Consider the following 56,807-nt stretch of genomic DNA (forward strand, 5'->3'; position numbering starts at 1 on the left):
TTGCGACATCGATGGCGTGAGCCACCACGAAAGCGCAAATTTCAGTCCATGCCAAAACTATCTTAGCGCATATGCCCACTTGGGGGGGAGATCGGCAGCTTCACGGACAGCGTCCTTTTTTGCCAGGTTGGTGTTGGCGAAATCAGTGATGAAGGCCGATCTCCCCCCTCGTGGGGGAGATGTCCGGCAGGACAGAGGGGGGCGCGAAGGATCGCTACGGAGCGCGTTTATTCTGAGCCGTTGCATTCTTCGGCGGATGTCACGGAATGATCCCAGGGTCTGCGCCGCGTCGCTAGGATGACGAAGGCGCGGCGGCTTTCGGCCAATCGCAGACGTTGGAGAATTGGCGGCTGCAGGCCGGTCAGCAGCGACGGGCCATCCACTGATTCAAACTTGATCAAAATCATCCCGGAACCATTTCGGAGCGGCTGAGTTTCGGGCTAAAGCTACTGGAACCCCTGACATGGCAGAGTTTGACGCAGGACAAGGGAAGTCTGTTGCCAACGCGGTACGGCGATTGCTGCGTTCCGAAGACTTATCGCCGGCACTTGCACGGCGTGCTGAATCTTGCCGTCGACCCACGACTGCCCAGCACCTTTGTCCCATTGTTTGAGGCGCTTGATCAGGCCGGGCGGGAACCGTTTAGGCATTCCCGGAGCTCAAACGAGCGATAACCGAGTAAACGCGCTGATTTCTCCTGTACCCGCTATTTTCTCCACCCCATGACTCAACGCTATGACATTGAGAAGACACCTGAAGGCACATGGGACATCATCGATGTGTTCACGGGACTGCCGGTTGTCGAGGTCGGCGTCCCGTTGATCGACATGCCGATCGAAGAGGCCGACGATCTGGTCGAGCTTCTCAACTGCCGCGACAGGGAACAACGGGGCGATACTTGAGCGCCCGATTTCCTGATCGAAACTCCCGAACAACCTGATTTGCCGCAAACGGACCCGCCTTCCGGTTGAGGCATTTTGTCGTGGACGGCGCCTCGCAGCGCCGCCGACGGCGCCTCCGGCAACGACAGGTGAAGACCGCGTAGCCGCACACGACCCACAAGTTCCCCGCTGGTCAAAATCCGCGCGGCTTGGCACAGTCGGAAAAACAGGAGTCTCCTCATGGCGAAGACCGCGCGTGCGACGAAACCAAAACCCTGGGCCGAGGCGGCGACGCATCTGGTCGACGTCGCCATGGGCAGGAGGCCCGCCGATCTCGTCATCCGCAACGGGCGCTGGGTCAACGTTCATTCCGGCGAGATCATCGCCGGCACCGACATTGCCATTGCCGGCGGCCGTTTCGCCTATTGCGGGCCGAATGCCGGCCATGCCATCGGCCAGGGCACCAAGGTGGTCGACGCCGGCGGGCGCTATCTGGTGCCGGGCCTTTGCGACGCTCACATGCATGTCGAGAGTGGCATGGTGACGGTGACGGAGTTTTGCCGCGCGGTCATCCCGCATGGCACCACCTCGATGTTCATCGACCCGCACGAGATCGCCAATGTGCTCGGCCTGCCGGGTGTGCGGCTGATGCATGACGAGGCCGTCGTCATGCCGATCAACGTGCTTGTGCAGATGCCGTCCTGCGTGCCTTCGGCACCTGGGCTGGAGCATGCCGGCGCCGAGCTGACGGTTGCCGATGTGACCGAGGCGATGGGCTGGGAAAACATCGTCGGACTTGGCGAGGTGATGAACTTTCCCGGTGTCGCTGCCAACGATCCGGTGATGGCCGGCGAGATCGCCGCGACGGTGAGGGCGGGCAAGACCGTCGGCGGCCATTATGCCTCGCGCGATCTCGGCCTGCCGTTCCACGGCTACGTCGCCGGCGGCCCCGAGGACGACCACGAAGGCACGCGCGCCGAGGACGCCATCGCCCGCGTCCGCCAGGGCATGAAGGCAATGCTGAGGCTGGGCTCGGCATGGTACGACGTTGCCTCGCAGATCAAGGCGGTGACGGAGAGCGGGCTCGATCCGCGCAACTTCATCCTGTGCACCGACGACAGCCATTCCGGGACGCTCGTCCATGAAGGCCATATGGACCGGGTGGTCCGCCACGCCATCAGCCAAGGGGTGAAGCCGGTGACCGCGATCCAGATGGCGACGCTCAACACCGCCCAGCATTTCAGGCTGGAGCGCGAGCTGGGTTCGATCGCGCCGGGGCGGCTCGCCGATCTGCTGATCGTCGCCGATCTGGCCGCAATGACCATCGACGAAGTCTATGGCCGCGGCGTCAGGCTGGCCAAGGGCGGCAAGCTCGACATCGACATTCCGGCATATGACTATCCGAAGACGGCAAAGAACACCGTCAAGCTCGGCAAGAAGCTCAAACCGGGGGATTTCGACATCGTGGCGCCTGTCGGCGCCAACGAAATTCGGGTGCGGGTCATCGGCGTGATCGAGAACCAGGCGCCGACGCGGGCGCTCGAGGCCGATCTTCCGGTGGAGGACGGGCTGGTCGCCATGGACCGTCGCAACGACGTCTGCCAGATCGCGCTGGTCGAGCGCCACCGCGGCACGGGAGGCGTCACCAACGCCTTCGTCTCCGGCTTCGGCTATATGAGCGACTGCGCCATGGCCTCCAGCGTGGCGCATGATGCGCACCACATCATCGTCGTCGGCACCAGCAAGCAGGACATGGCATTGGCGGTCAACCGGCTGGGCGAGGTCGGCGGTGGCGTCGTGCTGTTCTCCAGGGGCAAGGAACTGGCGCTGGTCGAAATGCCGATCGCCGGCCTGATGTCGGACGAGCGCGCCGAAATCGTCGCCGCCAAGGCCGACAAGCTGACCGAGGCAATGCGCCAGATGGGCTGTTCGCTGAACAACGCCTACATGCAGCACTCGCTGCTGGCGCTGGTCGTCATCCCGGAACTGAGGATTTCCGATGTCGGCCTGATCGACGTGACGACGTTCCAGAAAGTCGAACTGTTCGTCTGACAACGACCAAGGGCGTGCCCGCTCCTCATCCGCCGGTGGCGATGGTCAGCACCTTGAACGGCGTGGTGATGACGATCTCGGCGACGGAGCCGACGGCCTTGCCGATGCCCTGGCCGAGATTGTTGATCGGCTGCGCCGGATCGACCTCGTCCGATGCCAGGCCGGCCGGCGCGCGCAGCCGGTCGCCGAGTAGCTGCACCAGGAATGGGTTGTCGGCGAATTTGGCGTGGTTCAGGCGGTCGCCGCCTTTGGTCTTGCTCAAGTCGACCACCGACACGCCATAGCTGGCGAGGTCGGCCGCGTCGCCATAGTCGCCGACGCGCGGCTTGTCGCCGGAGATCAGGGAGGACAGCCTCAGGGCGCGATCGTCGCCCGAAAGCAGGATGGCGAAAGGCTTGTCGGGCTTGCCGTAACGGATCATCTGCTTCGTCGCGCGCCGCGTTGGCGCTTTCCTTGTCGTAGATATAGCCCGTGGTCTTGCCGCTCGACGCCCATGAGAACAGCACCGGCGTGCCGGAGTATTTGGTGTCGTGCGCGATCTGCGTCAGCCGGTAGATGCCGTCGTCGAAACCGTTGTTGAAGCCATGCACGAAAACCAGGGCGCGGTCGCCGCGCATGGCGATGTCGGCGCCGACCGCCTTGGCGAATTGCGGGGCGCCTTCGTAGAATTCGACCTCGGTTGCCGTGAAGTCCTTCGCCGGGTTGCTGTTGGCGGAGCCCCTGACCCGCTCGACGGCGCCGACCTGATGGGTTTTCGGGACGGTGACTTCGACACTGGCAAAACTGGTGGTCGGTGAACGGTCACCGTCGAACACCTGCCGCGGGTCCTTCGTCGCCTTTTTTCGGGTGGTGGCGACGAAGATCTCATGCGTGGCGGCGATGTCGGAGGCAGGCACCGTCACGGTCGTCGTGTTGAGAAGGTCGTGGGTCTTGCGGCCGGCGCAGCCGGTTACCGCGAGCGCCAACGCTACGACGAGACAAGTCTTCGAACGCACCTCACTGCCCGAGCAGACTGATGCGGTCGGTCACCTCGCGGTCGCTGGCAAATCCGTCATCCTCGCGCAGCCGCTGGCCGATCATCTTCACCAGCTCGGGGTTGTCGGCAAATTTGGTGTGGTTGAAGCGATCCGATCCCTTGACGCTGGAGAGATCGACGACGCTCACGCCATAGTCGGCGAGGTCGGCCGCGTCCTTGTAATCGCCGACGCGCGGCCGCGAGCCGGCGATCAGGCCGGAGAGCCGCAGCGCACGGTCGTCGTCGGACAGTAGAAGGATGAATGGCTTGTTCGGCTTCCCGTAGCGGCGCATCTGGCTCTTGAACACGTCGACATCGATGTCGGGCGAGGCCAGCACGACGTCGCCGAGCTTGCCGCTGAGATCGCGGTCGCCATTGATGGCGAGCTGGCGCAGCGCTTCCATAGTAACCCAGGTCCCCAGCGAATGGGCGACGATGTCGATGCGCCGCGCGCCGGTCTGCGAGAGCATTCTCAGCGTGACTTCCAACTGGTCGCGGGCAGCACTGGCGCTTTCCCTGTCATAGACATAGTCCCGGGTCTTGGCGCCCGATGCCCAGGAAAACAGCACCGGCGTGCCCGGGTAGCCGGAATCATGGGCGATCTGGGTGACGCGGTAGACGGCGGCGTCGAAGCCGGTGTTGTAGCCATGGACGAAAAGCATGACGCGGCCGCCGCGCGCGGCGATGTCGGCACTGAGCGCGTTGGAGAATTTCGGTGCGGTGTCGTAGCCGACGACGTCGGAGGCCATGAAATATTTGGCAGGGTCGTTCGACTTGCCGCGTGAGCGCCGCTCGATCTGACCGGCTTCGTGGGTCCCCGGCACGGTGACGTTGACGCGGGCATAGTTCAGCGTGGCCGAGCGCTCGCGGTCGAAAACCTTGCTGGGATCGTCGGAGCGCTTGCGCGTCGTGGCGATGAAGATGCTGTGGTTGCCGGCGATATCGGTCACCGGCGCCGACACCATGGCGCTGCCGAGCAGTTCCTCGGTCTGCCGGCCGCCACAGCCGGCAACGAGCAAGGCAAGGACAAGGATACAAATCTTCTTCAACTCTAGAATTCCACTCCGGCCGAAAGGCTTGATCCAACCTCCGCGACCCCTCCCGGACAGCCGAAGTGCGGCAGAAGTAAGTCGTTTCCTGCCGAAATGCGCTCAGCGGCTTGCGACAGTCATCGCACTGTTGCGCGAAAGCCAAAACGATTGCCCTGATCAAACACGTACGGCGTGTGCTAGCTTCGCGGACACCACAGACGATCCGGGGTAAATTTTTCGATGACCAGTTTCTCTTCCCGCGTCGCGGTCGCCGCTGCCGCGATCCGCCAGATCTTCCCGGAAACACCGCTGCAGGAAAACGACTATCTGTCGAAGAAGACCGGCGCGCGCGTGCTGCTGAAGCGCGAGGACCTGTCGCCGGTGCGCTCCTACAAGATCAGGGGCGCCTTCAATTTCTTCCGCAAGGCGCTCGACGCCGGCAACGATGCCGAGCTGTTCGTCTGCGCTTCCGCCGGCAACCATGCCCAGGGCTTTGCGTTCGTCTGCCGTCATTTCGGCAAGCGAGGCGTGGTGTTCATGCCGGTGACGACACCGCAGCAGAAGATCGACAAGACGCGGCTGTTCGGCGGCGAATTCGTCGAGATCAGGCTGGTCGGCGACTTTTTCGACGACTGCTACCGCGCCGCCTCCGAATTCACGGAAAGCGCCGGCGCGCACATGGTGCCGCCGTTCGACCACAAGGACATCATCGAGGGGCAGGCGACGGTCGCCTACGAGATATCAGGCCAGATGCCGGGCGCGCGCATGCCCGACATCATCATGCTGCCGGTCGGCGGCGGCGGTCTGGCAGCGGGTGTGACGCATTATTTCGCCGACCAGCGCCGCGACACGCGCTTCGTCTTCTGCGAGCCGGCCGGGGCGCCAAGCCTGAGCGAGAGCCTCGCCACCGGCAAGCGCATCAAGCTTGCCAGGGTCGACAATTTCGTCGATGGCGCCGCGGTGGCCGAGATCGGCCGCGAGCCGTTGCGGCATCTCAGGGCGTTTGCCACCGAAGCGGTGCGGCTGATCCCAGAAAACCGGCTCTGCGCGACGATGATCGAGATGCTGAACGTCGAAGGCGTGGTGCTGGAGCCGGCCGGCGCACTGGCGATCGACGCGCTGAAGGATTTTTCGAAGAAGGAAATCAGGGGCAAGACCATCGTCGCGGTGGTTTCGGGCGGCAATTTCGATTTTGAGCGGCTGCCGGACGTGAAGGAAAGGGCGCTGCGCTTCGAGGGGCTGAAGAAGTACTTCATCATCCGCTTTCCGCAGCGGCCGGGCGCGCTGCGCGACTTCCTCGAATTGCTCGGTCCCGACGACGACATTGCCCGCTTCGAATATCTGAAGAAATCGGCGCGCAATTTCGGCTCGGTGCTGATCGGCATCGAAACCAAGGACCGCCGCAATTTCGAGCTGCTCAACGCCAATTTCGAGGCCGAGGGCGTCCAGTATCAGGACATCACCGACAACGAGACGCTGGCCGGGTTCATCATATGAGCGCCCGAATATGAGTGCCCGGGCGAAGATTTTCGTTGCGTTGTTTTCCGGCATCAATGTCGGCGGCAACCGCATCGTCAAGATGGCGGAGTTGCGGTCGTTCTTCGAGGAGCTCGGCTTTGGCGACGTCGCCAGCTATGTGCAGAGCGGCAATGTCGTGTTCCGTTCGGCAAAGGGCGACGCGGCCACGCTGGCCAAACAGATGGAAACGGCCTTCGAGAAGAAATGGGGATTTCACTCGCGCATCATGGTGCGCGATCTCGGCTGGTTCGAGCGGCTGGTGGCAGAAAATCCCTATCCGGAAATTGCCGGCGAGCCGACGAAGCTTCACGCCTATGTGCTGGAGCGCCCGCCGACCGCCGACGAGGTCGCGCGGCTGGCCGAAAAATGCACCGGTCCCGAACGGTTCGAGGTCAGGGGCGACGTGCTTTACCTGCTCGCACCAGAAGGCCTCGGCAAATCGGTATTTGCCAACCTCATCCCGCGCACGCTGAAAGTGCCCGCCACCGCGCGCAACTGGCGCACGGTGCTGATGCTGCTAGAGATGGCCGGCCGGAATGGCGGAGCGTAGTCGCCTACGCTGCCGAAGCCTTTTTCCAATCGAAGGTCAGCTGTTCGCGGAAAGCGAAGCGTTTGATGTGGTCGGCGACGACCGTCTCCAGCCGCTCCAGCGAGCCGGCTTCGTCAGCGGTTACCGCGATATGCAGCGCTGCCGGGTCGGCATCGAGAACCGTGCGGCCCAGTGAGAGATCGATGGTGCCGTGGTTCGGATCGAACGCGACGGGAAACTTGTGCGCCCAGTGTTTGCAGAGCTGCTGCAGATAGCGGCTCGCATGTTCAGTGACGACATCGGCATGGCTGGTCGGCATGAATGAATTCTTCCCCAATGCGGCCCGTTACCAGCTTCCGGTATTGGGCATCGACGCCCAGGGCTCGGCCTTGGCCTTGGCCGGGCCTTTCTGCAAAAGCTCGATCGAGATGCCGTCCGGCGATTTGACGAAAGCCATGTTGCCGTCGCGCGGCGGCCGGTTGATGGTGACGCCCTTGTCCATCAGCTGCTGGCAGGTGGCGTAGATGTCGTCGACCTCGTAGGCGAGGTGGCCGAAATTGCGGCCGCCCTTGTAGTCTTCCGGATCCCAATTGTAGGTGAGCTCGATCAGCGGCGCCTTGTCGGTGATGCCGCTTTGCTCGTCTTCGTCAGCTGCGAGGAAGATCAGCGTGTAGCGCCCCTGTTCGTTTTCGTGGCGGCGCACTTCCTTGAGGCCAAGCTTGTTGCAGTAGAAATCGAGCGAGGCATCGACGTCGGCGACACGGACCATGGTGTGGAGGTAGCGCATGTGATTTTCCTCGAAATGTTGCTTTGCGGCGGAACATAGGGGCCACCCGGCCAAAGGGCAATTCCCGATAGCTGCTCCTGCCGGCAAACAACAAATCCGGTATTCCCGCAATGAACCGTGAAAAAACGCAGCTCAGGTCTTGCACACACCGGAAACGGAAGTGTTAATCTAACGTCAAGAATCAGTTGCGGTATTCTTGGAAAAAGGGGGGCGTTGTTATGGGGGAAAAAGCCTCTTTCATGGGGCGGGACGGAACCGGTCACGACGCCTTGCAAAGAGACGAGAGCGGCGACACGGCCGGTCTTGTCGAGATTGCGGGCGCTATCAAATGGTTCGACGTGGCCAAGGGTTACGGTTTCATTCTTCCCGATGACGGCTCTTCCGGCGATATTCTCCTCCATGTGACATGTCTTCGAAAAGACGGTTTCCAGACCGCCTTGGAAGGTGCGCGCGTCGTCTGCCTGGTCAAGCAAGGTGAGCGCGGATTGCAGGCATTCCGCGTGCTCTCCATGGATCTCACCACGGCGACCCATCCGGCGGAGATGCAGGAGCAGCGCACCCACGTCTCGGTGACGCCGGAAAGCGGCCTCGAACGGGCGCTGGTGAAATGGTTCAACCGCACCAAGGGGTTTGGTTTCCTGACCCGGGGCGAGGGCACCGAGGACATTTTCGTCCACATGGAGACGCTGCGCCGTTACGGTATTACCGAACTCAGGCCGGGGCAGGTCGTGCTGGTCCGCTTCGGGCGCGGCGACAAAGGCCTTATGGCTGCCGAAATTCACCCGGATATGGGGACCTTGCCCGTCTCGCATTAGGTGCGTTGATATTCAGGCCTTACTCAGATCTTTTCGAACGTTTGCGCTGCCCCTCACCTGCCTGCCGGCATCCTCTCCCCGTATAGTGACGGGGAGAGGGGCGCTGTCATCAATGATTTCGCCAATTTCCGGCCGTTGTAGAAATGTATGCCATCGTTGCGGCCAGCCCCTTCTCCCCGTCACTATACGGGGAGATGTGCCCGGCAGGGCGATGAGGGGCAGCGCTGAGATCAACAATTGGTGGGTCGCAAGCGCAGGGAACTATATACAGGCTGGAACCACTTGAATATCAACATACCTAGGACGATGGCCGAGGAGTCTGAATGACTTACAGGAACTGGCTGACAACGGGCATAGTCTGCGCCGCGATCGCCTTTGTCATCGCCACAGGCGCTTTCTTCCATTCGCAGCGACCGGCTTCGGCAGACAGCCGGGCGATGATCCTTGCCGTCGACCCGCAGCCGCTGGTCGCGGTGACGAAAGGCGGCGAACGCTCTTTCTCCGTCGAAATCGCCGACACCTCGGCCGAGCGCGAGGCTGGCCTGATGTTTCGCGAGGAGATGGCCGACGATCATGGCATGCTGTTCGTGTTCGAGGAGGCTCGGGATGTCAGCTTCTGGATGAAGAACACGCCGATGCCGCTCGACCTGATCTTTGTCGGTCAGGACGGCAGAATCCGGGCGATCAAGCAAGGCGAGCCGCAATCCGAGGCGATGATCTCGCCCGGCGAGCCGGTTCGCTTCGTGCTCGAGCTCAAGGCGGGCACGGCCGCCAGGAGCAGCATCGAGGACGGCGACCTGTTGCGTCACCCGGCAATCGGCACTGCGCACAACTGAACGCGCAGGATCCATCGCAGATGCAGTTTTTCGCCCATGACGGTTTTGACCTTGCCTTCCTCGACCGCCAGCCGGCATCGGGGCAGGGCGATCCGGTGCTCATGATCCATGGCTTTGCCTCGACCCATTACGTCAACTGGGTGTCGCCCGGCTGGTTCAAGGCGCTGAACGATGCCGGCTACCGCGCCATCGCCTCCGACAATCGCGGCCACGGCGCCTCGTCGAAGAGCTATCAGGACGCCGATTATACGCCGGCAAGGATGGCGTCCGACGGGGCAGCGTTGCTGAACCATCTCGGCATCGAACGCGCCCATGTCATGGGCTATTCGATGGGCGCGCGGATTTCCGCGTTCCTGGCGCTTTCCGACCCGGATAAGGTGGCGACGCTGGTCTTCGGCGGTCTCGGCGTCGGCATGGTCGACGGCGTCGGCGACTGGGATCCGATCGCCGCCGCCCTTCTGGCCGACGATCCAGATAGCACCAGCCATCCACGCGGCCGCTCGTTTCGCGCCTTCGCCGACCAGACCCGCAGCGACCGCCGGGCGCTGGCCGCCTGCATTGCCACCTCGCGGGAATTGCTGGCCGAGGCCGACATTGCGCGCATTGCCCAGCCGACGTTGATTGCCGTCGGCACCAAGGACGATATCGGCGGTTCGCCCGACGAACTGGCCGCCTTGATGCCGAACGCCAGGGCTTTCCATATCGAGGGCCGCGACCACATGCTGGCCGTCGGCGACAAGTCCTTCAAGCAGCGGGTGCTGGAGTTTTATGCCGATAATCCGCTGTGAGTACATCGGTGGTTGAGTTGGGGTGACCCAAGGCCTGAAGGATGCAGCGGCTCAGGATAAAGCCGATCCGTAGCGATCCTTCGCGCCGGCATCAAAGGTGCAGCAGCAGCGCTCACGCCCCGAGCGCTTCGAGCGAACGCGCCATGTTTTGCCGAGCCTGAGCCTCGAACCGCTGCCTGAACTCCTCGGTGTGGAAGATGTGCGGGCGGGCGAGGAAGCCCTTCAGGACAGCACTGCGGCCGGCACGCCACATCGGCTCTTCCACCCAGCCATATTCGCGGCGAACCGCCTGTTCATAGGCGTCGAACGCATCAGGCGGCGCCCCCAGGATCGCCAGGTCCATGTCGAGGAACAGCGCTGCGTCGCGGGCGGCATTTTCGTCGTCAAACTGCGGTAACTCATGAGTGGCGGTGGCTGATATCATCGTCGTGATGCGGCCAAGGCGCTGCGCATCGGTGCGGCCGGCGAGCTTTTTCTCGGCAAGGACGGCACTCCTCGCCTCGTTGTCCTTGCCCCGGCTGTTATAGATGGCGTCGTGGAACCAGATCGCCGCTTCGACCGCCTTGGGATCGTGCAACGATGCCCGATAGTGGCCGGCCAGCGCCAGCATCGCCTCGATATGGCCGAGGTTGTGATAGTGACGACCCTCCGCCTCATAGAGCGCGGAAAGCTCGCGCTTCAGCGGCTCGTCGATCAAGGCTTGGTCTTCCATCGCCGCTTGAATTTCCGTGAACCAAATCCATTTGACAAAGCACTAAGGAAAATTGAGTTCAACCGTGCTATGATCTGGCTTATAGAGCATGTCGCGCAAAAGTGCGCAGCGGTTTTGGTGCCAAGCCGGAGACATTAGGCCGGAGACCATTGATGAACAGCGTTACGATTGCCCGCCCGACCATGGTGAAGCCGATCGACCCGATCTGGCGCTCGATCCGCGACGAAGCGATGGAGGCGGTCAACCGCGATCCGCTGCTGGCGGCGTTCCTCTATTCGACCATCCTCAACCAGGAAAGCCTGGAGGAAGCGGTCATCCATCGGCTGGCCGAGCGGCTCGCCCATCAGGATATCGGTTCCGATCTCATCCGCCAGACATTCAAGGCGATGGCAGCCGACGACAAGGATTGGGCGTCGACGGTGCGTGTCGACATTCAGGCCTACTACGACCGCGATCCGGCCTGCGACCGCTTCATCATGCCGGTGCTCTATTTCAAGGGTTTTCATGCCATCCAGACGCACCGGCTGGCGCATTGGCTGTGGAACCAGGGCCGCCAGGATTTCGCGCTCTACCTGCAGAGCCGGTCGTCCTCGGTGTTCCAGACTGACATCAACCCGGCCGCCCGCATCGGCAAGGGCATCTTCCTCGACCACGCCACCGGCCTCGTCGTCGGCCAGACGGCGGTGATCGAGGACGACGTGTCGATCCTGCACGGCGTGACGCTGGGCGGCACCGGCAAAGCCGGCGGCGACCGCCATCCAAAAATCCGCTACGGCGTGCTGATCGGCGCCGGCGCCAAGATCCTCGGCAACATCGAAGTCGGCCATTGCTCCAAGATCGCGGCAGGCTCGGTGGTGCTGTCGCCGGTGCCGCATAACAAGACGGTTGCCGGCGTGCCGGCCCGCGTCGTCGGCGAGACGGGCTGCGACCGGCCCTCGCGGCAGATGGACCAGCTTTTGCCGTCGCAGTCGATGGACCACGTCGTCAGCTTCGATATTTGAGCGCTCGGGCAGGGGCCCTTTGCAAAGGCGTCTTTCTCCCGTCACTATACGGGGAGAAATGCCCGGCAGGGCAATGAGGGGCAGCGCAAACCTCAAGCGATTGCCCTGTCTCTCTCGCCGGCTTGCCTTTACATCGCCATTGTCGACGTGCCAGAAGCGCGCTCAAACGAGCAAGACCGACGATCGGAGAAGACTTTTGAAGCCGGACGAAATCAGAAAGCTGGACGCCTATTTCAAGCGCGTCTTCCAGAACCCCAAGCTTGAAGTGAAGGCGCGGCCGCGCAAGGATGATTCGGCCGAGGTCTATGTCGGCGACGAATTCCTCGGCATCGTCTTCAAGGACGAGGACGACGGCGACTATAATTTCTCGATGGCGATCCTCGACATCGACCTCGCCTGAGCCGGGAGGCGATCGGTGCCGGCCGACCTTGAGCCAGCTTGCTCGCCGCACCCTCTTCTTCAACGTTGGCGATTGGCGAAAGAAGAACGAATAGCCAATCTCCCCCTTGAGGGGGAGATGCCCGGTAGGGCAGAGGGGGGTGCTGGGGGTGCTGTCCCGCCGACGTCGCGCAAATTTCTGCGCTGCTGCGCGATCAAAAGTCACTGAGCAGATTCTCGCACGGTTCGCTTCATCATCATCCTAATGCCCGGCCTTCAGCATACGCGCAGCCTTGGCGGCGATGGCTGCGTCGAGCGCCTGCCAGTCGCCCAGAAATTCCATGGGAAAGCGGTAGGTGAGGCTGAGATTGTCGCCGACCAGAATGTCGCGTTCGCAGGGCGCCAGCGATTGCGCAGCACTTGGGCCGCTCAGGCAGCGGGCCACGAACGGGTCCTTGCCCCGGCGATTGCCGACCACCAGCACCTCGTTGAAATAGCCCGATTTTTCATTGAAGCCGTAAAGCGTCGTGCCGCCCGGACCGGGCGTGCCGGGTTCGACAATCAGGGCGCTGTAGATCGGCGCGAAGCGGCCGCTCATGTCACGCGACATGACCTGTCGTTCGAACGACAGAAAGATGATGCTCTTGGCTGATCCAGTGTGGTTGAAATCGTCGCGGGCCGCCTCGCTGTAGCCGTCCATTTCGGGATAACGCAGATAGAGGTCGAGGCGCGAGGCGATGCCGTCGCGCCGCGCCTGGTCGAAGCGGATGACATTGGCCGGCACGGCGATGACGTTGTTGCCGATCACCACCTCGTGGACTGTCGTGTCGTCGGTATATCCGGCCATGGCGATCGAGCGGCCCAACCATTTGCCGCCAAGGCTGATCGTCATCGAAAGCACTGCCAGCGCAGCGAACACGTAGAACACCCGCTTCATCAGCTTGGAATCAACGACGGTGAGTTGCGGACCGTTGGCGGTGGCTGCCTGCTTCATCGCGATCCCCGATTATCGCGTGGCACGGCTCTTGCGGCACGCCTGTCGAAACACGACTGTGCGGTTTCATGGTAAATGGAAGGTGAAGATGGGTCCGGTTGGACACACACTCGTTGCTTTTAGTGTTGCCTGACGGCGCTGATCTCTTGCGGTTGTACGGCGAGGATCTTTGGCGTTGGGCGTCGTGCTGATCGACATTGCATCCCAGGCAGGCACTCACCTAGGGTCGACCGATCTTTCAGCCTGAGACGATTCGGAGGAGAAAATGCCGCTCTATGCGATCGACGGAAAAGCCCCCGGTTTCGAGGACGCCGACAGCAACTGGATCGCGCCCGACGCTACCCTGATCGGCGACATACAGATCGGCCGCAACGCGGGCTTTTGGTTCGGCGTCGTCATCCGCGGCGACGACGAGCCGATCATCATCGGCGCCGATACCAATGTGCAGGAACACACGGTCATGCATACCGATGTCGGTTTTCCCCTGACCATCGGGCAAGGCTGCACGATTGGCCATCGCGCCTTGCTGCATGGCTGCACGATCGGCGACAACAGCCTGATCGGCATGGGCGCCATCGTGCTGAACGGCGCGAAGATCGGCAGGAACTCGCTGGTCGGCGCCGGCGCCCTGGTCACCGAAGGCAAGGGATTTCCCGACAATTCGCTGATCATCGGCTCGCCCGCCCGTTTGGTGCGAACACTGGACGATGCCGCGGTGGCAAGCCTGCGCGCTTCGGCCGCGCACTACGTCGCCAACGGCAAGCGCTTCAAGGCGGGGCTGACGAAGACCTGAGGCCAGCCTTGGTCAAATCTTCGGCTATGGTTTCACCGGCATTGTCCCCCAACTCACCCTCCATTGGAGCCGCGCCTGGTCATTGCATCGCGCAGCAACGAAGCGTCAGCTTCAAAGCCGGCATTGTCGGCGTCCTCGAGGGCCGTCGTATAGTCGTCGATGCGGGTTTCGATGGATGGGTCGGCGCCCGCCGCCAACAGTAGGCGGATGGCATCGACGCTACGAATGGCGACCGCATAGTGAAGCGGCGTCCAGTCGTTTACGCCCCGCATGTTCAGGTCTGCGCCCCCACCGTCGGGTTCGGACTATTTCCAGTCTGTCAGCCCGGTCGGCGGAGAGTGCCGCAATGATTGCCGGAAAACCGCCGTGGTGGTGATAGTTCGGGTCCGAGTCCGCATCCAGTAAGATCGAGATGAAAGCGGCGGGGCTCCAATAGATCGCATACTCCAGTGGATGCCCAAGGCCGAGTTCAAAGGGCATCTGCTCGTCGAACCAGCCGGGTGAGCCGCCGAGAGCCACACCGAGGGCCTCGAAGTCGCCCGCCTTGAACGCGTCGTCGATGGCCTTGAACAGGCGGTGGCGCTCGCATCGATCTTCCGGGATTTCCAACATCGCAGCGATCCGGAGGTTGAATTGGCCGCCATATTGCCCCCATCCGCCGCTGCCTGAAAGCGCCATGGGCGGGTTGCGATTGGAGAGCAGGTCGATAGCTTTGCGCAGCCGTACGCCGAACTTATCGCATCGACATCAAGTTCGTGATCAGACCTGCCTTGATGTCGAGTGCGGGTCGATGGGCCTCCGGATGACCGATGTCGTTCAGCTGATCGGCCGTCAAGTCGGCCAGTGCCCTGCGTCTTGCGACGGTGCGCCGCCACCCCCTGAAGGTGGCAATCATAATTGCTGCGCTTTTCAGGCCAGGTCCAAACAGATGTCTTTTCGAGGTGCGGGCGGCGCGAGTTTGCGTGTCAGCCATTTTTAGTCTCCCATTCGAGATTTGCGGATGAGAGCGTGCCACGCGGGTGTTTTCGGGCTGTTCGGCTGTGCGTGAAAAAAACCGAAAAGCCCGACGAGCTGCCGTTAAATCGGTGTTAAAACTATCCTCCGAAATGTATTCCGCCGCGGCGGTCAAAGTCTGGAGACCATCTGTGCGCATCAGGTTGCTGGGCGGCCTCGAGGTTACTTCGCCGGAGCGCCGGCCCGTCCGTTTCGCCACGCGCAAGACTTCGCTTCTTTTTGCTGCCCTGGTGCTGGCGGGCCACCGCGGCCATCGTCGCGAGCAGCTTTCCGAGGCCTTTTGGCCGGGACGAAGCAATGGCCAGGCCCGCAATAGTTTGCGGCAAGCGCTGGTCGACATCCGGCGCTCGTTCCCGACCAGCAAGGATGCCACCCTCTACATCGATGGGGATCAGGAAGCCATCGCGCTGATTGCCGGTCCGGATGACGCGGACATTTCGATCTTCGACCGGAAACTGGAGCAGGGCGGGGCGGCCGATCTCGCCGTCGCCGCCGACCTCTACCGCGGTGGGGTGCTTGCGGGGGAAGCCATTCCTGAGGAACTGGATGAGTGGTTTGGACCCTATCTGGACAGGTATCAGCGCAAGGCCCTGCAGTTGGTCGATCGGCTGAGCCTCGCGCTGCCGATACCCGGCTCAGCGGAAGAGACGGCCTGCGAAGGGCTCGCCGAGAGATTGCTCGCCTCAGATCCTACCGCGGAGGCCGCCCATCGGGCGCTGATCCGGATCCACGCGCATCGCGGCCACGAAAACGCCGCCTTGCGCCAGTTCGAACTTTGTCGGACTGCCCTGAAAAAGCAGCTGGATGCTGAGCCGGAGGCGCAGACAAGCTCGCTGGCGGCTTCTCTGCAGTCCCGGGAACGACCTGGGGATCAGCAGCCGGGGCCAAGCTCTGGCGTCGCGGCGCCGGCACAGGTGCTGGCAGTCCTAACGAGACACGGCGACCAGCCGTCAATTGCGGTGCTGCCGTTTCAGAATCTAAGCGGTGATATCGAGCAGGAATATTTCGCCGACGGAATGGTGGAGGACATCGTCACCGCCCTGGCTCACTTTCGTGCCCTGTTCGTAGTAGCACGGAATTCGAGTTTTACCTACAAGGGACGGTCGATAGACATAAAGCAGGTCGGGCGTGAACTGGGCGTGCGCTATGTGGTCGAGGGAAGTGTGCGGAAAGCGGGTGAGCGCCTGCGCATCACCGGACAACTCCTCGACGCTTCGAGCGGCCTCCACCTGTGGGCTGACCGTTTTGAAGGTACTCTAGCCGAGGTTTTCGATTTTCAGGACCAGATCGCCTCGAGCATCGTCGGCGCGATCACCCCAAAGGTCGAGGAGGCCGAAATTGAGCGCGCCAAGCGCAAGCCGACTGAGGACCTCGACGCCTACGACTATTATCTGCGCGGGTTGGCGTCCCACGACCGAGCGGTCAACACCAAGGAAACCATGGATGACGCTCTGCGGTTCTTCATGAAGGCGATCGGCTGTGACCCGGTGTTCGCTGCCGCCTATGCCCGGGCGGCGCGCTGCTATGCGGCGCGAAAGAGCAACCGCTGGATGATCGATCGCCTAGAAGAGACTGCCGAGGCGACCCGACTGGCAAAGAGAGCGATCGAACTTGGATGGGACGATGCAATTGCCCTTTCGTACGGCGGATACGTGCTCGGCTATGTAGGCGGCGATGTGGAGGAAAGCGCGGCGTGCGTCGAACGCGCGCTTGGCCTGAACCCGAACTTGGCTGCGGCGTGGGGTTACAGCGCCTGGGTTCAAGCGTGCTTAGGTGAGCCGGAGAAAGCCGTCGAGCGCGCCGCGCAGGCAATGCGCCTCAGTCCGTTCGATCCTCGCTTTTTTGTTTGGGAATTTTGCACCGCACTCGCTCACTTTTGTGCCGGGCGCTACAACGATGCTGCTGAGTGGGCGAAAAGGTCTTTGCGCTCGCAACCAAACTACGCGAGTGCGACGCGTGTGGCGACGGCAAGTTACGTCTTGGCCGGTCGGCTTTCGGAAGCCGAGAAGATGATGGCCCGCCTGCGCGAACTCGACCCTACGTTGCGGCTTTCGAATCTCGCTGAGGTGCTGCCGCCGTTTTGTCGACCGGACGATCGCAGCAGATATATCGAAGGACTTCGCAAGGCGGGCCTGCCCGATTAACGCGGTGTCAGCGTGAAGCGAGGCAAACGGCTTCGGCACCAGATGGCCGACGTACTGCCGATGGATGCTAACTATAAGGTGACGGTTGACCGTGGAGGCCTGTGACCTAGCTTAAAGCTTAGCCGGACCGTCCAGAGCCGGAAATGGTGGGATGGTGCGCTACCGTGGGAGAACTCTGGGGACGTGAGATGCAGAGGTGCAAGTCGGCTTTTCAGAGCCTGTGCGCCCTTGGCGGCCGACAATCGGCGGCCACGGCCTGTCAAGTTTCGTTTCAAACAAAAGTCATCTGCGCCGGCACGCCTATCAACGCGCGACCGCCGCTCCGCCATGCAACAACAATTCGAGCACTGGAGGGACCTCGAAGCAAGTGACAGCTTCGAACGCGACCAAAGGCTTTAGCCAGCACCAAGGCGAGGGGCCAACAACGCTTCACGATCTTAAGATTACACCCAAAACCGCACAGGCACGGCAATGCGAAATCATCTTGCCGAAATTTACGCAAACAGCGCAGATCTCGCCGTCCTGGGTGGGATAGCAGCATTTGCCTCGATGGGCCTCTATCTTGTGCTAAGGCGTATCCTTATCGGGGTGCAACGGCGTCGCCTCAAATCAGATGTGAGCGAACGCGGATCTGACCTCCCCGAGGAGGAGGTGTCTTGGGATTGGGAAATCCCGGTCAACCTTGCAACCGAGCCTGCTTCTTCTTCTCAGGTTGCCGTGCCCTCAGACGCGGCAGACCTGGATATTCGGCGTCAGGATGCCAATTGCCTTCGGTTCGGGGTGCGAATCGAGTATTTCGACGTGATCTCCGAAGCTTGCGAGAGCTCGTCTGTCACCCGGACCAACGCTGTCGCTTCCGCGACGAACATAGCGCAATCCGGCCGACTTGCGACATCGATCAGGGAAATCGCTGGCTATGTTCATAGGCAGGTGGCGGCAAATCTTGCCGCCTTAACTAGTCCAGCATTGACGGCTCTGAGCCGTATGCCAACACAACTCGCCCTCGCGGAGAATCCCGACCCCACCACAGCGACGGCCTCACCTCCTCGCATTCGCAGGCCGATCGGTCTTGTGCCCCGCTTTGGCGTCGCAGCAATCTGTCTGGCCGTGCCGCTTACCTATGCGATGACGAGACAAAACTGGGTCGAAAGCGCCCCCGCCATTTCGCTGGTCCAAGGCAACGTCAATCCGGAGCTTTCGCGATCCTTCGAGCTTCCGGCGAGTGCTGCATTGGATGTGCGTAGGCCAGCCCAGGGAGACGAGCGCACGAGTGTCGAATTGCTCAGCCCGGATCTCACGGCTGCCCGGGCGCAAGTCGGAGCAGCTGGTGCTCAGGCAGCCGCAGCGAAGGAATTGGACGGCCAGGAGCGCCGGGCGGCGGAAGGTGAGCGCGCCAGGAGCGCCGCTCTGCAGCGAGCGCTGCTCGAATCGCGCAAGGAGATCGACGCGCTGAGGACAAGCATGGCAGCCGCCGCCAACGTACGCCAGGAGCAATTGCGCAACGAGCTAGCGGCAGCCCTTACAGCTGACGCATTGCGGCGCCTTGCGGGAGATGCCCGCACGATGCTGAGCGAGGCCACCAACTATGTCTTTACGGAGATGCCCGCTGCTCACCTGGAGCGTCAGCGAGCCGGATGGGTGGCGCGCGATCTATCGCGAGCGCAGGCGCAAATTGAGCGGCTTGAGACCGAGGCCGCCGAGGATCGCGCCAAGGCCAAGGCTTCGCTGGCGCAAGCGAGCGGAATGCTCGATGACGAACGCCGAAAGTCAGACGAACTTCGTGGCGAGCTCTCCAAAGTGAAACTGTCCAATGCTGCGCTCATGGAGCGCGCGGACGCGGCTGAGCAGGAATTGACCGGTGCCGTCACAGCGAGAGAACGAGTGGAGCAGACGGCAGCCGAGACGGAGCGGGCGCTGGCGCGACAACAGGCGGCAGCAGCGTCGACGCGTGAGGAGCTGAAAAAAGCTCGCCTCGAGCGCGACGCGGCTGAACAGGAACGAGCCAGGGCAGTCTCAGCGAGAAAGCGTGCCGAGCAGACTGCAACCGAGACATCGCAGGCTCTGGCAACAGAACGCGCTGCAGCAGTCTCGACGGGGGAGGAGCTGAAAAAAACTCGCATCGAGCGCGACGCGGCTGACCAGGAACGAGCCAGAGCAGTCGCAGCGAGAGAACGAGTGGAGCAGACTGCAACCGAGACGGCGCATGCTCTGGCACGAGAACGCGCTGCGGCAGTCTCGACCCATGAGGACCTCGATAAAGCTCGCCTCGAGCGCGACGCCGCCCGAGCACTTTTGCTACAGGTCGCCAAGCTGAAGGAGGCCTTGGACAAGCAACGTGACGTCACTGTTTCTCTTTCCCGCGACCTGGCCGCCGCGCGCGCGGACAATGACAGGCTCAGGGCTGAGCGTCGCAGCGCCAAGATTGAGCCGCCGCTGAAGCGGCGCGCTGGCCGCGCAGCCGCCGCTGCCGGCGGGGTGAAGGCTGTCAGCCAGAAGACTGCACGCAGCAAGGCTCGCGACCCGGCGCGGATTGCGGGGGTGCGTTCTCTCACACTTCCCTATCCCCTCAGGCCAAGACAGGCGACATTGGAGTGATTTCCAAAACGACTGCGCGGTCCTCCTGTTGAAGGCCCAAGCTCTTTGAGATCATTGCGACACGTGTGTATTGCGAGAGTAGACTAGGATGAATCGAATCACCCCATTCGAATTCATTCTGCTCTCGTCGGCGAGTAGTTCTGCGCGATACGCTATGTCAGCCCGATCACACTGCCTGTAGCATTCAATTCGCATTTGATCGGCGCCTGCCGCGTCTCCACGTTGCCTTGCCGTCCATAGTCGATGCTGACCTCGACGGGAGCTGAGATCGTATCCGGGGTCAACCGACGCATGGAACCTGCGCTGCTGACGCGCACACTGGTCGCGCCAAACGGGGCGGCGGCTGACTCGATTGCGTCATGGCAGGCGCGAACGACTTCATCCGGGACGCCCGGCAGCGCCTTGATTGGACTGACCGTTGCTGGACTGTCGACGTCACCAGGAGGCTGAAGGCTGGACGGAAGGTCGAGCGACCGTCCACTTGCGGACCGGGCGACACTGACGGCAGTGGCGGCCGTGGTTGCCGCAACTGCCGCCGTTGCAGTGGTGCTGGTCCCATCGTCATCCACCGGTGACCTGCTGCTGGAGCCGCTGGGTCCTTTGTGCGCGCCGTCTTTGCGGCCTTCACCGTGATGGCTGGCAGCGCTATTGCCTCCGCCACCCTGGCTGGCAGCGCTATTGCCTCCGCCACCATGGTTGCCACCGCTTTTGCCTCCGCCGCGCTCGCCGCCGGCGGTAGCTCCTGCGCAAGCTACCGCGATCGAGCAAACGAATACGAAACATGCCCAGCTGGATTCAGGGGATTGACGCACGACCACCTCCATAAAGTGCGTCGGTCGAACCGTCTTTCCGCGGCATGCAGTCAGGACGGCGCAACCGCCGCCGCCATGCAAAACTCGCGACTAAGGCGCCCACGGAGGTTAACTAGCGGATCAATCCGGTGTATCAAGGACGCGGTACGTGGTACGGGCGTCGTCCCGGTTGCTGGCGGGAGGGGAGGCCACGATTTGACCCCGTCGCGAGGTGCAGCCGAAGAGAACTGCAAGCGTCTCTGCAACTAGGCGACTCGCCTCTTGAAATGAAACGGCCTTTGACCGGACGATCACTAGTGGATCGGCCATTGACGATGCCTTGCGCCTCTTTATGAAGGCGATCGACCGTGATCCGTAGTTCGCGATAGCCCATGCGCGGGCGGCGCGGTGCTACGCTACCGGAAAAAGCAACGGCTGGATGGTCGACCGTGCGGAAGAGATTGCCGAGGCTACTCGACTGGCCAGGAGAGCGGTCGAACTCGGAAGGGACGATGCGATTGCGCTTTCCTACGGTGGATACGTCCTCGGCTACGTAGGCGGCGACCTTGATGACAGTGCCGCTTGCATCGATCGCGCGCTCGCTCTCAACCCGAACTTGGCCGCCGCTTTGGGCGTCAGCAGCTGGGTGCGGGCTTGCTTGGGCGAGCCAGGCAAGGCCGTCGAGCACGCCGCGCTTGCCATGCGTCTTAAGCCCATTGGTCCACGCCTGTTCGCTTGGCAGTTCAACACCGGGCTCGCCCATTTTTGTGCCGGCCACTACGATGACGCTGTCGCTTGGGCGGGAAAGTCGCTGCGGCACCAGCCGAACCACGTGAGCGCGATGCGTGTAGTGGCGGCGGGTCATGCCCTTGCGGGGCGCCTATCGGAAGCGCAGCAAATGATGGCTCGGGTCTGCGCGTTCGATCCATTGCTGCGGCTTTCGAATCTCGCCGAGGTGCTGCCGCCGTTTTATCGACCGGACTGATCGCAGCAGATATATCGAAGGCCTTCGCAAGGCGGGCCTGTCGGGCTAACGCGGTTTCAGCGCGAGGTGAGGTATATGTCGGCTTCACCGACGCATACTGGATTTCGAAAACCTAGCGTAGCCGGATGCTTATTCAGCCGCAGTGGCGGCGGCGCGGTTGCTGGGCACGCGTCACGTAGCCACGTTGGCTAGAAGAACTCACGCGCCGCCCGCGCATCCTGGCTGTCGTCGAGCTTACCGACAAGCTCGCCGTGAGGCGCGATAAATTCACGCGCTTTCTCGACATCTCCAAGGCTTCGAAGACAGCGAGCGAGTTCCACAGCGATACGCAGTTGGCCAATCGCGGAACGCTGCAAGGTGGCGACGTTCGCAGCCTTGTGGAGCATCTTCTCGATCTCGTCAGGTCCGCCACCGCTCTTTTCGCGGATACAGGCTTCGATCCTAAGTACTTCGGCGAGCTGGAAATAGGTTCCGTTGTAGCGGCCGAGCTCGAGGGCAGCTTCAACCGACTTGCGAGCGCTGTCCAGCCTGCCGCTGTCGCCCAGCGCTTCGGCGTAAAGGCCTATCAGATAGGGCAGCCCCATTTCAGCGCCGGTCCGGCGAATGGCAGATATAGCTTCCTCCATGCCGCGCAGGCCGGCCCCCCGTTCCCCAAGCCGGAATTGCCCCCATCCAACCTGGAACGCGGCTTGGCCGACAAGGAGCGGCAACTGGAACTTCTCTGCTATCTGCAACTCGCTTTCCGCCGCCCGAAGCGCGGCCTCAGGCTCCCCCGCGAACATATGGAGGTAGCTGGTCCCCCAAAACGCAAGCGCCATGCTCAGCGGATGCTCGAAACGTCCGGCGAGCCCGGTTGCGTCTTCGCACCGTAGCCTTGCCTTATCCGGCTCGCCGGCCAGCCAGGCTGACAATCCCGAGAAGCAGCGGCAGCAGACGCCCGGGTCATGACCGGAGTACTTGTACGTCAGATAATGATCGCGGTCGGGGTCGTAGAGGCCGATGGCGCGTTCCGCATGGTTCTGGGCCGCCGCGGTCTCCCCAAGGAAGAAATTGTTTGTCCAGAACATGTGCTCGGTCTCGATCGCGAGACCGGGATCGCTGTCGTCCTTAGCCATGCCAGCCCATCGGCAGGCCAGTTCCTGCGCCGCTGCCGGCTTACCGCTAAGCATGTAGTATTGGGCTCTCCCGCGCAGCGCCGTGAACAGACGCGCCTGGTCGCCGATCTTACTGCAAAGTTCCTCGGCGCGCTCGAACGCGGCGAGCACTTCGGTCGCACCCCAGCCACGGGCCGCCATGAGGGCCACGCCCCTCGCGAGCTGGAACTCGATCTCTTGCTCATCGGCGTCGGCGACATCGTTGCTCCTCAGCAGCCTGACCCCAAGGTCCAGTTGCTCAAGTGCACTGACGTGCGCCGACCGCCTGATCGCCTTGCGAGCCGAGATCAGAAGATAGCCGACGGCTTCGACCCAGAGGTGAGCCTGTTGCGCGTGTCTGGCCAGGCGTTCGCTGTGCTCATCAAGCCGGTCCGCGTAATGGGCCTTCAATTCGGCAAGCGCAGTCCTGTGGAGCTCAATGAGCGCCGACGATACGATACGTCCGGACACAGCAGTTCGGATGAGGACGTGCTTGAAGCGGACGAAAGCCTCGGGAAAAACCTGAAGCTCCACTAGGAGATCGGCCTTCTTCAAATTCTGGAGGGCGGCATCGAAGCGCAGGCTCGACAGCGTCGCCATCCTTCGTAGCAAGGGCACCGGAATCTCTCCGCCGAAGATCGAGGCGACCTCGGCTACCCGCTTCGAATCCTTGTCGAGACGTTCGAAGCGAGCGTCGACGATCGTCTGGATACTCGCCGAAACGACGATCTCGTCGACCTCGCCAGAAGGCCGGTAGCGGCCCGGCTGCCCTTCCAGCTTGCCGGTCTCGGCGAGAGCGCGGACGGTCTCTTCCAGGAACAATGCATTGCCTTTGCACGCATCCCCGACTGCACCGCGGAGCTGCGCCAGCTCAGGGTCCCTGCCAACCAGGTAGTCAAGAAATGCTGCTGCTTCGGCCGTATTGAACGCCGGCAGGCGGATTTCGGAAGGTCCTGCAGCGGCGAAGGCACCGCGATCGTATTCGGGTCGACAGGTCAGGATAAGCAGACAGCGGACAGTGGGCAGTGCCTGCGCCAGCCGCACCAGGACCCCCTCACTCTCGGCGTCTATCCAATGAAGGTCCTCGACCAGGAGAACGACGGGCTTCTCGCGGCCAAGGAAGAGCAGAAGCCCAACCGCTGCTTCCTGCATGCGCCGGGATCGCTCCTGGCCAGAAATGATAGCCCAGTTCGGATCCTGAACGGGCAGTTCCATGACTGCCATGATCGGATCGAGGAGCCGCTCATCGAAGCCTTGCGCGCTTTGCGCGGCCAGTACCTTTTCGATTGCGATTGGCGGCGCTTCGGTGTCGCCCACGCCGAACAGGGTTTGCAGCAGTTTCCGAATTACGACGAAGCCGCTGCGCAGGTCCGTTTCGAGCGCGCCGACCTCCAGATTCTCAGCATCATCGTGAGGGATGGCCCCAACGAATTCATGCGTGACACGCGACTTGCCGTGACCGGGATCGCCGACCACGAAAACCGTCTGACCTTCGCCGTCGAATACTTCATGCCAGGCCTTGTTCAGAATCTGCAGTTGCATCTCGCGGCCGACGAACGGCGACAGCTGCGTTTCGGCGCGCAACTGCCAGCGCGAGCGGCCCCGCCTGATCTCGATCACTTCAAAGAGCCGCTGGTTCTTCGGGTATTCCGACAGAAGTGGCGCTGCCAGCGCTTCCATACTGACGAAGCCGCCAGCCGATGCCCGGGTCCTGGCGGTTGCCACCACGAGATCGCGCCCCAACGCCTGGCTCAGCGTATGGGCCACGGACACCGGCCCGCCGCGCACCTCCAAAGCCCGGTCACGTGCCGGGCTGACGATCACGATGCCTGTGTCCAGGGCAGCACGAACGCCGGTCATCCAATCGCCATGGCGCAGCGCGAGCTCGCGCAGCGCGAGTGCGGTCCGGCAGGCAAGTGCAGCATGTCCTTCGAGCGGCTCAGGCGCACCAAACGACGCGACGAGGTCGTTCTCGGAAATCGTCAGAACCGTTCCTCCGTTGTCGCGCACGAGTGCGGTGGCCTGCATGAGGAAGGGGTCGACCCGCTCCAGCGCGACATCGGGAGGCAGGTTCTCCATCACCGGTTCGGCGTATTGGAAATCGGCGCACAGGATCGTTGCCTGTCGCCGGGTCCTCGGGTCGACCGCAACGACCGTTTGCGCCTGAAGCGCCTCGTTGGCAAATGTCGACGCCTCGAGAATGAAGTTGCGGAACGCGGGTTCCTCGGCAAGAAGGATGTGATTGGCGCTTTCCAGTTCGACGAAGCGGGCACCAGTTATCGATCTGGCGAGCTCCAAACCTTCCGAGAAAGGCGCGACCCGGTCGCCGTTGGCATGCAGCACGAGCGCTGGCACATGCAGCCGTTCAAGCGATCGCGATATGTCAATGTCGGCAAAGACATAGCTCAACCGCATCGCGTTTTCCGGCGTGAGTGTCCGGCGCTGCAGCTCATTGAACCAATCCATCTGCACGCGATTGGCGCCCGGTATAAACAGGTTGGTGAACATTTGGCGGAACAATGGATCGTCCCGACCCCAGCCCTGACGCATCAACGCCGAGATTGCTTCGCGTCTGACGATCTCCGCCGCATTTCCGCGCGCTCGCCATCCACGAACATATCCCCCCCAAATCAAGAGACCCGCGACCTTCTCGGGATGGCGAATGGCGTATTCGACCGAGAGAGCACAGCCTTGCGATATTCCAAGGAGGACGAAACGGTCGAGGCCCACGGCCTCTACGACGCATTCGAGATCGTCGACGAATGCATCGAAAGACACATCCTCACAGACTGTGTCGGAAAGGCCGTTCAGGCGCCCGTCGTAGCGTACAAGCGTGAAGCCGCTGGACAGGCCGTGGATCCAATGTCCCCAAACCGGGCTTTCCCAATCGAAGTCGAGATGGGACATCCAGTGCGAGGCACGCACGATCGCTGGCCCGGATCCGCTGATGACATAGGCGATCCGGGTGCCATCGCGGGCATTGACGTAGCGTATCTGCTGCTTACCTGACGAAACCTTCGTCGAAGGCGATGGGACGGGTTCGGGCACAGGCCCCGTCAGCGGAGGTTCGGGGGCCGGCCGGCCAACAGGTCCAGCCGTCGTGCCACTTCGGATCGGGGCAGCGGCGACGGTCAGTCGAGCCTGATCGTTAATGCGGGCGATCTCGTCTGCTAGATCATTGTCCGGAAGAAGTGACTGCAGTGTGTGCAGGTGGGGAAGCGCCCGCTCAGGCTCGTCGCCCAGGCGATCGATCAGGGCGCGTAGCGCCTTCAGGTGCAGAATCTCGGTCTCGTTCGAACAATAGACGCGCCAAGCCTCGAACGCCTGGCAGCGCGGCAGATAGAGGTCCGACAAGAACGGGCCGGCGAAAGCCGCAGCGATCGCTTCCAGACGCTCTGTAGGCAGCGAACCAACCGCATCGGCCGACAGGCTCCTGATCAGATCGTAGTCGAGCCAGATCGATCCCGGCTTCAGTTGGACCACGTTGCGATCGGCCGCAAGCCGGGTCTCGCCGTCAGCGTTTAAGATCTGGCGCAGCTTCGAAAGGCTCCAACGCAGCGCGCCCCGAGGATCATCAGGGACGTCCCAAAACATCTCACAAAGCCACTCGCGGCGCTGCTGCTTTTGCTGCACGGCCAGATAGGCGAGTAACGCCCGCGTCTTGCGCGATTGCGTTAGGGCCACAGGCTCGCCGTCACGGCGAACCGTGAGGTCGCCAAAGACCCTTACTTCGAAGGCCGAGCTCAATCCGGTTGTCCTAACCGTATGGTCGGCCTTACATTAGCGACGAAGCATTTGGGTTCGCAATACCCAAACCGATGGCGGACGTGTCTTCACGCCCGCCATCGCATTTGACCCGTACTCCGTCACCGGACCTCAGCCCTGCGAGCGATCTCGCAAAGGCGTCTGAAGTTAATCACCCGGTCGAGATGCTCCCGGACTGCCTCGAGCGGCGGACCTTTGCGGATGTCTTTCCACAGAGTGGATGTCGGGGTTGCATAGATACCGAATGAGATGTTCATAAAGTTGGCTCCTTGGTTTGCAGCGGACCATTCCGCTAAGTTCCTCGAACATGCGTTCTGCCCGTTGGAGACAGCGTGTGGGAGAGCATGGAAATGCGGAGCCGCCCGGCAGCCTATGGCGGCTAATCGAGCGGCACAGTGTAGGTTGTTGCCGTGCCGGACAGGCAAATCTCGCCTGCCGAGTTTGCGACGGTGGTTGACAGCGTGCAGATCGGCTTGTCTTCCCGCACGCTAAGCACCTCCGCGCGTGCGACGATCTCCTCGCCGATACCTACGGCCTTGAGGAACTTCCACTCGACGCCAAGAAAGACGCTGCCGGGTCCTGGTAAGTCCTCGGCCACCAGAGCATTGAGAAGGCCGGAAGTGACACCGCCCTGAACTATGAGACGGCCGAATACGGTGCGGGCGGATAGGACATCATCGTAGTGGAGTGGGTTTCTGTCGCCGGTCATGTCGCTGAACGCAATGATGTCGCTAGCCCGAGTGATGCGCCTTCGCTCTGCACTGGCCCCGAGTTCCGGTTGTCCGAACCGGACTCCGGACCATCCGGATCGTATGGTCGTTTGCATAGCCTTGCTCCGTTTTGTGTTTCAGATTGCCTCTAGCTGCGACGTCACTAGCCCTTGCGGGAGAGGCGGAACCTCGCGATCGCGCGCCGCCCGGGCCAAGAGCACAGTGACTTCGGATTTCATCGCCTCGCTGAAGCGCTTGTGGCGTTCAGGTAGCTCTTCGAGGGACCAGTCGAAGGCACTGATGGCGTCCGTGGTCTCAAGAATGGGCAGCGCGAGGCTGTCGCGTACTTCCTGGAACTCCCGCAATGCGGACGCGCGACAGGAAAGTATTGCCGTCGTGGCCCCTTCGGCATCACGCAGGGCGTCGGAAATACCATGCGAGGTCAGCGGATCGCGGAAGAAGCCGGCATCGCCGATCAGCATCCAGCCAGGGCCGTATGCCTGCCGCAATCGGCCGGGCGTGCCGCGGAAGGCCTTCAGACGTTCGCCACCATTGCCGAAGGCCCGCGATCCCAATCCGGGTGCCAGCGCTGCCAGGGCAAGCTGTGCGGCGGAAAGATCGAAACGGAACTCCGCGTCGAACCGCTCGGTCGGAACGGATGCGACGATACAGGCAAGCCCGTCATTCGTCGGTATCACGCCGCCGGATAAGTTCCGGCCGAAATACCAGTGGTATCCCGAGAACGCCGGCGCCGGGGCGTAGCCGAAGACATGTGCCACTGAGCACCGCCCCTGCACCAGCGTCCGTGCCTCGACCTTGCGAGCGATAAACGAGCCGAGCCCGTCTGCTCCAACCACGATATCGGCGCTTATCTCGCGAGTTTGGCCGCCGGCATCTCTCAATGTGACGCCGCGAACACGGCGATGTGCGTCGAACATGAGATCATGGACCGGTGTGTCATGCATAATCGTGGCTCCAGCGGCTCGTGCTGCATCGACCAACATGCGATCAAGCACCGTGCGGCGTGGAGCCATCAGGCCCGGAATATCTGGCTCGGGCCGAATGGGCACCGTGACCTCCTGCTCGCCATAGTGAAAAGTGGTAGACCTGATCACCGGCGCACCGCTTTGGATCAACGGTTGGAGCAGGCCCCAACGCGAAAGCTGCATGACGGCTGGTCGCATCAGCGCGTGTGTAGACAGAGTGTCAGATCCATAGGACTGGCGGTCGACTGCCAGCACCCGCAATCCTGCCCGGGAGAGCAGCATTGCCGTCGAGGCTCCGGCGCAGCGCGCGCCGACAATGATGGCGTCGTAGTGAGAATGTGCGGGGACGACATTGGAAAGCATCGGAATGTCCTTATGCTGCCTTGAGGCCGCTCTGACCGAGATAGTGTGAGACATGGTCGGCGATCGCTTGCGCGTCCGGTCCAACGCCTCCAATGAAATTGGAATCGCGCTTGCGCAGAAAGCGAAAGCCAAGCGCATAGAGGCCGGCGACGGTCGTTATCCCGGCCTTGTGGGCCAGTTCGCCATCGGCGGTGATGACGGGCAGTTTCAGCCATGAAAACGAGCGGCTGTAGCCGGTCGCCGATATGATGGTGCCGATGTCGTCGTTCGCGAACGACAGGCGCTTGAGGCAATTCGTCGGCAGCTCGATCGGGGCGGGGGCGCCGGCCATGGATTTGTGACCCGCGAACTGGTCGACCTGGCGAAGGAGCCGGTCCTGCTTGGCGTCCGCCGCCGTGATGCTATCTTTGAGATCATCGGCAAAGCCAATTGTCCCGTTCGAGATGCCTTTCAACCGCCCGGTGAGTTCGACTCCGATGCCCTGAAGGGTCGCCAGATCGACATTGGAGCGATCCGCCCGACCGGCAAGTTGAAGTGAAGGCTGTCGTCTGGCGCTGTCGGGATCTGTCAAATCGTCCAGCCGCTGGGACATGAATCCCATATGGTAGAGCCACCAGAAGATATCCTTGTCTCGCCAGATGCGCGGCAAACGCGTGTGCTTGCCGACGGACAGGATTACGCGTCTGCCACTGCGTCGCAGCTCGTCGGCAATCTGGACGCCCGACGACGATGCGCCGACAACCAGCACGCCGCCTGACGCAAGCTGGTCGGGACTTCGGTACTGCGAAGCGTGGATGCTGACCGGTTGGTCCGCGCTGGTATGCAGGGGGAAGGGCATGCTCGGCACGTCGCAATGACCAGTGGCCACAACGACGACTTTCGCCGACCAGTCGCCGGCGGTCGTCCGCAGCCTGAAGCCCTGCCCATCCTGTTCGCACGACAAGACATCGACGTACGAGCGCACCGGCGCTTGCGATCGATGGGCATAGCCAACCAGGGTTTCCACAAACGCGTCGCGGCTCATGTAGCCGTCGGGTTCGGAGCCACAATATGGGGAGCCTGGCAGCGCGTTCAGCCAATTGGGCGTCAAAAGGCGGAGCGAACGCCATGTCGAGGACCGCCACCGTTCGCCAATGCGCCCGCGTTCCAGAATGACATGCGAGATCCCACGTTTTCGAAGGCAATGGCTCAAGGCGATGCCCGCCTGGCCAGCGCCGACGATGACAACGTCAGCCTGTTCCATATTGTTTCCATCAATTTTGGAGGGTGACGGTTCAGACACCCGTCCGAACCGCCTTTCCGGGTGGATTACTGGATGGTTTTGACACCGACCGAAACGGAAACACCGTTCGTCAGCATGTCGAAGACCGCGGACCGTGCCCGTGTCTGCTCGACCAATTGCTGGAGCTTCTCGGACGGCGCATCGCCCTCGATTTCGAACGCCACCGCGATGTTCTGAAAGCCGTTTCGGACCTCGTCGGAAATCCCGAGGATGCCGCGCAGATCGATGTCGCCATCGACCGAGCACTGCACCTTGGTCAGCTTGATGCCGCGCGCCGCGGCGATGTTGGCGACGCCCGCCATCAGGCAGCTGGCGAGCGCATGCAGCAGCCATTCGACCGGGGTGGGCCCGTGATCGGCGCCGCACAGCACGGCCGGGTGGTCGCTGTCGGCGTAATAGGCTTTGGCATGCTTCTGTTCCTGGCCGGCGCCGTGGAAGCCGAGCATGACGCTCTTGCTGTGGGTGCCTTCGACCCACTCGTTGTGGACGCGGAACTGGAACTTGGCCAATTCAGGCTGGCCGGCGACAAAGTTGATCGTTGCCAGAAGGTTCGGCGTGTCGACGCCGTTCAACGGTGGCCTTGAGGCCTTGGTGGTGTGTTGCATCGTCTTCTCCAAGTGAATAGTGCGGCGAATTTGCCGGACCGCTTCCTTGTGACGGCGCTGCGTTTGAACGAGGGTGGTTGCGTTCGTGGAATTTGCCATGGAATTGCTGATCCACATGCTTCCACGCTACGAAACGATCTGCGAGACGTGGGCCTTGTTCAAAGCGCCAAAACCCCCGGCGAGGTGATCGCCCAGGATTGCGCGGTTGAATAATTCTTATGTTGAAGGCTTGGCCCGACTTCGGGGCAACCTCTCGCGCCCGTCGAGCCGAGCCTGTTCACCAGGCCGAGTCAATGTGGATCAGCATCATTCGCGTTCAAGCGACCGCGTTGAGCGCTGTTGGCAATCGTAAACCGCATGGACTTGACGTGATCGATCTCCGAGCGGCCGATGCACATGTCGTTGAGCAGATAAGTCGGGCGTTGAATGTAGCGCGACTCGCTCGCTGCGCATCTTCAATGCACGGAAGGCCAGGCGGATCGCGGATTTGGCGAAGCCGATAGCGTCGAGCCTGTCTCTCGAGGCGGAATAGTTTGCGTGATCGATAGGGGTCGTTTTTTCTCCATCCTCATCCTCATCCTCATCCTCATCCTCATCCTCATCCTCATCCTCGCGACGCGACCATTCGCGCCGTCAATTAGAGGAGGTTGCGATAAGACCAGGGGAGTGAGCGTTTGAGCCTCCGTCGAATTATGGTCGAATTCGACGGAATGGATCCGTTAAATTGCGTATGCAACCACGGGAATCGACAGCCACTGTCAATCGCGGCCGCCGGGCTGGGCCACGGGCGCGTTTGGTTTCAAAGCGCGAACATCGCTAACTTAAGTGCCGATTGTTCCGGCATCGGATGCCTCACGCTGCGAGCTGATCCTCGCGAGCAGCCGCGATCATCACACTTGCGAGCAACGCATAGGCTGCCTCCCAAGCCTCGCCGACCGCCGGCGTGAAGGCCGTGCCGAGGCCGGCCGCCATCGTGTCGATGAGCGCTTGCCCGACGATCGGATAATGATGCTCCTTGAAACCGCAAGCCCCATGGCGCTTGGCGAGCTCGCGTACGGTCGGAAGGACGGTGTTGGCACGATCCAGTCCGCGCACGACGGAGCCCAGGCTCGCCATCAGCTCTGCGCCTTGCTTGGGCATGTCGCTCGCCAGAAACAGTGCGCGAAGATCCGAGTCGATCGCGAACAGGCGTTCATAGAACAGAGCCGCGGCTGCCACGCGTATCGGGAGGACCTCGTGGAAACTATCCTGAACAAGTCGAATCTGGTCGGGTGTCATTGGCGACGCTCCTGCGCTCCTGGCCTGCCTGCGGCTCGACCATCCGCCCAAAACGTTTCGCATACATGTCGTCCGGCGCGTCGATGTGTTTCAGTTGTGTCTCAATTGAGGTTCGGTTTGCGCTCAGTGTATTCAGATTCCTTCTGTGTCCTGACGGTGCCCGGAAACCTCTCAATGAAACCAAGCGTCTAGGAAACATTCCCGAACAGTCCTCTGATCACAGATCACTCGATTTTTCATCGCCTGGTAGCTCACGGCCGAAGCTTATTGCGCCGCTGAATTTGTCGCAATCGGAGCAATGTCCGCACCGGTCGTCTCCCGCCATTCCCGACGCGCAAGTAGGATTTGTCACTCACCAGGATCCTAGTACCGCTTGAAAAAGTGGAGCCGGCCCGGGGACTGGGCCGGCTCCTAAACCCGGTCGTTGGGGACGGGGAGGTGGGGCTCGACCGGGCTTTTGCGTCGCGTCCTTAGCGGACGCTGGCAACCGCGCCGGAGCGGCCGTCGTTGATCGTTACCCAAGCGCCAGAATTCTGGCTCGATTGGCGCTTCAGATAGGTGTAGTCGGTGTTGGTCCAGGACAGCACCTTGGTTTCGAGATTGTCGAGGATGAACTCTCCGAGGCTGGTGCGCACGGTCAGCACCGCGTGGCCGTCTCCGTTCGGCTGGCGCGCAACCGTCATCAAGAGATCGCCGGCCGGAACGCCGATGTTCATCAACGCGCGGCGCTTTTCCAGCGCATAGTCCTCGCAGTCGCCGAATTCGCTGTTGGAATAGGACCAGACCTCTTCCTTGCCCCACAGTTCCATATCGGTGCGCGGCGCGATCCTGCTGTTGACCGAATTGTTGATGCTCACGATCTTCGCCCACAGCTTGCGGGTCAGTTCGATCGGCGCCTGCTTCGGCGTTCGCTGATTGCATTCCTGCGGAATCTTCTGGCAGAACTCGTAATGGCCGACCGGCTGTGTGGTGCGGCTGCCGGTGTGCATGAAGGCAGGTCCCGCTGCATACGCTGTTCCCCAGGCGGTAAGCTGCGTCGCCATTGCCAAGAGCAACAGCTTGCCCCTCGTCTTCTTCATCGTCCAGTCTCCCCGTTTGAGGAGACAATGACACGATTGGATTTATTCGGCGCAAAGGCTCGAAGTAGACATTAAGTAAAACGCCCATAGAATAAACATAAAATTTGAATCATTTCAGTATAAAATTGTTGAGGCGTTTTTCGCGGGGATCACATCGGCGCGGCGCGGCGCCTTGGTGCGGCATCGGTGGCAGGCTGCGTTGGCCGGCGCGAGTCAACAAAAAACCGGCCGAAATGGGCCGGTCGATTGCGGGAGTGTGCGCTGTTTGTCAGGTGCCGGATGCGTTGAATTCGGAATCGAGCGTTTCCGGCCTCTGGATGACCGCGAACTCGATGGCGATGCCGTCCTCGAAATGGCGCACCACCTGGCCGCGCATGGTGCCCAGCATGACCTGGGTGCCGATTGCCGGCTTGACGTCGATCTCGACCGCGGCGCCCGAAAGCGACAGGTCGATGATGCGGCACTGGTACTGGCGCCCGTCGCCGAGCTGAAGCACGCTGGTCGGATTGCGCGGCGCCACGCGTTCGTGGCGGCGGTCTTCCGGCAGATCGAGCTCGTGCTTGTTGGCAAGCCAGGTCAATTGCGCTGCAAGCTTGTCCTTCTTGCGTTCCGACGCGATGACCGTCATCGCGAAACCGTCCTGCAGGATACGGGTGACGACGCCTTCGATGCGGCCGATGTGATCGATATAGGCGATGACTTTCTCGCCCGGCATGCCGATGCGCTCGGTGCGAAGCGCTACATTGCCCGGCGACATGTCGACCACCTGACACGGATGTTCGGTGCGATCCTCCAGCATGAAGCGTCCATAGATCTTCACGCGGACGCGCTGAAAGTTGCGCCTTTCAGCTTGGGACGGCGCGGTGTCGACCGCCGCTGACCTCATGACTGCCTACACCCCGTTTGGCATTCCGCGCGTTGATGCGAGGAACTTCGCCGGAAAGCTACAGCGAAGCGGGTTAACAAAGGGGAAAGCCTGACGCCGCTACTTTAGGATTTTGGATTATTCCCCGCGCCCGCCGTCGAATACGACCAGATGACGGATGCGGCGTGCCTGGCCGAGCGCCGAAATCGTCTGGGACGGATCGAGTTCCGACGGGACAAGCGAGGGAACGTCGATGGCCGGCCGGTTCTTGAGGAATTTCGGTTCCTTCTCCGGATCGACGAGACGGATCGAATCGATCAGGGCGTCGGCGATCGGATCCGCGCCCAGCCAGAAGGGTTTTTCAGCGGCGCTTATCACGCCGAGGCAGCGCGGATTGTCGACGCCGCCGTCGAGCGGCAGGGCGAGCAGCTCGAACTTGCTGGAACGGTCGGTGCGGCTGAAACCTTCATAGGTGATGAGCACGACGGATTTTTGATCGAAGACGCCCTGGATCAGTTTCGAGATAAGCCGCTGGTCCTTCTCGCGCCACAGCGAGGGAAAGGAAAACCCCTTGAGTTCACGGCCATAGACCGCGCAAAGCCTGGTGCCGGCGAGCCGGAATACCGCTTCGCCGCGCGTATCCTTTTCCAGGATGAATGTGTCGGCCAGCAGCGACTTGATATCGGCCGGCTCGACTTCCGAACGCTTCGGGGCAGGGCGCCCGTCACGCAGCCGGTTCCAATAATGGAACAGCGTGATCGATCCGTTCTGGTTCATGTTATGCTGCTCCGCGCAATCTGTCGTCTGATGTCCCATCGGTGAACAGAAGGGCGCCCTCCGAGGACCTACATGCGTTGCGGAGCAGGATGCGTGCCAGCATCGTTAACACTTGTTCACGGGTCGGGGCCGTTAAGGTTAACAAGTGGTTTACGTTGCGCTCCGCCCAGGCCCGTGGCACGTTAAAACCACTCCAGAAGCGGTCGTTTCGCAGCGATCGGCAGCATTTCAGTCAAAAGTTTGGGGGAGCATGGGGGCTCGACCAGCCGTTCAAGGGCAACCTTGGACGGCTTCTTTTTGATTCGCGCCAATTTTGATTCGCGCCGTTTTGATTTGCGTGGGGCGATTCGCCCTTTGTGAATCGGGTGACCGTGATCTACATGCTCGCGAAGTCGAAACCAGCGACTGAGTGCGAGCCATATGAGCGAACCAGCAAGCCCCTCGGAAATCGAACAGGGCGAGGGCGGACCTGTCGGCCATGAGCCGGAGCCGCGCCGCGAGCCGGTTTTCAACATGCCGCCCGTTGTGCTGGCGGTGATCGGCATCTGCGTCGTCCTCTATCTCATGCAGGAGTACGTGCTTAGCCAAAGCCAGCTGCTGACATTGTTGTACGATGCGGCCTTCATTCCAGTTCTTTATACTGGCCAATATGGCTTCGACTGGTTCCTGTTTTCCCGGCCCTTCACCTATGCCTTCCTGCATGGCGGCTTTGCTCATCTGGCCGTCAACATGGTGTGGCTGGCGGCTTTCGGCTCGCCACTGGCGAACCGCTTCGGCGCGCTTCGTTTCAGCCTCTTCTTCGCCGCGACGGGGCTGGCGGCGGTGGTGCTGTTCTGGGCCGTGCATCCGCTCGGCGAGGCGCCGCTGGTCGGCGCATCGGGGGCGATTTCCGGCATGATGGGGGCCGCCGCGCGCTTCGGCTTCCGCACCGACCGCTCGTCCGGCAAAGCCGCCTTCGCCGGCGCGCCGCTGCCGATGGCGGCGGTGTTCCGCTCGCGCGGCGTTGTGACTTTTCTTGCCATCTGGATGGTGATCAATCTCGCCACCGGCCTCGTTGCCTTCGCGCCCGGCATCGACAGCCAGATCGCCTGGGAGGCTCATATTGGCGGTTTCGTCGCCGGCTTCTTCGGCCTGCGGGCTTTCGATCGCAGCAGCAGGCGGACGAGTTCAGGGCCTGAGCCTCGCCGCACTTGAAAACCAATCGATCGCGGCGCACGATGTCTGGCACTAGGGAAAGCCGGTCAGGGCAGGAACCGGCAAGGTAAACTGAGGAGGACGCCATGACTGTTAAGGCAATTCTCGAGCAGAAGGGCCACGACGTGTTGACGCTCGGGCCGAACGAAAAACTGAGCGAGGCCATTCGCATCCTGGCCGAGCACAGGATCGGTGCGCTGGTCATCACCAATGGTGATCACAAGATCGTCGGCATCCTTTCCGAGCGCGACGTCGTGCGGGTCCTCGCCAGGGAAGGGGCCGCCGCATTGGATATCGCGGTGCGTTCGGCGATGACCCCCAAGGTGAAGATCTGCAATGAGAACCACACCGTCAACGAGGTTATGGAGATCATGACCAGTGGCCGTTTCCGCCATCTGCCGGTGGAAAAGGACGGCCTGCTCGACGGCATCGTGTCGATCGGCGACGTGGTCAAGCGGCGCATCGAGGATGTCGAGCGCGAGGCCGCAGAGATCAGGGCCTATATCGCGACGGCGTGAGATCGCCAGCAAGTTTTGTCGAAGTCGGCGCCGCCCCTCATCGCCCTGCCGGGCACTTCTCCCCGTATAGTGACGGGGAGAAGGGGCCGGCCGCAGCCTTGGCGGCTTTTCTTGCTACAATGGAGATTGGCGAAATCGTTGATGCGGGCGCCCCTCTCCCCGTCACTATACAGGGAGAGGATGCCGGCAGGCAGGTGAGGGGCAGCGCAAACGTTTCCAATAACGGTTGCCCCTACCAGCCTGCGGCTTCACGCTTGTCTCCTTTTGCGGTTTGCATTAGCTGATGACTTCACTTTAAACGTCGAATTCACGTGAATTCCGTCACCGATAACGCGCAGGCCGCCATGACCCTCATCGACACCCGCACACCCGACGCCAAGCGCCTGATATCAGGCGCCACCGGCGACTGGGAGATCATCATCGGCCTCGAGGTCCATGCGCAGGTGACCTCGCAGGCAAAACTGTTCTCCGGCGCCTCGACGGCGTTCGGTGCGCCGCCAAACGCCAATGTCAGCCTCGTCGATGCGGCGATGCCGGGCATGCTGCCGGTCATCAACGAGGAATGCGTCAAGCAGGCGATCCGCACCGGCCTCGGGCTGAAGGCCGAGATCAACCACAAATCGGTCTTCGACCGGAAAAACTATTTTTATCCCGATCTGCCGCAGGGCTATCAGATTTCACAGTTCAAGCAGCCGATCGTCGGCGAGGGCAAGGTGATCGTCTCCGTCGGTCCCGACCGGCAGGGCGAGTTCGAGGACATCGAGGTCGGCATCGAGCGCCTGCATCTGGAGCAGGATGCCGGCAAGTCGATGCACGACCAGCATGCGACGATGTCCTATGTCGACCTCAACCGCTCCGGCGTGGCGCTGATGGAGATCGTCTCCAAGCCCGACATGCGATCCGCCGACGAGGCCAAGGCCTATGTCACCAAGCTGCGCACCATCGTGCGATACCTCGGCACTTGCGACGGCAACATGGACGAAGGCTCACTGCGCGCCGATGTCAACGTCTCGGTGCGCCGGCCCGGCGGCGAATTCGGCACGCGCTGCGAGATCAAGAACGTCAACTCGATCCGCTTCATCGGCCAGGCCATCGACTACGAGGCGCGCCGCCAGATCGCCATCCTTGAGGACGGTGGCAAGATCGACCAGGAAACGCGGCTGTTCGATCCCAACAAGGGCGAGACCCGCTCGATGCGTTCCAAGGAAGAAGCGCACGACTACCGCTATTTCCCGGATCCCGACCTGTTGCCGCTGGAATTCGACCAGGCCTATGTCGATGCGCTGGCAAAGGATCTGCCTGAACTGCCCGACGCCAAGAAGGCGCGGCTGATCTCCTCGCTCGGCCTGTCGACCTACGACGCCTCGATCCTGGTGTCGGAAAAGGCGGTCGCCGACTATTTCGAGAAGGTGGCCGCTGGTCGCGACGGCAAGCTTGCCGCCAACTGGGTCATCAACGATCTGCTCGGTGCCTTGAACAGAGCCGGCAAGGGTATTGAAAATGCTCCGGTTTCGCCCGATCAGCTCGGCGCGGTCATTGACCTGATAAAAGAGGGCACCATCTCCGGCAAGATCGCCAAGGATCTGTTCGAGATCGTCTGGAACGAAGGCGGCGATCCGCGCCAGCTGGTCGAAAACCGCGGCATGAAACAGGTCACCGACACCGGTGCCATCGAAAAGGCGGTCGACGAGGTGATATCAGCCAATCCCGACAAGGTCGAGCAGGCGCGCGCCAAGCCGGGCATGGGCGGCTGGTTCGTCGGCCAGGTGATGAAGGCGACTGGCGGCAAGGCCAACCCGCAGGCCGTCAACGACCTCGTCAAGGCCAAGCTCGGGATCGAATAGGATGATGTTCGTTCGCACCGCTGGCGAGCGCGATCTTGCCGCGGTCCGGGCGCTGCTGGTCGAAACGTGGCACGCCACCTACGACGCCATCTATGGTGCTGCCAAAGTCGCTGAGATAACAGATGAATGGCATTCGATCGCCTCGCTCAAGGCGCGGCTGACACGGCCGAACTCCGAATTCCTGGTCGCAGACGACGGCAACCGCATTGGCGGCATGGCGTTCGCCGCAGCCACCACGGATGCGAGGATCGTCATGCTGAACCAGCTCTACGTGCATCCGGCCTGCCAGAGGCAAGGGATCGGCCAGGCGCTGCTGGAAGAGGTCGAGGCCAGCTTTCCCGAGGCGCGGACGCTGCGTGTCGAAGTGGAAGAGGCAAATGCTCCCGCCGTCGCCTTCTATCGCTCGAAAGGGTTTTTGCCAGCCGGGAATACTGCTGACTGTGGCGGTGGCTCAGGGCTGCCGGCGTTGATTTTGGAAAAGGCGATCGAATAGATGCCTGGCCTGACAGGTCGCAGTCAGTTGCGTTTTTACGGGGCTGCGCCGGTCGGTTGCGGGCTGAATTGCGGAATCGCGGTCCGCAAAAAACACGCCCGAAGGTAGAAATTCACCGGTGGCTAACGCTGAGGCAAAAATCATGGTGCGACGCACAAAAATATTGCAATGCACTGCAGATGCCGTAACGTCAGGTTCTAGATGAACGAGACGGCCTTTCTACAAAGGTCGCCCACCGCAAAGGATGGAAACTATGACGAAGACCGCTGACAAAACTGCTGAAAACGTTGAGAATGCAGAAGTCCAGACCGAGGTAACCGATCAGTTCCGTGCTGTCGCCGAAAAGGGCGTCGAGCAATCGAAAGAAGCCTTATCGAAATTGGCGACCGGCGCCGAGGCGACCCAGAAGGCTCTTGAGTCATCCTTCGAAACAGCCAAGACCGCTAGCAATGAGCTGTCGCTGAAGACGATCGCCGCTTTGCGCGCAAATGTTGAGGCCAGCTTTTCTCACCTCGAAGCCCTGGTTACCGTGAAATCGCCCTCCGAGTTCGTCGAATTGCAGACAGACTTCTTGCGCAAGCAGGTGGAAAAGACGGTCGAGCAGAGCAAGGAGCTTCAGGCGGCGGCGACGAAAGCCGCCGAAGACGTATCCAAGCCGATCAAGGATGTCTACGAGAAGGCGATGAAGGATCTCAAGGTCGCCTGATTGGCCCTGATGCCTGATTGGCCCTAAGGCATGTCGCGCAAAAGCACGCCCTCGGGCTTGAACCGAGGGTGCGAAGCGGTTTTGCAATAACGACATGCATCAAAGCAACAACTTGAAGCGCGTCGCATGAATCCATCCAAACGGCACGCGCTTCAGGCGGAGGGAACTTCCACATTGTCGATCAGCCGGGTCTTGCCCAGCCAGGCGGCTGCGAGCAGGCGTCCGTCGCGGTTTGGCCGCCACGGGGCGAGCGTCAGGCTCTCGCGCGCCGCGACATAGTCGACTTTGTCGAAGCCGGCCTCGACCAGCGCGCGGCTGGCCTCGGCAGTCGCACTGCCTTCATCCGCGCCTGCCGCGAGTGCCGCCGCCGTTCGGCGCAAGATGGTGTTGAGCTGGCGCGCCACCGCGAGCTCGGTTTCGCCGAGATAGGCGTTGCGTGACGACATGGCGAGCCCGTGCGCGTCGCGTATTGTTGGCGCGCCGATGATGTCCACCGGCAGATCAAGATCGCTGCAGAGCTGCCTGACGACGCAAAGCTGCTGATAATCCTTTTCGCCAAAGACCGCGCAGTCGGGCGACGCCTGCAGGAAGAGCTTTGCCACGACGGTTGCGACGCCGTCGAAGAAGGTCGGCCGGAAATCCGATTCCAGCCCGGCGGCTGGGCCGCCGACCGAGATCCTGGTGGCGAAGCCGGCCGGGTACATCTGCGCCACACCAGGGGTGAAGGCAAGTTGTGCGCCGGCCTCGGCCAGCCGATCGAGGTCGCGGCCGAGCTGGCGCGGATATTTGTCGAGATCTTCGCTCGGCGCGAACTGGGTCGGGTTGACGAAGATCGAGACGACGCAGCGATCGGCCTTCTCCAGGGCGATCCTGATCAGCGAGATATGGCCGTCATGCAGCGCACCCATGGTCGGCACCATGGCAAGGCTGAGGCCATCGCGACGCCAGTCGCGGATTTGCGCGCGAAGGGCGGCGACGCTTTCGATGACGAGAGGTCCGCTCATGCTTCGCCCCGGCTCACGGTTCGCTCTTGTCGGGCGCGGCCGAAAAAACGTGGCTCGGGCCGGGGAATGTCCGGCTGCGCACCTCCGCTGCATAGCTGGCTGCCGCTTGCGATATGACGCTGCGCAGGTCGGCATATTGCTTGACGAATTTCGGCACCCGGTCGACGGTCAGGCCGACCATGTCGTCGATGACCAGGATCTGGCCGTCGCAGTCGCCGCTGGCGCCGATGCCGATGGTTGGAATGGAAATGTGGCGGGTGAGGTCGGCGGCGACGGTCTCGACGGTGCCTTCGATGACCACCGAGAACGCGCCGGCCTTTTCGACCGCTTCGGCGTCGCGATAAAGCGCAGCCACATTCTCGTCGGTCCGGCCCTTGATCCTGTAGCCGCCGTCGCTTTCCACCGATTGCGGCTGCAAGCCGATATGTCCCATGACCGCAATGCCGGCAGCGACAATCGCCGCAATCTGTCGGGCAACCGTGACGCCGCCCTCCAGCTTGACGGCCTGGCAACCGGTCTCGCCGACGACCCGCCGCGCCGAGGCCACGGCTTGGCGCGCCGTCGCCTCATAGCTTCCGGCCGGCATGTCGACCACCACGCAGGCCTTGGCTGACCCTCGCATCACCGCTTGACCGTGGGCGATCATCATCTCCAGCGAGGCGCCCAGCGTGGTCTTGTGGCCATGGAGAACCATGGCCACGCTGTCGCCGACCAGAAGCAGGTCGACATGATCGTCGAGCAGGCGAGCGATGGGGTAGGTATAGGCGGTGAGGCAGACGATCGGCTCGCCGCCCTTGCGTAGGCGAATGGAGCTGGCACTGATCCGCGGATCGGCGCCGGATGCGTCTGGGGCCATCATTCCCTCCCTCAACCGTCAATCAGGCTGGGTACCTGCATGCGGCGCGCTGAGCTTTAGAAAGACCAGGCAGCCTTGGCAAGGCATGCCTCGAAAGGACGCGAAAGGCTTGCCACTGTGCGTCGGTTTTCCGACGGCCATTTGCGTGGCTCGTGCGGCAAAACCCTTGCCTTGGCGACGGCCTGACGCCATAAGCAGGAACAGGCGCCACCGCTGCCGCCGCGAGGACTTGGCGCGCGAGGATTTTGGATGAAGACTTTCCTTCTGCAGTTTTTCACCTGGTGGAACAGCCAGACGCTGGGCACGCGCTTCCACACCTGGCGGCATGGCAAGAAAGTCGGGCAGGACGAGGCTGGCAACGTCTACTACGAGGGTGGTGTCGATTCGGAAGGCCGCACCCGCCGCTGGGTCATCTATCGCGACTATTCGGAAGCCTCGATGATTCCGCCCGGCTGGCATGGCTGGATGCATCACCGCGTCGATGTCCCGCCGACGAGCGACACCTACAAGCCACGCGACTGGCAGAAGCCGCATCAGCCGAACCTCACCGGAAGTGCCGCCGCCTATCGCCCCAAGGGTTCCATACTCAGCAATCAGCACCGCCCGCAGGTGACCGGCGATTACGACGCCTGGACGCCGGGGTCGTAAGAGACTGGTTCGAAATTCGCTCTGGCGAGTCTAACCGCTCGCCAAGGGCGGATCGATCCTTTATCGCCACAATTGGCGTTTAGCTGCTTGTCGATCTGACAGCAGCGACTAGCCTTGGGCGCGACAGAATCACCCCGGGCGCAAACCACCGGATCCCTGCATGAGCATTTTCAGCCGAATTTCGATGGGCGGACTGACGACGGCCGCCGCTTTTGTCGCTTGCGCCATGGCCGCCGCTCAGACGCTGGAGGCGCCAGTGGACCCGGGGGCGCCGACGGAATTTGAGGCGCCAGTGGACCCGGGGGCGCCGACGGAATTTGAGGCGCCAGTGGACCCGGATGCGCCAGTGGACCCGGATGCGCCAATGGAACCGGATGCGACAGTGGCGCCGGCGGCACCGGCGGCGCCACAACGCATCACCAATCCTGTCGCCGAATTCGCCGGCATCGACAAGATCACCGGCCGCATCATCACGTTCGATGTCTATATCGACGAAACGGTGCAGTTCGGCGCTTTGCAGGTGACGCCGCGCATCTGCTATTCGCGGCCGCAAACCGAAGAGCCGAAGACCGATTCTTTCGTCGAGGTCGACGAGATCACGCTGGATCGCAAGATCCGCCGTATCTTCACCGGCTGGATGTTTGCCGAAAGCCCCGGCCTCAACGCCGTCGAGCACGCCGTCTACGACGTCTGGCTGAAGGGCTGCAAGCAGAAGTCGGAGGTGCCGGCACCCGACGCGGTCAAAACCAATTAGCCAAGACCAGTTATAATGCCTGGCGTGCGGGATCGCCCGTTCGCAATCACTTACTGAGCCTTCCGGAACCGCCTTATTCTCCGTGCGTTGGTCATGGCTGGTGTTACGGAGATGTCCCATGATGGCCAACAAGAACGAACTCCTCGATCTCGAAAAAGGGTTCTGGGCCGGCGACGCTGCCTATTTCAAAGCCAATGCCGACACCAAATGCCTGGTGGCTTTCCCACAGATGGCGCAAACGATGAGCAACGCCGATCTGGCCGAAACCGCGACGGGCCTAAATCGCTGGCGTGATCTCGACATCGACCTCAAGGGCATCATCGAGCCGGGCAGCGACATTGTCATGCTGACTTATGAGGCCCATGCCACGCGCGAGAATGGCGAGCCTTATGCGGCGCTGGTCAGCACCGGCTATGTCCATCGCGTCAACGGCTGGAAGATGATGTTCCACGCGCACACGCCTCTTGAGCCTGCCGCAAAAACCTGACCAAAAACCCGACCTTTGGCGCAGATCATGGGAAAAACACCGTCTCGCCCTTCAGCGCGTCGGCCAGCATCTTTTCGTATTTGCCCCTTGGCACGTCGACCGCGCCGAAGCGTTTGAGGTGCTCGGTGGTGAACTGCGTGTCGAGCAAGGCGAAGTGTCGATCCTTCAGGCGTTCGACCAGGTGCACCAGGCAGACCTTCGACGCGTGCGTTTCCCTGGCGAACATGCTTTCGCCGAAGAACACCCGGCCAAGAGACACGCCGTAGAGGCCGCCAACCAGCCGACCCTCGCGCCAGGCTTCGACCGAATGGCAATGGCCCATCCGATGGAGTTCGACATAGGCCTCGCGGATCGGCGCGTTGATCCAGGTCGACCGGCGTTCCTCGCGCCTCTCGGCGCAGCCGTCGATGGTCGCTTCGAAATCAAAATCGAAACGGATATCGAACAGGTTTTTCCGGATCGCCTTCCTCAGGCTTTTGGGCGTGTGAAAACCATCCAGCGGGATGATGCCGCGCGTCTCCGGCCGCACCCAGAACACTTCCGGATCGGTGGCGCTTTCGGCCATCGGAAAGACGCCCGAGGCGTAGGCCTTGAGCAACAGGTCGGTCGGGATGCGATAGCCTGGCGCGTAGGGACGGGTCATCGCGTCATTATATTCTATAAGTTCACGTCCTAATCCTCATCGGCCAGATATTTTTCCAGCCAGTGGATGTCATACTCGCCATTGGCGATATCGGCATTGCCGACGAGATCGCGAAACAGCGGCAGCGTCGTCTTGATGCCGTCGACGACGAATTCGTCGAGCGCCCGCCGCAGCCGCATCATGCATTCGACGCGATTGCGGCCGTGCACGATCAGCTTGCCGATCAAACTGTCGTAGTAGGGCGGGATCTTGTAGCCGGAATAGACGCCGGAATCGACACGGATGCCGAGGCCGCCCGGCGTGTGGAAGTGGGTGATCGTGCCGGGCGAGGGGGTGAAGGTGCGCGGATCCTCGGCATTGATGCGGCATTCGATGGCGTGGCCCTGAAAGCGGATCTCTTCCTGGCGCATGGAAAGCCCGCCGCCCGAGGCGACGCGGATTTGCTCGTGCACGAGGTCGATGCCGGTGATTGCCTCAGTCACCGGATGCTCGACCTGCAGGCGCGTGTTCATCTCGATGAAGTAGAACTCGCCGTTCTCATAGAGGAATTCGATGGTGCCGGCGCCGGAGTAGCCGAGATCGGCGATCGCCCTGGCACAGACGCCGCCGATATGCGCGCGCTCCTCGGCATTGAGCGCCGGCGAGGGAGCCTCTTCCCAGACTTTCTGGTGGCGGCGCTGCAGCGAACAGTCGCGTTCGCCGAAATGCACGCCGCGGCCGGCACCGTCGCCGAACACCTGGACCTCGATGTGGCGCGGCTTTTCGAGATACTTCTCGATGTAGACGGCGTCGTCGCCGAAAGCGGCACCGGCTTCCGAGCGCGCCGTCTGCAGTGCGACCACAAGATCGGATTCGCTGCGCGCCACCTTCATGCCGCGTCCGCCGCCGCCGGCCGACGCCTTGATGATCACGGGATAGCCGATCTCGGCGGCGATGCGTCTGGCTTCCTTTTCCTCGGTGACCGCCCCGTCGGAGCCGGGCACCACCGGAATGCCGAGGCGCTTTGCGGTGCGCTTGGCCTCGATCTTGTCGCCCATGATGCGGATGTGATCGCCGGACGGGCCGATGAACGTGATGTTGTGCGCGGCGAGGATATCGGCGAATTTGGCATTCTCCGACAGGAATCCGTAGCCCGGATGCACCGCGTCGGCGCCGGTGATCTCGCACGCCGCGACGATCTGGTGGATGTTGAGATAGCTGTCGCGCGACGGCGGTGGCCCGATGCAGACGCTCTCGTCGGCGAGCCGCACATGCATGGCGTCGGCGTCGGCGGTGGAATGCACCACCACCGTCTGGATGCCGAGCTCCTTGCAGGCGCGCAGCACCCTCAGAGCGATTTCGCCGCGATTGGCGATGAGGATTTTCTGGAACATTTTTCGGCTGTTCCCGGCTCTACTCGATCACGACGAGCGGCATGCCGTATTCGACCGGCTGCGCATCCTCGAACAGGATCGCCGTCACCGTTCCGGCACGCGGCGAGGGGATCTGGTTCATCGTCTTCATCGCCTCGATGATCAGCAGCGTCTGGCCTTCCTTGACCTGTTGGCCGACTTCGATGAACGCCTTGGCGTCGGGCGATGGCGCCAGGTAGGCGGTGCCGACCATCGGCGAGGCCACTGCGTTCTTGGACACGTCGGCCGCTGCCGGGGCGGCTGCGCCAGCCGGCTGCGCTGCCGGCGGCGCATAGGCGGGCTGCGCTGCGGCGACCGCATGGACGGCCGGCGCCTGTCGCGACACACGCACCTTCAAGTCGCCCAGCTCGACCTCGATCTCGGTGAGGTTGGTGTCGTTCAGTATGCCCGCCAGATCGCGGATAAGCTGCTGGTCAACACCATTCTTTTTTATCGACATTTTCGAGCCTTCTGTTTGTTGGCCGGTCATAGGCGTGCGGCCAGCGCCTGCAGCGCCAGTGTGTAGCCGAGCGGCCCGAACCCGCAGATCACGCCGACGGCGACCAGCGAGACCATGGAGACGTGGCGGAATGATTCCCGCGCATGGATGTTGGAAAGATGAACTTCGGCGACGGGCAATGGCGCGACGGAGCGGATGGCGTCGTGAATGGCGATCGAGGTGTGGCTGTAGGCGCCCGGATTGATGACGATGCCGACAGCCTTGTCGGCGGCTTCCTGTATCCAGTCGACGAGGTCGCCCTCATGGTTCGACTGACGGAAATCGATCTCGAGCCCAAGTGCCGCACCTGCCTGCTTGCAATCGTCGGCGATCGCGGCCAGCGTCTTGCCGCCATAGATGCCGGGCTCGCGTTTGCCGAGCGCGTTGAGGTTGGGACCGTTCAGGACGAAAACCGTTTTCAAAATGCCGACCTTTCCCGGTGTGGTTTCGAATCCGAAATTCGCAATACCTTGGAGCAGCGCTTTGAAGGAATTTCGGCTTCAAAGCCACACTGGCAATTTATACATTTCTGATGTGGTGGATTTAAAGTTCCTGAACACTGACGCCACCAAAGCAGCAGGAACTTCAAATCCACCACATCAGCGCCGGCATCAGTCGGCGCACCGGGCCTCTATAATGGGCTTAGACGCCTGCGAAAAGAGCGCAAGTGGGTTCTTTCGCTGTCCACAACAGGCGGAAAATGGCTTGCGCCGAAAGCCAGCCGCCGATCAGAGTGCGGCCTTGGCCGCTTCGATCTTCTCCGCCAGCACGTCCTGGCCGAGCGCACCGAACACCACCTCGTTGCCGACCACATAGGAAGGCGTTCCGGTGATGGCCAGCTTGTTGGCAAGATCATAGGTCTTGGAGAGGGCCTCGGCGATCGACGGATCCTTCATCTTCTCGCGCAGCGTCGCTTCGTCGGCGCCGAGCGAAAGCGCTACCTTGATGGCCGCCGCTTCGGTGGCGCGTCCCTGGGCGCCGAGCAGCGCGTTGTGGAACTCGCCGTATTTCTCCGGCATCATCAGGTGGAAGGCCATCGAGACGACGCTTGCCTTCTGCGAATCCGGGCCGAGGATCGGGAACTCCTTGAGCACGAAGCGCAGATCCGGATCGGCTGTCGTCAGCGTCTGCATGTCCTCCATGGCGCGTTTGCAGTAGCCGCAATTGTAGTCGTAGAATTCGACGATGGTGACCTTGCCGTTCGGATTGCCGACGACGCCGTCGAAGGCCGAGTTGAAGATCTGGTCCTTGGCATCCTTGATGACGTCGAGACTGGCGACGCGCTGCGCCTCCTTCTGCTTGGCCTCGAGCGCCTCCTGAGCTTCCAGCAGCACTTCCGGGTTCTTCAGCAGATAGTCGCGGATGATGCCTTCGACTTCAGCCCGGTCGATCTTGGTGTCGGCGGAGGCTGCCTGGGCGATCTGCGCGGCATCGGCCTTTGCCGTCTGCGGACTTCCGGTCACGAACCCGAAACCCAGCATGGCGAGAGCGACCGCCACGCCCGTGGTGCCCAGCAGAATTGCCTTCTTCATCATCCTGATCCTCTTGCCTGGTTTCCGGCCGGGTTGTCCGACCCGATTGGCCCGACTACCCGATTGGTTCGACTACCCGATTGGTCCAACCACTTGTCGCCGCGCACGGCCGGAAGGTTCACTTTTTCTTGCCTGATGGTGCGTAGTTTATGATGTCCTGCGCGCGGATCCAGCCCGGCTCGCCACGCTTCATTTTCATCTGCGCGCGCATTGCGAAGATCTTGGCATCCTTGTAGGCGCCGGAATAGAAATGGCCTTCGGCGGTCGCAAGGTCGGCGGCCGGAATGTTGCCAAGCTCGCCATAGGCCTGCGCAAGATGGCGGTAACCGACGGCGTTTTCTCGGTCGCGCGCGAGACCCTTGTTGATCTGCACCACCGCTTTCTCCAGGGAATCGGGCGTGCCGACTGCCATCAGCGCCTGGCCGTAGGAAACCGGCAGCAGCCCGGATCGCGCTGGGTCGAGGCTGACCGCCTTGGCATAGGCTTCCGCGGCAGCCTTCGGTTTGTTCGCCTTCATCAGGATGTCGCCGCGCAATTCCTGGAAATAGGGGTTCTTCGGCTGTGCCTTGATCAGCGCGTTGGTCTTGGCAAGCGCCCCGGCCAGATTGCCGAAAAGATAGCTCGTCTGCGCGTCGCCATATTGCGAGGCGAGGCTGCCCGGCATCTTGCGCATCAGCCGCGATGCGGCGGCCTGACCTCCCATATAGGCAGCGATCTTGATGCGCATCATGTCGTGCCGCTGCTGCAGCGCCGGCGGATCGACCTTTTCGACGTAGGGGCTTTTTTTGACCAGGACTTCGAGGTTGGCGATGCGTTCGCGCGGCAGCGGATGGCTGATCCGGTAGGGGTCGACCTGCGCCCCCGACAGCGAAAGTGCGCTCTGAAAGCGGCCGAAGGTCTTCAGCATGCCCAGGCCGGACTGGCCGGTGGCATTGAGATAGGTTATCGCCGAGCGGTCGGCGGTCATCTCTTCGGTGCGCTGATAAGCGAGGATACTGCGCTGCGCCATCTCGCCACCGCCAGCGGCAACCCCCATGCCGGCGCCGGCCAGGCCCCGGCTCTTGCTGGTGGCGCCGGCAACGATGGCACCGGCGCCAAGCAGCGTCGCGATGATGGCCATCGTCTTGGCGCGTTCGAGCTGGTTGCGCAATTTTTGCTGGTGGCCGCCGGCGATGTGGCCCGCTTCATGGGCGATGACGCCGATGATCTCGTTGGGCGTCTCCGCCGACATCAGGGCGCCGGTGTTGATGAACAGGCGGGACCCGGCAACGAAGGCGTTGAAACTCTGGTCGTTGACCAGCACGATGTCGACGCCGTCTTCCGGCAGGCCCGCGGCCCTGAAGATCGGCCGCGCATAGGCGCGCACCAGCGCCTCGATCTCGGCATCGCGCACCACCGGCACGTTTTGCGCAAAAGCGCTGACGGTGCTGCTCACAGCGACCGTCGCGGCAAGCGAAAGCGTCGCGAAGGCGCGCGCTGCCCTGGCTATCGTCGATTTGGGTCGGCTCAACATGGCAGGTCCACTGGTAGACGAGCGGGTGAAGGATGAAAAGTCGGCACTGAAACTTTTACTGAACTTGTGATCCTCACATCAATCGGGCATTTGTGCGGCGCGGGACGCCAAAGCTCGGCGCCGGCAGCCGGCAAGCGCCGGCCCGAGGGCCGATCTCAAAGGGCCGACCCAAAGGGCCAACAAGGAAAATGAGGTCAAATGGTTGTATCGCTTTCGCGTCGCGGCGACGTCGAGCCGTTCCACGCCATGGACGTTCTGGCGGAAGCGAATCGGCTGAAGGCCACGGGCGTGCCGGTCGTTTCCATGGCCGTTGGCCAGCCGTCCGATCCGGCGCCGGCCGGAGTCAGGCAAGCGGCGACGAACGCATTGAAGATGGGGCGCATCGGCTACACCGACGCATTGGGTCTTGCGGGCCTGCGCGAGAATATCGCCCAGCACTATGCCGACCACTATGGGCTGGCCGTTTCACCCGGCCGGATCGCCGTCACCACCGGATCGTCGGCCGCCTTCAACCTGGCATTTCTGGCGATGTTCGATCCAGGCGACCGTGTCGCCATCGCCGCACCCGGTTATCCGGCCTATCGCAACATCATGGCCGCGCTCGGCATCGAGATCGTCGAGATCGAGCTCGACGGTGATGCCTATCTCCACGCCGAACATCTGAAGGCTGCGCATCGCGAAAAGAATCTGAAGGGCGTGTTGTTTGCCAGCCCCGCCAATCCGACCGGGGCGATTATCCCCGCCGACGAGCTGTTGGCGCTGGTGACGACGGCACAAGAGCTCGGCATCGCCGTGATCTCCGACGAGATCTACCACCGGCTGGCTTACGCTGCGCCGGACAGCACAGCACTTGCCTGCGGCCCTGACGTGACGGTGATCAATTCCTTCTCGAAATACTACTGCATGACCGGTTGGCGCATCGGCTGGATGGTGCTGCCGGAACCATTGGTGCGGCCGGTCGAGCGCATCGCCCAGAGTCTCTACATCTCACCGCCGGAACTGTCCCAGATCGCCGCGATCGAGGCGTTCAAGGCAACCGCGGAATTGGAGGCTGTGAAGGCGCGCTACGCGGGCAATCGCGAGCTTTTGATGAAACGCCTGCCCGAACTCGGCTTTACCCTGGCGGCACCGATGGACGGGGCGTTCTACGCCTTCTGCAATGTCACCAGGCACACCAACGACAGCATGGCCTTCGCGCGCAAGATGCTGGCCGAGGCGCATGTGGCGGCGACGCCCGGCCGCGATTTCGATCCGCTTCAAGGCCATCGAGCCATGCGCTTTTCCTACGCCGGCAGCCACGACGAGATGGTCGAGGCGATGATGCGCATCGAGCGCTGGCTGAGATAGCGTGATGCCGGACCTCGAGCAGGCTTTGACCGAGATTGCCGCCGAAATGGCCGAGCGCACGGATCGCGGCGACGTCGCGACCTACATACCGCAGCTCGGCAAGGTCGATCCGAAAAAGTTCGGCATTGCCGCGGTGACCAATGACGGTCGCGTGCTGATGGCGGGCGACGCCGATGAGCCGTTTTCGATCCAGAGCATTTCGAAGGTGTTCACGCTGACACTGGCGCTCGGCAATGTCGGCGACGCGCTGTGGCAGCGTGTCGGGCGCGAGCCTTCGGGCAACCCGTTCAACTCGATCGTCCAGCTCGAGCACGAAAACGGCATTCCGCGCAATCCGTTCATCAATGCCGGCGCCATCGTCATTTCCGACATTCTGCTCGCCGGTCACCAGCCGCGCGAGGCGATCGGCGAGATCCTGCGCTTCATCCAGTTCCTGGCCGACGACGAGACCATCATCATCGACCGCGAGGTCGCGGCTTCGGAACGAGCCACCGGTTTTCGCAACTTGGCGCTCGCCAACTACATGAAGTCCTTCGGCAATCTCAGCCACGCGCCGGATCTGGCGCTGGGCGTCTATTTCCACCATTGCGCCATCGCGATGAGCTGCCGGCAACTGGCTCTGGCCGGCCGCTTCCTCGCCAATGGCGGCAAGAACCCGGCGACTGGCCATTCCGTGGTGTCGGCCGAGCGCGCGCGCCGCATCGGCGCGATGATGCTGACCTGCGGCCACTATGACGGCTCAGGCGATTTCGCCTTCCGCGTCGGCATCCCCGGCAAGAGCGGCGTCGGCGGCGGCATTTTGGCGATCGTCCCGGGCGTGGCCTCGCTCGCCGTCTGGTCGCCCGGCCTCAACGCCAACGGCAATTCCAGGCTGGGTTCGATTGCGCTGGAAAGGCTGGCGAAGATGATGAACTGGTCGGTTTTCGCGCCATAGAGATTTGCCCGCTTCAGACAAGAAAATCCCGCGCTGTCGACAGGACAGCGGGGATTTTTTTGTTCAAAAGATCAGGCTGAACTACCGAAAAGCTTAGAAAAAGCCTTTCCGCTGCCACCAGCCGGCACGCTTCGGCTTCTCCTCGGTCTTTTCCTCTTCGGCAACAGTCGAGGACACGATCGGCTCAACCGGAGCATCGACCGGTATGGGCTTGCGTCGCGATGGGCGGACCTTCGGTTTCTCGTCGACGGCGGCCACGGCTGTTTCCTCCGAAACAGCTGCGGGAGCCTCGGCAGAAATTTCCGGCTCGGCTACCGGCGTCTCGGCAACGACGTCCGCCGCAGCCTTCTTCGGCTTGGCGGCGCGGCGCGGCTTCTTCGGCTTTTCGGCGCTTGGCATGTCGTCATTGGCCGGAGCAAGGTCCACAGGCTCTTCGACCGGCGTGGCTTCGACCGGCGTTGCTGCTGCCGGTTCGCCGGAGACGGCCTCCAAGACCTCGGGACGGTCAGCCGCCTCGGCAGTGCCTGCATCGACCTCGCCTTCGCCGTCTTCACGGCGATTGCGCTTGCCGCCGCGCTTGCCGCGCCGACGCTTCTTGCCCAGACCTTCGTCAGGCTCCGGACCTTCATCAGGCTCCCGACCTTCAGGCTCTTGCCCGTCATCCGACGCTTCCACCGCCTCGGTGACGCCGACCTGGTCCTCGTGGTCTGCTTCGGCGCCTTCATCGCTTGCCGCCTCGGAGACGCCATCGGCAGTGGCCGAGATGGACGCACCTTCCACGGGGGCGCCATGCTCGCGGTCGCGATCCTTGCCGCCGCGCCGTCTGCGGCGCTTGCGGCGCTTGCGGTCGCGGCCTTCGCCATCCTCGCTGGGCCTTGGCTGCTGTGGCTGCTGCGCCTGGCGCGGTTGTTCCGCCGGTGCAACGACCTCGTCTTCCTCCTCCCCGATGACGATTTCGTCGGCGGGCTCTTCCGGCTCGACATAGGCGGGCAAGGTCCGCACCTCGACGAAGCCTTCAGGCTTTTCGGCCAGCGCGCCGCGGAAGATCGCATAGTGCTGGGCGCCGACCGTATCGTCGGCCTCGACGGTGATGGTCAGGCCGAAGCGGTTTTCGAGCTCCACCAGCGTGCCGCGCTTGTGGTTGAGCACATAGAGCGCGGTCGCCGCCGGCGTCCGCACCGTGATGTGGCTGCGCGAATCCTTTAGCAGGAATTCCTCGATCGCCCGCACCACCATCAGCGCGACGGACGAATCGGACCGCACATGGCCGGTGCCGCCGCAATGCGGGCAAGGCTTCATCGTCGATTCCAGCACGCTGGCACGGATGCGCTGGCGCGACATCTCCATCAGGCCGAAATGCGAGATGCGGCCGACCTGGATGCGGGCGCGATCGTTCTTGAGGTGATCCTTCAGCCGCTTCTCGACGGAGCGGTTGTTGCGGTTCTCCTCCATGTCGATGAAGTCGATGACGATCAGGCCGGCGAGATCGCGCAGCCTCAGCTGCCGTGCGACCTCCTCGGCCGCTTCCAGATTGGTGTGAAGCGCTGTGTCCTCGATCGAGTGCTCCTTGGTGGAGCGGCCCGAATTGACGTCGATGGCGACCAGCGCTTCGGTCTGGTTGATGATGATGTAGCCGCCGCTCTTCAGCGTCACCTGCGGCTGCAGCATGCGGTCGAGCTGCGCCTCGATGCCGTTGCGCACGAAGATCGGCGTCGTGTCGCGGAACGGCTGCACGACCTTGGCGTGGCTAGGCATCAGCATGCGCATGAAATCCTTGGCCTCGCGATAGCCCTCTTCGCCGGAGACCAGGATCTCGTCGATGTCCTTGTTGTAGAGGTCGCGCACCGAGCGCTTGATCAGGCTGCCTTCCTCGTAGACGAGGGCAGGGGCCGTCGACTGCAGCGTCAGGTTGCGGACGTTTTCCCAAAGCCGCATCAGATATTCGTAGTCGCGCTTGATCTCGGCCTTGGTGCGGCTTTCGCCGGCCGTGCGCAGGATGACGCCCATGCCCTGCGGCACTTCGAGATCGGCGACGACCTCCTTCAGCCGCTTGCGGTCCTGCGCGTTGGTGATCTTGCGCGAGATCCCGCCGCCGCGCGCCGTGTTCGGCATCAGCACCGAATAGCGGCCGGCAAGCGACAGGTAGGTGGTGAGCGCCGCGCCCTTGTTGCCGCGCTCTTCCTTGACGACCTGCACCAAGAGGATCTGCCGGCGCTTGATCACTTCCTGGATCTTGTACTGGCGGCGCACCGGCTTGCGGCGGTTGCGCGCTTCTTCCAGCGCATCCTCGGCGCCGACCGATTCGACCTCATGGTCATCCGAATGCGATGACTGCACCTCTTCCAGCATGCCGCGATCATTGTCGGTGGAGGTGGCTTCGCCGGCCGCATCAGCCTGCGGCACGGCTTCGGAAATCACATCCGATTCGATGCTGGCGGCGATGGAATTCGGACCGCCTTCGGAAGGCCCAGTTTCGTCATCGCTCGTCTCGTCACGGCCAGTCTTCTCGTCACGGCTCGTCTCGTCGCGGCTCGTCTCATCAGGACTTGCCTCGCTATGACTGGCGACATCCTCGCCATGTTCCGAAGCAGCGGACGGCGTGTCGACTTTTTCTGAGGCATCGACGTTCTGCGCGACCGCATCCTCGCCGTGTTCGCCGCCCTCATTGGAGCCGCTGTCGTTGGACCCGCTGTCATTGGAATCGCCGGAAGCGTCCGAATCGGCCGCACCTGCATCACGCTTGTGTTCGCCTCGGTCGCGGCTCTTGCCGCCGCGGCGGCGTCCGCGCCGGCCGCGATCGCGGGTCTGGCGATCGTCGCCATCGCCGTCCTCATCGTCCTCATCTTCAGCCTCCTGCGCTTCCGCGCGCAGCAGCGCCTGACGGTCGGCGACCGGAATCTGGTAGTAGTCGGGATGAATTTCACTGAAGGCGAGGAAACCGTGACGGTTGCCGCCGTATTCGACAAAGGCTGCCTGAAGCGAGGGTTCGACGCGGGTTACGCGGGCGAGGTAGATATTTCCTTTGAGCTGCTTCTTGTCCTGGGATTCAAAGTCGAATTCTTCAATACGGTTACCGCGAACGACGACAACTCGTGTTTCCTCCGGGTGGGAGGCGTCTATCAGCATTTTGTTGGGCATTATTTCGTTTCCCCCCGGCAGCCGTCAGCCGCAGCTTGCGAGGCAAAGCCCGCCGCTGTGAGTGTGGATGAACATGGGTGCCGGGCAATTGAATGTCCGCCGGCCGCTGCCTGAGCGCCATGGCGGTGCCGCCCGCAGCCATAATGGCGCGGTTTGCTGCGGACCTTTCCATGATTGCGCTTGAAGCCATCGTAACCAGCAGAACCTTTTTGAACCAAAGCCCGGGAAAACCGGACCAGCTTGTTTGCTCGTACAGAGCCGGCGCGGGACAATCCCGGCCGTTTTCCTCACGCAGGCGCTTCCCCCGCCACGGGCTTACACCTGCGAAATTCGTCGCGATCACCTGTTGCCTTTTTCGCCTGACGCGAAAGGAGCCGTCGTTCATCTCGCCTGTAGCAGGAAGCTGCGGAGAAGGACGGCTCCAGGATTGCAGTGATCCACCATCGCTTTTATGATTTGGCGGGTTGGAAGGCAACCCCGATTTCCGATGCCGGCAAAATGCAGTTCCGCAACGGAAGCACGGCTTTAAGCGTTGCGTGAAAAGGCTTGGTTAACCTTCTCTGGTTACCAACCGTTAATCGAGTTCGCGGCCTGACCGGCGTTTCGACAAGACGACGACACTCCGACAAGCAAGATTGGCCGACAACAGGATCGGGCGTCTCACGCCAAACCGGAGCGACTGGAAGAGATGGGACTGGCAGTCTTCACGCACATGAGTGGTCGCGCCGGAGGCATTTTTTTCTACGCCGCCTACTTCCGCGCTGCCCACTTCTTCCGCGCTGCTTGTCTGCTGTTGCTGGTTGTCGTTTGCCTGGCTCTTTCGCCAGTTTCCTTTGCCGCCGACGCGCCGCTGGCAGTGACGAGCTACAAAATGGCCGGTGACGCCACCAAGATGCGCATCGTCATGAATTTCGATCGTGAGCCCGACGTCAAATGGTTCCTGCTGCGCGGCCCCCACCGTCTGGTCGTCGACCTGCCAAGCACGAGATTCGCCATCAATGCCAAGGACGTGAAGGCGCGCGGCCTGGTCAGGAGCGTGCGCTACGGCGATCTCGGCGAGGGCGTGTCGCGGCTGATTCTCACCGGCAAGGGTCCGTTCGCCGTCGACAGGTTCGACGTGCTCAAGAACGATGACGGCAACGGCTACCGCATCGCCATCGACATGTCGGCGGCGTCCGTGCGGGAGTTCGACGCCGCTCTTGCCAATCAGGCGTTGACCACCGGCTCGACGGTCTCCTCCGACAAGGGCGGCAGGGTCGGCACCGGCCCGGTCTCCAATCCAGGCCATCGCTTCACCGTCGTCATCGATCCAGGCCATGGCGGCATCGACGGCGGCGCCGAGGGCATGAACGGCACCGTCGAGAAGAACGTCACGCTCGCTTTCGCCACCGAATTGCGGGACAAACTCGCCGCAGTCGGCAAATACGACGTGTTCATGACGCGCGAGACGGACCAATTCCTGCGGCTGGACGACCGCGTGCGCATTGCCCGCCAGCACGAGGCCGATCTGCTCATTTCGATCCACGCCGACACCATCAGGGTCAAGGGCCTTCGCGGCGCTACCGTCTACACCGTCTCCGACAAGGCTTCCGATCCCGAAGCGCAGGCGCTCGCCGACCGTGAAAACCTTTCCGACCAATTCGCCGGCATGGAAATCAAGGACGACAACAAGGAAGTAACCGACATCCTGATCGACCTGATTCGCCGCGAGACGCACAGTTTCTCGATGAGCTTTGCCCAAACGCTGGTCGGCCAGCTTTCCACCAGCGTCGGCCTCATCAACAATCCGCAGCGTTCGGCCAGCTTCAAGGTGTTGAAGGCGCCGGATGTTCCCTCCGTGCTGGTCGAACTCGGCTATCTGTCGAATGCCAAGGACGAGGCGCAACTGCTCAGCGCCGATTGGCGCAGCAAGGCGGCCCAGAGCATAACCAATGCCATCGCCCTGTTCGCTTCAGCCAAGGCCGGAGCCGGAACCGGAGGCTGAGATGCCCGCCATCGCCACAACCAGAGGCAGCGTTGCACGACGACAACACTTTGCACTTATATTTTCGCCATTCGAAGCCGAAATTCCAGGCTGCCGCATTTTGCCCACATGGTGGCGACATGGATTTTCGATTACCGGTCGGGATCGTCTCGAAAGCTTGCGCGAAAGGCGGCTTCGTTTAGGCAATTCCCGAACCAAGGACTGGAGCGGGCATGATTCGTCTTATTGGCTATTTCTTCGGCATCGGCACCGCGCTGGCCCTTTTGGTCGCGGCCGGCGTGGCGATCTATATCAGCCATTTGTCGAAGGATTTGCCCGATTACGAGGTCCTGGCCAAGTATGAACCGCCGGTGACGACCCGCATCCATGCGTCCGACGGTGCGCTGATGGCCGAATATGCGCGCGAGCGGCGCCTGTATTTGCCGATCCAGGCGGTGCCGGATCGTGTCAAGGCGGCCTTCCTGTCTGCCGAGGACAAAAACTTCTACAATCACCCCGGCATCGATATGACCGGCCTTGGCCGCGCAGTTATGGTCAATCTGCAGAATGCTGGCTCGGGCAAGCGCCAGGTCGGCGCCTCGACGATCACCCAGCAGGTGGCGAAAAACTTCCTGTTGTCCTCGGACCAGACCTACGAGCGCAAGATCAAGGAGATGATCCTCGCCTTCCGCATCGAGCAGGCCTATTCGAAGGACCGCATCCTCGAGCTCTACCTCAACGAGATTTTCTTCGGGCTTGGCGCTTATGGCGTCGCCGGCGCAGCGCTCACCTATTTCGACAAGGCGGTGAATGAACTCACCGTGGCGGAGGCCGCCTATCT

The 56,807-nt window shown here is 62.2% G+C and carries 51 protein-coding genes and 1 pseudogene (1 of these 52 running past the window's edge); 25 read left to right on the forward strand and 27 right to left on the reverse strand.

The window, feature by feature from the left end:
• The first annotated feature begins 722 nt into the window (after positions 1-722).
• Positions 723-902, forward strand: a complete 180-nt coding sequence (locus AC0L2Z_RS22655) for a hypothetical protein (protein ID WP_027156055.1) — start codon at positions 723-725, stop codon at positions 900-902.
• 219 nt (positions 903-1,121) lie between these two features.
• Entirely contained in the window at positions 1,122-2,933 is a 1,812-nt protein-coding gene (ade, locus tag AC0L2Z_RS22660; RefSeq protein ID WP_473629347.1) for an adenine deaminase, read from the forward strand.
• Between the two features lie 25 nt (positions 2,934-2,958).
• Here ade and AC0L2Z_RS22665 read toward each other — a convergent pair.
• Together AC0L2Z_RS22665 and AC0L2Z_RS22670 are read right to left on the reverse strand one after the other, a co-directional pair.
• Positions 2,959-3,928: pseudogene (locus AC0L2Z_RS22665) on the reverse strand (alpha/beta hydrolase).
• 1 nt (position 3,929) lies between these two features.
• A complete protein-coding gene (locus AC0L2Z_RS22670; protein WP_023798191.1) occupies positions 3,930-4,997 on the reverse strand; it encodes an alpha/beta hydrolase in 1,068 nt (355 codons plus the stop codon).
• 222 nt (positions 4,998-5,219) lie between these two features.
• Here AC0L2Z_RS22670 and ilvA point away from each other — a divergent pair, with 222 nt between their 5' ends.
• Both ilvA and AC0L2Z_RS22680 read left to right on the forward strand, forming a co-directional pair.
• Positions 5,220-6,476, forward strand: a complete 1,257-nt coding sequence (gene ilvA, locus AC0L2Z_RS22675) for a threonine ammonia-lyase IlvA (protein ID WP_128168504.1) — start codon at positions 5,220-5,222, stop codon at positions 6,474-6,476.
• A gap of 10 nt (positions 6,477-6,486) precedes the next feature.
• Positions 6,487-7,047: a DUF1697 domain-containing protein gene (locus AC0L2Z_RS22680; protein WP_128168505.1), complete on the forward strand. Its 561-nt coding sequence runs from the start codon at positions 6,487-6,489 to the stop codon at positions 7,045-7,047.
• A gap of 4 nt (positions 7,048-7,051) precedes the next feature.
• Here AC0L2Z_RS22680 and AC0L2Z_RS22685 read toward each other — a convergent pair whose 3' ends face one another.
• Together AC0L2Z_RS22685 and gloA are read right to left on the reverse strand one after the other, a co-directional pair.
• The gene (locus AC0L2Z_RS22685; protein ID WP_128168506.1) at positions 7,052-7,345 is read right to left on the reverse strand and encodes a DUF2218 domain-containing protein; all 294 of its coding nucleotides are present in this window, start codon (positions 7,343-7,345) and stop codon (positions 7,052-7,054) included.
• Between the two features lie 27 nt (positions 7,346-7,372).
• Positions 7,373-7,813, reverse strand: a complete 441-nt coding sequence (gloA, locus tag AC0L2Z_RS22690; protein ID WP_128168507.1) for a lactoylglutathione lyase — start codon at positions 7,811-7,813, stop codon at positions 7,373-7,375.
• 239 nt (positions 7,814-8,052) lie between these two features.
• Between gloA and AC0L2Z_RS22695 the strand changes: the two genes are divergently transcribed.
• From AC0L2Z_RS22695 to AC0L2Z_RS22705, 3 genes are all read left to right on the forward strand, one after another.
• Positions 8,053-8,628 (forward strand): cold-shock protein, encoded by a 576-nt coding sequence (locus tag AC0L2Z_RS22695; protein WP_329608822.1) that lies wholly within the window; start codon positions 8,053-8,055, stop codon positions 8,626-8,628.
• A 323-nt stretch (positions 8,629-8,951) separates the two neighbouring features.
• The gene (locus AC0L2Z_RS22700; protein ID WP_128168508.1) at positions 8,952-9,464 is read left to right on the forward strand and encodes a DUF192 domain-containing protein; all 513 of its coding nucleotides are present in this window, start codon (positions 8,952-8,954) and stop codon (positions 9,462-9,464) included.
• A 20-nt stretch (positions 9,465-9,484) separates the two neighbouring features.
• Positions 9,485-10,252 (forward strand): alpha/beta fold hydrolase, encoded by a 768-nt coding sequence (locus AC0L2Z_RS22705; protein ID WP_473629348.1) that lies wholly within the window; start codon positions 9,485-9,487, stop codon positions 10,250-10,252.
• 112 nt (positions 10,253-10,364) lie between these two features.
• Here AC0L2Z_RS22705 and AC0L2Z_RS22710 read toward each other — a convergent pair whose 3' ends face one another.
• Positions 10,365-10,964, reverse strand: a complete 600-nt coding sequence (locus AC0L2Z_RS22710; RefSeq protein WP_128168510.1) for an HD domain-containing protein — start codon at positions 10,962-10,964, stop codon at positions 10,365-10,367.
• Positions 10,965-11,116: 152 nt separating this feature from the next.
• Here AC0L2Z_RS22710 and cysE point away from each other — a divergent pair, with 152 nt between their 5' ends.
• Together cysE and AC0L2Z_RS22720 are read left to right on the forward strand one after the other, a co-directional pair.
• Positions 11,117-11,965 (forward strand): serine O-acetyltransferase, encoded by an 849-nt coding sequence (gene cysE, locus AC0L2Z_RS22715; protein WP_023798183.1) that lies wholly within the window; start codon positions 11,117-11,119, stop codon positions 11,963-11,965.
• 196 nt (positions 11,966-12,161) lie between these two features.
• Entirely contained in the window at positions 12,162-12,365 is a 204-nt protein-coding gene (locus AC0L2Z_RS22720) for a DUF3126 family protein (protein ID WP_013531334.1), read from the forward strand.
• 240 nt (positions 12,366-12,605) lie between these two features.
• Here the strand turns inward: AC0L2Z_RS22720 and AC0L2Z_RS22725 are convergent, their stop codons facing one another.
• Positions 12,606-13,337, reverse strand: coding sequence for a hypothetical protein (locus tag AC0L2Z_RS22725; protein ID WP_128168511.1), 732 nt, complete (start codon positions 13,335-13,337; stop codon positions 12,606-12,608).
• A gap of 265 nt (positions 13,338-13,602) precedes the next feature.
• On the opposite strand from AC0L2Z_RS22725, the gene AC0L2Z_RS22730 reads away from it, so the two are divergent.
• Complete coding sequence (locus AC0L2Z_RS22730) at positions 13,603-14,130, forward strand: gamma carbonic anhydrase family protein (RefSeq protein WP_128168512.1); 528 nt, start codon at positions 13,603-13,605, stop codon at positions 14,128-14,130.
• Between the two features lie 53 nt (positions 14,131-14,183).
• Here AC0L2Z_RS22730 and AC0L2Z_RS22735 read toward each other — a convergent pair whose 3' ends face one another.
• Genes AC0L2Z_RS22735 through AC0L2Z_RS22745 form a run of 3 tightly spaced genes read right to left on the reverse strand, consistent with a single transcriptional unit; the run spans position 14,184 to position 15,283 of the window.
• On the reverse strand, positions 14,184-14,402 hold the full coding sequence (locus AC0L2Z_RS22735) for a hypothetical protein (protein WP_473629349.1): 219 nt from the start codon (positions 14,400-14,402) through the stop codon (positions 14,184-14,186).
• The gene (locus tag AC0L2Z_RS22740; protein ID WP_473629350.1) at positions 14,350-14,808 is read right to left on the reverse strand and encodes a hypothetical protein; all 459 of its coding nucleotides are present in this window, start codon (positions 14,806-14,808) and stop codon (positions 14,350-14,352) included. The genes AC0L2Z_RS22735 and AC0L2Z_RS22740 overlap by 53 nt, the downstream gene beginning before the upstream one ends.
• Before the next feature lie 55 nt (positions 14,809-14,863).
• Complete coding sequence (locus AC0L2Z_RS22745) at positions 14,864-15,283, reverse strand: hypothetical protein (protein WP_473629351.1); 420 nt, start codon at positions 15,281-15,283, stop codon at positions 14,864-14,866.
• Between AC0L2Z_RS22745 and AC0L2Z_RS22750 the strand changes: the two genes are divergently transcribed.
• The 3 genes from AC0L2Z_RS22750 (at position 15,276) to AC0L2Z_RS22760 (ending at position 21,659) form a co-directional block, all read left to right on the forward strand.
• On the forward strand, positions 15,276-17,288 hold the full coding sequence (locus AC0L2Z_RS22750; protein WP_128168514.1) for a BTAD domain-containing putative transcriptional regulator: 2,013 nt from the start codon (positions 15,276-15,278) through the stop codon (positions 17,286-17,288). The genes AC0L2Z_RS22745 and AC0L2Z_RS22750 overlap by 8 nt on opposite strands.
• Before the next feature lie 1,071 nt (positions 17,289-18,359).
• The gene (locus AC0L2Z_RS22755) at positions 18,360-19,883 is read left to right on the forward strand and encodes a hypothetical protein (RefSeq protein WP_473629352.1); all 1,524 of its coding nucleotides are present in this window, start codon (positions 18,360-18,362) and stop codon (positions 19,881-19,883) included.
• Between the two features lie 1,230 nt (positions 19,884-21,113).
• Positions 21,114-21,659 carry a hypothetical protein gene (locus tag AC0L2Z_RS22760; RefSeq protein ID WP_473629353.1) on the forward strand — a complete coding sequence of 182 codons (546 nt, stop codon included), beginning with the start codon at positions 21,114-21,116 and terminating at the stop codon, positions 21,657-21,659.
• Positions 21,660-21,847: 188 nt separating this feature from the next.
• Here the strand turns inward: AC0L2Z_RS22760 and AC0L2Z_RS22765 are convergent, their stop codons facing one another.
• The 9 genes from AC0L2Z_RS22765 to AC0L2Z_RS22805 form a co-directional block, all read right to left on the reverse strand.
• Positions 21,848-26,539 (reverse strand): alpha/beta fold hydrolase, encoded by a 4,692-nt coding sequence (locus tag AC0L2Z_RS22765; RefSeq protein ID WP_473629354.1) that lies wholly within the window; start codon positions 26,537-26,539, stop codon positions 21,848-21,850.
• 397 nt (positions 26,540-26,936) lie between these two features.
• Positions 26,937-27,383 (reverse strand): MaoC family dehydratase, encoded by a 447-nt coding sequence (locus tag AC0L2Z_RS22770; protein ID WP_287253010.1) that lies wholly within the window; start codon positions 27,381-27,383, stop codon positions 26,937-26,939.
• A gap of 21 nt (positions 27,384-27,404) precedes the next feature.
• Positions 27,405-28,616 carry an NAD(P)/FAD-dependent oxidoreductase gene (locus AC0L2Z_RS22775; protein WP_473629355.1) on the reverse strand — a complete coding sequence of 404 codons (1,212 nt, stop codon included), beginning with the start codon at positions 28,614-28,616 and terminating at the stop codon, positions 27,405-27,407.
• A 10-nt stretch (positions 28,617-28,626) separates the two neighbouring features.
• Entirely contained in the window at positions 28,627-29,859 is a 1,233-nt protein-coding gene (locus AC0L2Z_RS22780; protein WP_287237620.1) for a flavin-containing monooxygenase, read from the reverse strand.
• 65 nt (positions 29,860-29,924) lie between these two features.
• Entirely contained in the window at positions 29,925-30,503 is a 579-nt protein-coding gene (locus tag AC0L2Z_RS22785; RefSeq protein WP_287237622.1) for an OsmC family protein, read from the reverse strand.
• A gap of 852 nt (positions 30,504-31,355) precedes the next feature.
• The gene (locus AC0L2Z_RS22790; RefSeq protein WP_027154472.1) at positions 31,356-31,781 is read right to left on the reverse strand and encodes a globin family protein; all 426 of its coding nucleotides are present in this window, start codon (positions 31,779-31,781) and stop codon (positions 31,356-31,358) included.
• Positions 31,782-32,251: 470 nt separating this feature from the next.
• Positions 32,252-32,860, reverse strand: a complete 609-nt coding sequence (locus AC0L2Z_RS22795) for a transglutaminase-like cysteine peptidase (RefSeq protein WP_473629356.1) — start codon at positions 32,858-32,860, stop codon at positions 32,252-32,254.
• Between the two features lie 268 nt (positions 32,861-33,128).
• A complete protein-coding gene (locus tag AC0L2Z_RS22800) occupies positions 33,129-33,746 on the reverse strand; it encodes a PilZ domain-containing protein (RefSeq protein ID WP_473629357.1) in 618 nt (205 codons plus the stop codon).
• A gap of 117 nt (positions 33,747-33,863) precedes the next feature.
• Entirely contained in the window at positions 33,864-34,502 is a 639-nt protein-coding gene (locus AC0L2Z_RS22805; RefSeq protein WP_091591271.1) for a PAS domain-containing protein, read from the reverse strand.
• A 420-nt stretch (positions 34,503-34,922) separates the two neighbouring features.
• On the opposite strand from AC0L2Z_RS22805, the gene AC0L2Z_RS22810 reads away from it, so the two are divergent.
• The 5 genes from AC0L2Z_RS22810 to AC0L2Z_RS22830 all read left to right on the forward strand — a co-directional run bounded on the left by AC0L2Z_RS22810 (position 34,923) and on the right by AC0L2Z_RS22830 (position 39,257).
• Positions 34,923-35,696 (forward strand): rhomboid family intramembrane serine protease, encoded by a 774-nt coding sequence (locus tag AC0L2Z_RS22810; RefSeq protein ID WP_473629358.1) that lies wholly within the window; start codon positions 34,923-34,925, stop codon positions 35,694-35,696.
• An 86-nt stretch (positions 35,697-35,782) separates the two neighbouring features.
• Positions 35,783-36,214: a CBS domain-containing protein gene (locus AC0L2Z_RS22815; RefSeq protein WP_023798170.1), complete on the forward strand. Its 432-nt coding sequence runs from the start codon at positions 35,783-35,785 to the stop codon at positions 36,212-36,214.
• A 344-nt stretch (positions 36,215-36,558) separates the two neighbouring features.
• On the forward strand, positions 36,559-38,058 hold the full coding sequence (gene gatB / locus AC0L2Z_RS22820) for an Asp-tRNA(Asn)/Glu-tRNA(Gln) amidotransferase subunit GatB (protein WP_473629359.1): 1,500 nt from the start codon (positions 36,559-36,561) through the stop codon (positions 38,056-38,058).
• Positions 38,059-38,062: 4 nt separating this feature from the next.
• Entirely contained in the window at positions 38,063-38,551 is a 489-nt protein-coding gene (locus AC0L2Z_RS22825; protein WP_128168559.1) for a GNAT family N-acetyltransferase, read from the forward strand.
• 253 nt (positions 38,552-38,804) lie between these two features.
• On the forward strand, positions 38,805-39,257 hold the full coding sequence (locus AC0L2Z_RS22830) for a phasin (protein ID WP_027154463.1): 453 nt from the start codon (positions 38,805-38,807) through the stop codon (positions 39,255-39,257).
• Positions 39,258-39,409: 152 nt separating this feature from the next.
• Here AC0L2Z_RS22830 and panC read toward each other — a convergent pair whose 3' ends face one another.
• Both panC and panB read right to left on the reverse strand, forming a co-directional pair.
• Positions 39,410-40,261 (reverse strand): pantoate--beta-alanine ligase, encoded by an 852-nt coding sequence (panC, locus tag AC0L2Z_RS22835; RefSeq protein WP_473629360.1) that lies wholly within the window; start codon positions 40,259-40,261, stop codon positions 39,410-39,412.
• Between the two features lie 13 nt (positions 40,262-40,274).
• Entirely contained in the window at positions 40,275-41,117 is an 843-nt protein-coding gene (gene panB / locus AC0L2Z_RS22840; protein WP_473629361.1) for a 3-methyl-2-oxobutanoate hydroxymethyltransferase, read from the reverse strand.
• A gap of 249 nt (positions 41,118-41,366) precedes the next feature.
• On the opposite strand from panB, the gene AC0L2Z_RS22845 reads away from it, so the two are divergent.
• The 3 genes from AC0L2Z_RS22845 (at position 41,367) to AC0L2Z_RS22855 (ending at position 43,006) form a co-directional block, all read left to right on the forward strand.
• Positions 41,367-41,765: an NADH:ubiquinone oxidoreductase subunit NDUFA12 gene (locus AC0L2Z_RS22845; protein WP_023798164.1), complete on the forward strand. Its 399-nt coding sequence runs from the start codon at positions 41,367-41,369 to the stop codon at positions 41,763-41,765.
• 160 nt (positions 41,766-41,925) lie between these two features.
• On the forward strand, positions 41,926-42,519 hold the full coding sequence (locus tag AC0L2Z_RS22850; RefSeq protein WP_473629362.1) for a DUF2155 domain-containing protein: 594 nt from the start codon (positions 41,926-41,928) through the stop codon (positions 42,517-42,519).
• Positions 42,520-42,637: 118 nt separating this feature from the next.
• Complete coding sequence (locus AC0L2Z_RS22855; protein WP_473629363.1) at positions 42,638-43,006, forward strand: hypothetical protein; 369 nt, start codon at positions 42,638-42,640, stop codon at positions 43,004-43,006.
• Between the two features lie 25 nt (positions 43,007-43,031).
• On the opposite strand, the gene aat is transcribed toward AC0L2Z_RS22855, so the two are convergent.
• The 6 genes from aat to AC0L2Z_RS22885 all read right to left on the reverse strand — a co-directional run bounded on the left by aat (position 43,032) and on the right by AC0L2Z_RS22885 (position 48,584).
• A complete protein-coding gene (gene aat, locus AC0L2Z_RS22860; RefSeq protein WP_473629364.1) occupies positions 43,032-43,649 on the reverse strand; it encodes a leucyl/phenylalanyl-tRNA--protein transferase in 618 nt (205 codons plus the stop codon).
• 29 nt (positions 43,650-43,678) lie between these two features.
• The gene (gene accC, locus AC0L2Z_RS22865; protein WP_473629365.1) at positions 43,679-45,022 is read right to left on the reverse strand and encodes an acetyl-CoA carboxylase biotin carboxylase subunit; all 1,344 of its coding nucleotides are present in this window, start codon (positions 45,020-45,022) and stop codon (positions 43,679-43,681) included.
• Between the two features lie 19 nt (positions 45,023-45,041).
• Positions 45,042-45,500 carry an acetyl-CoA carboxylase biotin carboxyl carrier protein gene (accB, locus tag AC0L2Z_RS22870; RefSeq protein WP_023798158.1) on the reverse strand — a complete coding sequence of 153 codons (459 nt, stop codon included), beginning with the start codon at positions 45,498-45,500 and terminating at the stop codon, positions 45,042-45,044.
• A gap of 26 nt (positions 45,501-45,526) precedes the next feature.
• Positions 45,527-45,961 carry a type II 3-dehydroquinate dehydratase gene (gene aroQ, locus AC0L2Z_RS22875; protein ID WP_128173250.1) on the reverse strand — a complete coding sequence of 145 codons (435 nt, stop codon included), beginning with the start codon at positions 45,959-45,961 and terminating at the stop codon, positions 45,527-45,529.
• Between the two features lie 306 nt (positions 45,962-46,267).
• Positions 46,268-47,071, reverse strand: coding sequence for a DsbA family protein (locus tag AC0L2Z_RS22880; RefSeq protein WP_128168521.1), 804 nt, complete (start codon positions 47,069-47,071; stop codon positions 46,268-46,270).
• 118 nt (positions 47,072-47,189) lie between these two features.
• Positions 47,190-48,584 (reverse strand): M48 family metalloprotease, encoded by a 1,395-nt coding sequence (locus tag AC0L2Z_RS22885; RefSeq protein WP_023798155.1) that lies wholly within the window; start codon positions 48,582-48,584, stop codon positions 47,190-47,192.
• Between the two features lie 198 nt (positions 48,585-48,782).
• On the opposite strand from AC0L2Z_RS22885, the gene AC0L2Z_RS22890 reads away from it, so the two are divergent.
• The gene (locus AC0L2Z_RS22890; RefSeq protein WP_473629366.1) at positions 48,783-49,931 is read left to right on the forward strand and encodes a pyridoxal phosphate-dependent aminotransferase; all 1,149 of its coding nucleotides are present in this window, start codon (positions 48,783-48,785) and stop codon (positions 49,929-49,931) included.
• 4 nt (positions 49,932-49,935) lie between these two features.
• Positions 49,936-50,865: a glutaminase gene (locus AC0L2Z_RS22895; protein WP_023798153.1), complete on the forward strand. Its 930-nt coding sequence runs from the start codon at positions 49,936-49,938 to the stop codon at positions 50,863-50,865.
• Between the two features lie 93 nt (positions 50,866-50,958).
• On the opposite strand, the gene AC0L2Z_RS22900 is transcribed toward AC0L2Z_RS22895, so the two are convergent.
• A complete protein-coding gene (locus tag AC0L2Z_RS22900) occupies positions 50,959-54,003 on the reverse strand; it encodes an Rne/Rng family ribonuclease (protein WP_473629367.1) in 3,045 nt (1,014 codons plus the stop codon).
• 688 nt (positions 54,004-54,691) lie between these two features.
• Here AC0L2Z_RS22900 and AC0L2Z_RS22905 point away from each other — a divergent pair.
• A complete protein-coding gene (locus tag AC0L2Z_RS22905; protein WP_473629368.1) occupies positions 54,692-55,987 on the forward strand; it encodes an N-acetylmuramoyl-L-alanine amidase in 1,296 nt (431 codons plus the stop codon).
• A 212-nt stretch (positions 55,988-56,199) separates the two neighbouring features.
• Positions 56,200-56,807, forward strand: the beginning of a protein-coding gene (locus tag AC0L2Z_RS22910; RefSeq protein WP_473629369.1) for a penicillin-binding protein 1A. The gene runs 1,849 nt beyond the window's last position; only the first 608 of its 2,457 coding nucleotides appear in the window; the start codon lies at positions 56,200-56,202; its stop codon lies off the right edge, out of view.

The organism is Mesorhizobium sp. WSM4850, assembly GCF_055811735.1.

Excerpts from the sequence above, each read along its gene's own strand:
- AC0L2Z_RS22655 (WP_027156055.1), top strand. The coding sequence starts at position 723 with ATGACTCAACGCTATGACATTGAGAAGACACCTGAAGGCACATGGGAC.
- ade (WP_473629347.1), top strand. The coding sequence starts at position 1,122 with ATGGCGAAGACCGCGCGTGCGACGAAACCAAAACCCTGGGCCGAGGCG.
- ilvA (WP_128168504.1), top strand. The coding sequence starts at position 5,220 with ATGACCAGTTTCTCTTCCCGCGTCGCGGTCGCCGCTGCCGCGATCCGC.
- AC0L2Z_RS22680 (WP_128168505.1), top strand. The coding sequence starts at position 6,487 with ATGAGTGCCCGGGCGAAGATTTTCGTTGCGTTGTTTTCCGGCATCAAT.
- AC0L2Z_RS22685 (WP_128168506.1), bottom strand. The coding sequence starts at position 7,345 with ATGCCGACCAGCCATGCCGATGTCGTCACTGAACATGCGAGCCGCTAT.
- gloA (WP_128168507.1), bottom strand. The coding sequence starts at position 7,813 with ATGCGCTACCTCCACACCATGGTCCGTGTCGCCGACGTCGATGCCTCG.
- AC0L2Z_RS22695 (WP_329608822.1), top strand. The coding sequence starts at position 8,053 with ATGGGGCGGGACGGAACCGGTCACGACGCCTTGCAAAGAGACGAGAGC.
- AC0L2Z_RS22700 (WP_128168508.1), top strand. The coding sequence starts at position 8,952 with ATGACTTACAGGAACTGGCTGACAACGGGCATAGTCTGCGCCGCGATC.
- AC0L2Z_RS22705 (WP_473629348.1), top strand. The coding sequence starts at position 9,485 with ATGCAGTTTTTCGCCCATGACGGTTTTGACCTTGCCTTCCTCGACCGC.
- AC0L2Z_RS22710 (WP_128168510.1), bottom strand. The coding sequence starts at position 10,964 with ATGGAAGACCAAGCCTTGATCGACGAGCCGCTGAAGCGCGAGCTTTCC.
- cysE (WP_023798183.1), top strand. The coding sequence starts at position 11,117 with ATGAACAGCGTTACGATTGCCCGCCCGACCATGGTGAAGCCGATCGAC.
- AC0L2Z_RS22725 (WP_128168511.1), bottom strand. The coding sequence starts at position 13,337 with ATGAAGCAGGCAGCCACCGCCAACGGTCCGCAACTCACCGTCGTTGAT.
- AC0L2Z_RS22730 (WP_128168512.1), top strand. The coding sequence starts at position 13,603 with ATGCCGCTCTATGCGATCGACGGAAAAGCCCCCGGTTTCGAGGACGCC.
- AC0L2Z_RS22735 (WP_473629349.1), bottom strand. The coding sequence starts at position 14,402 with ATGCGGGGCGTAAACGACTGGACGCCGCTTCACTATGCGGTCGCCATT.
- AC0L2Z_RS22740 (WP_473629350.1), bottom strand. The coding sequence starts at position 14,808 with ATGGCGCTTTCAGGCAGCGGCGGATGGGGGCAATATGGCGGCCAATTC.
- AC0L2Z_RS22745 (WP_473629351.1), bottom strand. The coding sequence starts at position 15,283 with ATGCGCACAGATGGTCTCCAGACTTTGACCGCCGCGGCGGAATACATT.
- AC0L2Z_RS22760 (WP_473629353.1), top strand. The coding sequence starts at position 21,114 with ATGGTCGACCGTGCGGAAGAGATTGCCGAGGCTACTCGACTGGCCAGG.
- AC0L2Z_RS22770 (WP_287253010.1), bottom strand. The coding sequence starts at position 27,383 with ATGCAAACGACCATACGATCCGGATGGTCCGGAGTCCGGTTCGGACAA.
- AC0L2Z_RS22775 (WP_473629355.1), bottom strand. The coding sequence starts at position 28,616 with ATGCTTTCCAATGTCGTCCCCGCACATTCTCACTACGACGCCATCATT.
- AC0L2Z_RS22780 (WP_287237620.1), bottom strand. The coding sequence starts at position 29,859 with ATGGAACAGGCTGACGTTGTCATCGTCGGCGCTGGCCAGGCGGGCATC.
- AC0L2Z_RS22785 (WP_287237622.1), bottom strand. The coding sequence starts at position 30,503 with ATGCAACACACCACCAAGGCCTCAAGGCCACCGTTGAACGGCGTCGAC.
- AC0L2Z_RS22790 (WP_027154472.1), bottom strand. The coding sequence starts at position 31,781 with ATGACACCCGACCAGATTCGACTTGTTCAGGATAGTTTCCACGAGGTC.
- AC0L2Z_RS22795 (WP_473629356.1), bottom strand. The coding sequence starts at position 32,860 with ATGAAGAAGACGAGGGGCAAGCTGTTGCTCTTGGCAATGGCGACGCAG.
- AC0L2Z_RS22800 (WP_473629357.1), bottom strand. The coding sequence starts at position 33,746 with ATGAGGTCAGCGGCGGTCGACACCGCGCCGTCCCAAGCTGAAAGGCGC.
- AC0L2Z_RS22805 (WP_091591271.1), bottom strand. The coding sequence starts at position 34,502 with ATGAACCAGAACGGATCGATCACGCTGTTCCATTATTGGAACCGGCTG.
- AC0L2Z_RS22810 (WP_473629358.1), top strand. The coding sequence starts at position 34,923 with ATGAGCGAACCAGCAAGCCCCTCGGAAATCGAACAGGGCGAGGGCGGA.
- AC0L2Z_RS22815 (WP_023798170.1), top strand. The coding sequence starts at position 35,783 with ATGACTGTTAAGGCAATTCTCGAGCAGAAGGGCCACGACGTGTTGACG.
- gatB (WP_473629359.1), top strand. The coding sequence starts at position 36,559 with ATGACCCTCATCGACACCCGCACACCCGACGCCAAGCGCCTGATATCA.
- AC0L2Z_RS22825 (WP_128168559.1), top strand. The coding sequence starts at position 38,063 with ATGTTCGTTCGCACCGCTGGCGAGCGCGATCTTGCCGCGGTCCGGGCG.
- AC0L2Z_RS22830 (WP_027154463.1), top strand. The coding sequence starts at position 38,805 with ATGACGAAGACCGCTGACAAAACTGCTGAAAACGTTGAGAATGCAGAA.
- panC (WP_473629360.1), bottom strand. The coding sequence starts at position 40,261 with ATGAGCGGACCTCTCGTCATCGAAAGCGTCGCCGCCCTTCGCGCGCAA.
- panB (WP_473629361.1), bottom strand. The coding sequence starts at position 41,117 with ATGGCCCCAGACGCATCCGGCGCCGATCCGCGGATCAGTGCCAGCTCC.
- AC0L2Z_RS22845 (WP_023798164.1), top strand. The coding sequence starts at position 41,367 with ATGAAGACTTTCCTTCTGCAGTTTTTCACCTGGTGGAACAGCCAGACG.
- AC0L2Z_RS22850 (WP_473629362.1), top strand. The coding sequence starts at position 41,926 with ATGAGCATTTTCAGCCGAATTTCGATGGGCGGACTGACGACGGCCGCC.
- AC0L2Z_RS22855 (WP_473629363.1), top strand. The coding sequence starts at position 42,638 with ATGATGGCCAACAAGAACGAACTCCTCGATCTCGAAAAAGGGTTCTGG.
- aat (WP_473629364.1), bottom strand. The coding sequence starts at position 43,649 with ATGACCCGTCCCTACGCGCCAGGCTATCGCATCCCGACCGACCTGTTG.
- accC (WP_473629365.1), bottom strand. The coding sequence starts at position 45,022 with ATGTTCCAGAAAATCCTCATCGCCAATCGCGGCGAAATCGCTCTGAGG.
- accB (WP_023798158.1), bottom strand. The coding sequence starts at position 45,500 with ATGTCGATAAAAAAGAATGGTGTTGACCAGCAGCTTATCCGCGATCTG.
- AC0L2Z_RS22880 (WP_128168521.1), bottom strand. The coding sequence starts at position 47,071 with ATGAAGAAGGCAATTCTGCTGGGCACCACGGGCGTGGCGGTCGCTCTC.
- AC0L2Z_RS22885 (WP_023798155.1), bottom strand. The coding sequence starts at position 48,584 with ATGTTGAGCCGACCCAAATCGACGATAGCCAGGGCAGCGCGCGCCTTC.
- AC0L2Z_RS22890 (WP_473629366.1), top strand. The coding sequence starts at position 48,783 with ATGGTTGTATCGCTTTCGCGTCGCGGCGACGTCGAGCCGTTCCACGCC.
- AC0L2Z_RS22895 (WP_023798153.1), top strand. The coding sequence starts at position 49,936 with ATGCCGGACCTCGAGCAGGCTTTGACCGAGATTGCCGCCGAAATGGCC.
- AC0L2Z_RS22900 (WP_473629367.1), bottom strand. The coding sequence starts at position 54,003 with ATGCCCAACAAAATGCTGATAGACGCCTCCCACCCGGAGGAAACACGA.
- AC0L2Z_RS22905 (WP_473629368.1), top strand. The coding sequence starts at position 54,692 with ATGGGACTGGCAGTCTTCACGCACATGAGTGGTCGCGCCGGAGGCATT.